This window comes from Pseudomonadota bacterium (assembly GCA_039033415.1).
GTDB lineage: Bacteria > Pseudomonadota > Gammaproteobacteria > Xanthomonadales > SZUA-38 > JANQOZ01.
In genome coordinates, this window is record JBCCCR010000023.1 from 1 (window position 1) to 57,671 (window position 57,671).

A 57,671-nucleotide genomic window follows, 5' to 3' on the forward strand; every position below is an offset into this window, starting at 1 on the left:
ACCCGTCCTGATCAAGATCAGACGCCACAAACTGGGCGATCGGGTTGGTGCCGCCGACAGCGCCGTTGATCGACCAGCGCAAGCTGCCGTCAGCGTTGCGAATTTCGCTGCCAAACAGCACTTCATACTGACCATCACCCTCCAGATCAGCGATCCACGGCAGAGCTTCCACTACCGGGCTGGAAACAGCCGTGTTGAACTGCCAAAGGAGGTTGCCCGTACCGTCCAGCACGCTGGGCCCAACCACGATCTCAACAGCACCATCGCCGTCGAGATCAAACACTTCGATCGCGGTGCGGGTTTCATCGAAGTTGCCGGGCAACACTGGCGTTACACTTTCCCAAAGCAGGTCGCCAAGATTGCTGTAGCCATACAGGTGACGCTCGCCGGTCGCGGCATCGTTAGCCACGAGCACTTCCGGCACGTTGTCACCGTCAATGTCCGCAATGGCAGCACCCACATCGATGGTAGCAGCGCCGGAAACCCGCCACAGGAACGTGCCTGTAGTGGCATCCAGGGCCGTCAGATCCGGACCTATGCCGATGATCGCCTGGTCGTCTGCCGTGTTAATTACCCCATTGCCGTCGGTATCGGTTAGAGGCGCTACTTGAACCAGCTTTAGGTCTTCGGTACTGGTCCAGACTGACTTAACGTTCAGTGCCGAGCGATCGGTAAGGGGCGCGCGGCAGTAGGGGTTGAAAACCTCAAGGGCTTCTCGCACCAGGTTGATCTCACCGCCGACCGTATTGTTGAGCCCGGACTGCAACAGCCACTGATTGTCGGGCCCAGAGTTGGTTACCGTGGCACGGGGTGGTGCCTCAATAATCGCTAGCTGGTTGGTATCGACGTTGCCACCGATAGCCCGCACGGTGAAGGTGGGAGCAAAGGACTCGCTTTCTTCCGGCGTGATCTCACTGAACACGGGAGCGTAGTTCACCAGAAGCTCGTAGTTTTGCACCCCCTGATTCCCAAAGGGATCGGTCGCCGACACCGAGATCGCGTGGAGCGTTGAGACGCGATCCTGCGGCACAGTCGGTGTCCAAGATAGCGTGCCACTTGCCCCATCGACGGTGACACCAGCCGGCCCCGCCACCAGACCGTAGGTAATCGCATCGCCGTTCGGGTCAAACGCATCAATCGTGTACGCGTGCGTCGCCTCATTCAACTCCAGTGGTGGCAGCGAGATGATGATCGGTGCCGCCTGGGTATCTGCCGAGAGCGCTTCCCAGGTGACGTTGGCTGATTCGATCGCGGGCCCGGAAATAAAGGTTGCGGTTTCTGTTCCGGCGTCGATGCCGATATAGCAGTAGTTGGCTGTACCCGTATCGTTCGTCGCAATCGACTGGCGAATGGTTCGTGCGCCGCTGACGCGAACGTCGATACGAGCGAACGGTACGGCATAATCCAGTCCGTTTTTCGTGGTGATTGTGAAGCAGGCGTTTGCCCCTACAGTCTGAGTCTGGTTCAGCGGGGTTACTTCAAGACGATTCACCGGCGGCAGGTCACCCAAGATAGCGTTACCGTTGGTGCCGTAAGACTCAGCTGGCCCCCAGCCATAGATTGTGACTCCAAACTTTTCGGCCGCCGACATGGTGTGCGTGCCATAGGAAACTTCGATGGCTCCACCTAGGTATCCCGTATCCTCAATCGGCACCAACGTGCTGATGTCCGCAGGCTGGCCGTCAAGCACTAAAGAGGCTGCCGCCGTATCCGGAATAATCACGTTGACGTAGTGGGAATTCAGTCGATCGGTTCCCGCCGTTGTAAAGATGTACTCGTCGAGGTAGGCGGTGGTTGGCGGCAACAGCACCATGAACGGATCGGCGTCACTGTTGCCAGGTTCTGTAGCCCCTCGCTCCACAGCGTCAAACGCCTGACCGGTTGCGATCTGAGCCGCATGGATGGGCGCAGTGGAGGTAATCTCCGCCACCCCATCAATCACGCGATCAACAAACTCAAGGGCGTCCAGATACGCGCTTTCGACACCATTAACCCGAACGACCGTATCATCGGTAGTGGCGACAAAGCGGAACAGGTCACCGTTAAAGCGAGTGGCGAAGGGTACGGACAAAAAGCGCGTTGCCAGCTGATCATCGCCCGGCACCTGCTCGATCATGTGGTCACAGGAGATGGTTTCTTCGTTCGGCACGTTCGCGCAGATAGCGCCAGCAAAGACCCCAATCGGCCGACTCGAACGAAGCGTGGTGCCGGTAACAAAGCGGGCTCGCGAGCCAGGAGTGTTGGTCCAGACGTCGCCCTGTTGAAGCGTGATGTTGAACGGCGCCTGATTGAAGGTTCCGTTACCAATCATCTGAGTGACACCGGGTCCAGGAGTCACGGTGACCAGTGTGTTGTCTTCGGTTGCAACTATGCCGAACGCGCCTAGCTGCAGCGAGTGAAACGCCGGAATGGTGTAATCGCTCGCCAGTACGTTCGTAGGGTAAACCTGGGCCGCATCGGTCGAGGCCGTCCGCTCGTTGAAGGCCATCACGGTAATCGGCGCATCAGCGCTGACGTTCACGCCCACTGGATCAGGCGTTCCGTTGGTTCGGGTAACCACCGAAATTGGCAGCTCGATGCGCTCCAATCCACCCGCAGGAATCGTGAAAGGAATATCGATCGCCAGACTGGCCACGGAAATCGTGCCGCTCGCACCACCCGGCGCAGCAATTGACAGCGCCGGAACGGCAGGCGCGCCTGGGTCGATGTCATTCCGCAAGAACGTCAGCCAAAAGTCGGTGCCAAGGTAGCTGCGGTTAATCGTGGAGCCAGGTACCGTCACGACGTAGTCCTGTTCAGCGAACGCGCCTTGCGGGTCGCTCGCTCGAACCCTCACGTCCACTGCACCGAGCGTGTCCGAAAGGGGTACCCACGAAATGAGACCCGTCGCTGAGTCGATGCTCATGCCCTGCGGGGCAATGACCAACGAGTACGTTAGGCTATCGCCGTCCGCGTCGCTCGCGTCCACGTCATAGGCGTAGGCTGCGCCTTCAGCCGCATCAAGCACCGGCGTCGAGGTAATCTCAGGCGCCGCGTTGTTAACCTGGACGTCGAGGTTCACCACGGCGGCTGCCGAGTCCGCCTGCCCGTCACTGACCTGGAAGGTGAAAGAGTCTGGCCCCGAAAAGCCGCTGTTTCGGGTGTAGGTCAGATTAGGGGCCGTGCCGCTGAGCGTTCCGCCCGCGGGTGAGACGACCACCTGATAGGTGAGTGGATCACCATCGACGTCCGATCCGGTGAGTGTCAGCGCAAGGCTCGCCTCAGTAACTACCAAACTCTGCGGATCGGCGACCGGCGCATCGTTTTGCGCCAAAATCTGGACGGTAACAGTTGCCGGATCAGATTCGGCGATGCCGTCACTCACCGTGAAGCGGAACGTATCCTCGCCGTTTTCATCTGCGTTGGGCAGATAGGTGAGGTTAGGCGGCGTACCACTAAGTGTGCCTCGGAGCGGGGCCTGAGTAATGGCAAGGGTTATCGCGTCGCCATCGGGGTCCGTTCCCGCCAGCGTCAGCGCTACGGCAACGTCTTCGTTGGTACTAATAGAGAGGTCGTCAGCCGTAGGCGGGTCGTTGATCGGTTCAACCACCAGAGTGATGGTTGCAAGGTTGGAGTCTGCGGCCCCATCGTTAGCCACAAAGGTGAGCGAATCGGTGCCGCTAAATCCGGCGCCCGGCGTGTAGTCATAGTCTGAACCCCCGCCGACCAGAGTGCCGTTCGCCGGTGCGTCAACGATCGCGAAGGTCAGAAGGTCACCATCAGCATCGCTGGCGGTTAACCGCACCATGGCAGTCGTATCTTCGGCCAGGTTAATCAAGTCGTCCTGCGCCAGCGGCAGGTCGTTGACTGCGGTAACCGTTAGCGTAACCGTGGCTCCCATTGAGCTGACGGTTCCGTCAAAGGCCTGGTAGGTAAACGAGTCAACCCCGTTGAAATCCGGGTCAGGCGTATAGGTGAGATTTGGGCTTGTACCCGTCAGTTCACCATGTTGCGGCTGCGAGGTGAGTGCGAACGTCAGCGCATCACCATCTTCATCGCTAGCCGACAAAACCACCGACACCGGCTCGTCCTCGTTCAGCGTCTGGGCAATGTCAACGGCAACCGGCGGGTCGTTGACCGCATTAACAACAATCGATACCAGCGCCGGGACTGAATCACTGAGGCCGTCATTGGCCACAAAAGAAAAGCTGTCCGAGCCGCTGAAACCCGGATTGGGGGTGTAGCTGAAGTCTGGACCATTCCCTGAAACCACACCGTGGCTCGGCGGTGTTGACACGACATAATTGAGCGATGGTGACTCCACGTCGCTCGCGCTGACGCTCACCACAACACTTGAGTCTTCGTCCACCACCGCCGATGCGCCGATAGCTATCGGGATGTCGTTAACCGAAATGACCGAAAGACTGACAGTCTCTGCCGAAGAGTTTGCCGTGCCGTCGCTCACTAGGTAGCTGAAACTGTCGGTGCCGAAGAAGTTGGCAGCAGGCGTATAGACGAAAATGGGACCGCTACCGGTCAACGTGCCGCTCCCCGGTTGGCTTAGGATTTCATAGCTCAGGGCGTCGCCATCTAGATCCGATGCGACTAGCGTAATGTTAGCTGTCGCGTCCTCATTCAGGCTCACCGCATCGCTATTGGCCATGGGTGGATCATTCACCGGGTTGACCGTCAAGGTCACGGTGGCGACATTCGAGGTATTGGAGCCGTCACTAGCAACGAAGGTAAGCGAGTCGGTGCCATTGAAGTTTTGCTCTGGAATGTAGGTGAGTGCCGGCGGCGTCCCGGCCAGAGCACCCCGAGTAGGGGCCGCCAGTACGGTGTAGGTCAGCGAGTCACCATCCGGATCGTTGGCGCTCAGCACAACCGGCACGTTCTGGTCTTCGTCCGTGACCACACTTTGATCGACGGCCGTTGGCGCATTGGTGTTTGCGCATAGATCAACGAAACCCGCCTGAAAATTTTGGTTCACCTCAACTGTGCTAAGCGCCCGTTCGTAGACAGCCACCAAGTGGAGATCGCCGAGGAAGCCCCGTTCACGATCAAGCTCATTTGCCACAGCGAAGGCGTAGTGCGGGTCCCAGTTGCTGAAGTCTCCACCGACTAGACCGGTCACGTTTTCGGAACCATCGACGTAGATGGTCGAATTGCCGGACGCATCCCGGGTGTACACCACGTGCGTGAGCGTTTCCATAGCGACATTCGTCGCGGTACCCGTAGAAGGGTTGGTCCCATTCAGACTCGTTTCGGTGGTGCGTAGCCGCGCTTCATACCCGCTAGCCTTCTGACCCAGCGTGACGTTACGGCGGCTCGCCGACTCAGACAGCGTGGCGATGCGCGCCGGGCTGCTCGGTCCCTGAGTCAGATTATCCGGGCGCACCCAGGCCTCCAACGTTAGCGCGCCGGTCGATAGGATTCGATCCGTGAGCTTGCTGGCTGGCCCCGCGGAGCGAATCAGTGTTTCCTGGCGAACACCAAGACCGCCACAAGTCAGCCACTCCACGTAGCCCGGATCTTCAATGGTGAGATCAAGGGGGAGACCCACGCCTGAAATATCAAGCACCGAGGTACCCTGCCCCTCCAGAAAATCATACTCAGCGATAAGCCCATCAGCGACTCGAAAATTCGCGCCTGGCGTCACCACGCGGATCGTGCGGTACGCGGTATTAGCCAGACCTTCGTTATCGGTGACCGTCAGGGTAACGGTGTAGTTTCCGGCCATGTCGTAGAGATGACTAACCTGCGCCCCAGTTCCCTGTGTTCCGTCACCAAAATCCCAGGCGTAGCTGACCAGATACCCTCCAAAGTCGCTTGAAGCAGATCCATTGAAGCTCACCGATAACGGTGCATTGCCCACCACAGGAGTCGCCTCGATAACGGCACTGGGAGGCGCTGGGCATGGGCTGGAAAACCCAGCCAAAAAGTTCTGCTGGGCCTCCTGCGAACTTAGCGCCCGATCATAAATCGCGGCGATGTGGTACGTGCCAAGCCAGGGTCGATTACCCGTCGCCTCATTGCCGAGGAGCAACGGGTACCCGTCAGACCAATTGCTGGTATCTCCAGTAACCGTCTCAGTCCCGCTGAGCACACCGTTGACGTAGACCGAGGCCAGACCGCTCGAATCCCGCGTGTACAACACGTGGTTCGGCTGCCCTGCGACGAGGGTTCCGGGATTGGACGACAAACTGGGGGCGAGCCCGTTGGGGCCCGTTTCGCTGGTGCGGAATCGAACCGTGTATGCGTCTCCATCCTGACCCAGCGTGGCGTTGCGGTTCTGCGTGTCGGCAGACAGGCTGAGAATGCGCGCCGGTCCGTCCTGCTGGTTATCGGCTGGCGTGATCCATGCTTCCAGCGTGAGTTCGCCCCCGCTGCGGACGGCAGCTGCAACCCCGTCAGCCGGGATCAGACTGCTGATTAGGGACGGCGACTGGAGCTCCAATCCCCCGCATGCACGCCACTGGGAATTCGCCGGGTTGTCGATCGCCAGGTCCAGTCGCACAGGGTCGTTCGACCGATCAAGAATCAATCCACCCTCGGTCTGATCGAAAGCGTAGTAGGCCAGGAGGTCGTCCGACACTCGCGGCTCCTGGTTGGGATCAAACACCCTGATCCAAACCGTTTGTGAGTCACTCTCGCCACCAGCGTCCGTTGCCGTTAAGAGAACCGGGTACTCCCCCGGCTCCGTAAAAACGAAACTTGTCGCTATGCCTGTAGCCGTCGCGCTATCGGTGAGCTGCCAGCTGTAGCTCAGCGGGTCGCCGTCCGGATCTGTGCTTCCTGAGGCATCAAACTGTACCGATAGCGGGGCAACGCCATGATCAACATCAGCAGTTGCCTGAGCCTCCGGAGGTCGGTTGCAGGAGCCGATGTAACCGGCTTGATAATTGTGAGCGACCTCAAGTGCCGTTAGCGCCCGATCCTGGACCTCCACCAGGTACAAATCGCCGAGCCAAGGCCGTTGTTCACCAACTTCGTTGCCAATCAGAAACCCAAACGACTCCTCCCAGTTGCTTGTAGAGCTTGGGACGTTCTCCGTGCTAACCAGAACACCGTCGATATACAAACGCGCCTCTCCGCTAGCGTTTCGCGTGTAGGCGACGTGGGTCGGCCCCGCCGCTACCGCACCAGGTGGGCTCGACGTACTTGGGTTTAGCCCGTTGTCTCCGGTACCGGTAGTTCGCAAGCGAACGTTGTAGCTGTCCCCGTCCTGCGCCAAGGTGAAATTTCGTGCACTGGTTCCGCCCGATACACCAGCGATTCTCGCAGGCCCCGTTTGCATCACGTTGGCCGGCACAACCCAGCCCTCGACCGTTAATTCGTTGGAGGCTTTGACCGCTGCGATCAGGGCGCTTGCCGAGCTCCCATTTGAAATGACCGTTGGCGCGTTGAGGCGAAGACCGCCGCAGCTCAGCCACTGAGTTGCCGTCGCGTCCGAGATCGTCAGGTGGTTGGCCGCAAAAGATGTGTCGTTGACGGTTGCACCCTGCCCTTCCTCAAATCGATAGGAGGCAACAGCGCGATCACTCACTCGCTGTGAAGGGTCAAACACCTCTACGTCAACGCTCGCAGAGGCGACGTTTCCCGTGTCGTCAGTAACTGTAAGCGTCGCTGAGTACTGCCCGGCGCTCGAATAGGCGTGGCCGACTGTGACTCCCTGTGCGCTGCTGCCGTCGCCAAAGTCCCAATCGAATGACACGAGCGAACCGTCACAGTCCGTGGAGTCGGTGCCCGAAAAGTCGATGAGTTCACCCGTACTCAGGGCAGAACGCTGCAGGCTGATGATCGACTCGGGTTGTCCTGAGCAGGGATTGGCAAGGTCTTGTATCGCCGTCGTGGCCAACGCCCCGTCGTAGAACTTCAGCTCATCAATCAGCCCATGAAACGGGCGATCTCCGGCGCCGGTGGGTTGATTGCCAACGCCGACAGCAATGCTGGGATCTTGGGCAACAGAGCCCGTGAGCGGGAGGCTACCGACAATAACGCCGTCTTTGTAAACGCTCAGGATTGACCCGTCGTACACCATTGCAGCGTGGGTCCAGGTATCGGCACTTAGCGGTTCACCGTCAGCAATCAGAGTCTGCGTCGTGCCGTCAGTTTTGACTCTAGCTCGAAGGTAGTAAAAGCCACCCTGCTCGACCGTACTGAGCATCCAGAGATGGTTGCTCTCCGAAGTACCCGTGGCCTTGGAAACCAACCTTGCTTCATCGGTCGAAAAGCTCTCTGGTCGTATCCAAACGGCGATCGTGAACTGATTGGCGGGAACATCGATCGCGGGAAGATCAACCCGATCGAGGAGTCCGTCGAAGTTCAGGCTTGAACCGGCAATTCCGTTGGCCCGCCACTGACCTGTATCGACAGTTGCCGAGGACGCAGCGTTCAATGCGTCGGCGGTAGCCGAACCCGTGTTTTCGTTAAATTTCCAGTAAGAAAAAACCCCTTGTCCCAAAGACGCACACGGGACCGAGAGCGCCAGGACGGCACCCAGAATCGCTTGGACTGACATACAAAAGGCGCCCCCTGAGACGCCAAAAATTGGGCCAATCCGTGCGAGTTCCTGGGCCCACGGATCGGGCGCTAACCCCGATAGCGATCCTAAAAAGGAATTTTTGCCATGTCAATTGATTCCCGAAAATGCTCAGAAGATCGATTATCGCTCGGGCAAGAGACGGCTAAACCTGTGCCGCATTGCCAAAGCGTCCCACACGAACTCCGGTGAAGCAGAAGGGGGCTCCGTGACCATTGTTCCCTGACTGTTTTTCCCTTCTTACCGCTCTGTGTGAGAAGTTTGTCAGTTCTAGATACCGCCGATGGGCGTATACGTGGCAAAGCCCAGATAGCTTGGTAAACCCAGTCTTAGAAATCCGAAGTTCATTAGGGGGACCTGCCTAACGAGGCTACACAACGCGAGTGAACATTTGGCCTAATATTTCGCAGGCTGGAGCAGGGGTTTCAAGGACTTTCGGCAAGTTTCGGTGAGTTATATTAGGCCGCCGAATACCTTTAACCTGTTGTTTTATATGATTTTTTAGGGTTTTCGAGAACCGGATTTGTAATCAGTAGGTCCCGGGTTCGACTCCTGGTGCCGGCACCATAAAATCAAAAGGTTATGGCGTCTTCGGGCGTTTTTCACGCCTAATATAACTCCCCGAAACCCTCTGAATTCCGCCACAACCTCGTCAATCGGGCTACTGAGCCAAAATAAGCGCGAGCCACTGATTTTATTCCGGCTTTGCTCGTCAGCATTCAACAGCGCTCGTTGGCCTTTCACGTCCCAGATTTTTGTGACCGGGACTGGAACTTTGGGGTCAGGTTCAAGTGCCAGGTTTGGCTGACAAGTCTGATCGGGAATCATCCTCACCGGTTTGGTCAATCGGACCTCAAGGGGCCTTGCCGACCCGAGAGAAGATACAAAGCCCTAACTTAGTCATTTTCGAACGACCACTGTGCCCAAACGGCCTCGGTTTTGCACAAAAACTGCACCCGCACACATTACTCAGCGTGGCAACAACCGGCAGGCGATTTTCGCTGGCGAGATTGACCTTGCCGCACAAGTTTCGAAAAGCCTGTGAATTTATGCCTGGCACTTGAACCTGACCCCATAAATGTCGTTTTTAACCTCTCACCTGGATATTGGGTACAAAGGCGAGGAAAAGCAGAACCGGTGTCGCCAGGCCCAAACAAATAATCCAGATTGATTGGCCTCGGCGGCGGCGATTTTGGAAAACGATAATCAAGCCGGTCACCGCAAAAACCAGCATTGCCAATGCGGAAACTTCGACAAACCACGCCCAGGCGGACCCGGCGTCCCGGTTTTTATGCAGATCGTTGAGCACAGCCAGCGTTGAGCCGCGCTGTACATCGAGAAGGACGCCTTCAGACGTGATGATGGCCTGCGCGTCGCCGGCCGGCGCCTTGTAGCTGAGGGCCACCTCCCCATAGTCCTGGTCAAGCTCGATGCTGTCGGGCACGCCGAGCCCGGCGGCCTCGGTCAGCAGCGCTTGTAGCGCCGTCAGGTCCGGCGCCCAGCTGTCCGAATCGAGCGTTGCCGCCAGCTCCGGCGGCAGGCTCAGCTCCCGCGAGCTGGCGCGCGCGCCGTCGTCGTCGTACCAGCCCCGGCTGAGCGTAAAGCCGGTAACGCAGAAGAACACCAGCGTCACAAACAGCAGGGAGGAGCTGTAGAGGTGAACCGTCCGCGCCAGGTTAAACCACCACATGCGCGATTTCATGGGGCCGCCGCTCGCTGCGTGTTAACGATATTCGTCAGCGACTGCACGGCACCGTTGAGGTCGTAGGCGCCGGGAAACTCCTTGAGCGTGTCCTGCAGCTTGCGAAGCGCCGCCGGATAGTCCGAACGGGCAATGAGCGACTTGGCCTCACCGACCATGGCCTGCTGCCGGAACTCCGTTAGCACCGACGCTCGCTGAAAGGCCAGAGCGGCGCGGGAGGCCTGACCCTGGCTCAGGCTCAGCTCGCCCAGCGCCAGCAGCGCCGGCCCGTTGCTGCCGTCTCGATCCACCGAGCGTCGGTAGTCCGCGATCGCCTGGCGCGGCTGATCGCTCTGCTCCGCCAATCGCCCGCGAATGTAATAAAAGCGGCTCTGCTGATCCGGCCGGTAGTTCGACAGCCGTTGCTCCATGGCATCCAGTATTTGCTTTGCGTAGCGTTGTTCACCAGCGCGCAGCAGCCAGTCCGCCAGCTCGCTCACGAACGATACGTCTGCGCTGGACGCCAGCACCGAGGCTGAGGCCAGCGCCGCGCCGCGCTTCGGATTGCCGGCCTGCACCGCCAGCTGTGCCGCCACCTGGCGGTTCTCGGCCGAGTCGTCCCCAAGCCGCAGGCTCACCTCAAGGCTCGCCAGGGCGCTGAGCGGGTTGTCCTGGCGCAGAGCCAGGTTGGCTCGCTGCTGCCAGAGCATCGAGTCGCTGGGGTTCTCGGTCAACATCTGGTCGATCAACGCGCTCGCGCCGCTCTCGTTGCCCGATTCGGTTAGGGCTAGCAGCAGCCCCGAGCGCCACTGGCGGTTTTTCGGCTGCAGCAGCAGCGCCTGCTGATAGCCGCTGACCGCACCCCAGGGGTTGCCCAGCTTGATATTGAGATAACCGAGCTGACCAAACGTCTGGGCGTCGCCCGCACCGAGCCGTACCGCATCCGCAAGATGCTGCTGCGCTTCGTCGTATTGGCCTTCGATTAGGTAAAGCGTGCCGAGCCCGGCGTGCGCGCGGGTGAAGTCGGGCGCAAGCTTCAGGGCCGCCCGATAAGCCTCAATGGCGGCCCCTCGCTCGTCCAGGGTCGAGTAGAGCTGGGCCCGGAGCATCTCAAAGGCGGCGCTCACGGGCGTTTCCTGGCTCTCCAGGAGCACGAGCGCGCCCCGATAGTCCTGCTGCCGTACCAGAGCGCCGAGCTCCTGGGCCAGCGCAATTTCCTCTCCCGGAATCGAGGGCTCCGTATCCCATACCACCGGCGCGAGCGGCTTAAAGATGGCCTGAGGTTCGGGGACGGTCACCGTGAGCTGCGCAAGCGATGCCGAGCAAAAGAGCAGTCCCACAAGATTCAGTCCTGTTAGCTGTGTTGGCTTCATGTCGCACTAAAGACCAGAGGCCAGACGAAGGCTGCTCGAACCCGCTCGCCGTCTTTCTCGGGTGGCGTAAAGCGGGCCCGGCCCATCAGCGCGCGGAGCTGCGGTTCGATCTCGGGATAGGGATTTTCGACAATCCGGCGCAGCGTCACCGCGCCCGTCGTGTCGATGACCACCTGAGCCCGGACCCGAATCTTCGTCACGCCCTTCGCGCGCAGCGCGGCAGGAAACTGAATTCGCAGGTCGGTCAGCAGCCGCGGCCGGCCATCCAGCTGGGCCAAGCCAAACTCCTGCATGCTCGCCGTCACGTTGATATCAAACTCCAGCGGACGGACCTCGCTCACCGGCGCTTCCAGGTCTTCGACCTTCAGCGACGGCCGCAGAGTCGCCGGCGGCAGGCTTAGCGGCGACGTGCCGGCGGAAGTCAGATCCAGCGGCAGTGCGTCGGGTGCGCTCTGCTGGCTGCGCGTAGTCGGTGGCGGTGGTGGCGGCGGCGGCAGCGCCGCGTTTATCTCCAGCCGCTGCAGCTTGGGTCCCGCTTCCGTTGGCGCGTTGAGTCTCTTGAGCAGCGTCAGCGCAGCCACAAGTCCCGTCGTGAGCGTGATGCTCAGCACTACCGAAAGGCTTTGGCGCAGTATGCTCATGACTCCGATCGCGTCGCCAGCAGTACGTTGTCAGCGCCGGCGATCTTGAGCTGGTCCATCACCTGGACCAGCAGCTGCGTTGGCACCGCCGCATCAGCCTGGATGATGACCGGCGTGTCGGGCGTGTCGAGCAGCGGACCGACGGCCGACGGAATACCCACCAGGCCAATCGTTGCCCCGGCGTGCACCACGTCTCCACCAGCGGTTACCGCGACAATGATCAGGTTGCTGCTGACGCGCGCCCCCGACGTGGCGGTGGGTTTGTCGATCTCAACACCCGCCTCGCGCACAAAAACCGTGGAGACGATAAAGAAGATCAGCAAGATAAATACAATGTCGATGAGCGGCGACAGATCGATGCGCGTCTCCGCGTCATCCTGCAGCCTGGCCTCCAGGCGTCGGCGCATTATGACGTTGCCTCCGCGGCGCGCGCGGCGCGACCGGAACGCAGCGCCTCAACCTGCGCGGTCCGCCGGCGCCCCTGGAGCCAGGCGAGCGCAAGCCAGCCGGGAATCACCAGCAGCAGGCCAAGCTGGGTCGAGTACATGGCCGACGCAATGCCTCCCGTAGCCAGCGTTTCGGGGTTAAAGCCGTAGTCAAGCGCCATCTGCGCAAAGGTGTCCATCAATCCTACCACCGTGCCGTATAGCCCAAGGAGCGGGAGCGCGCCGAGCATGGTACGAAGACCGGGGGCCCACAGGGAGCAGCGGTGACGCCAGGCGGCGTCGCGGCGGCGGGCGAGCAGCAGATCGAGCAGCAGCGCGTACACCACAACCGCGGTCAGTAGGATGAGCCACACGGCCGGGTTATCCAGCTGTTGCTGAAGATCCGTCAGCATGCGCCTAGCCCGCAGCCTCGGCCAGCCGGACCGCGGTCGACTCCAGCTGAGAACCATAAGAGTCGGCCTTACGCTTCAGCAGCGCGTGAGCGATCAGCGAGGGTACGGCGACCACCAGCCCCAGCTCGGTCGTCACCAGCGCCTCAGAAATCCCGCCTGAAACCGCCGCCGGGTCACCGGAGCCAAAAACGGTCATGGACTGAAACGTTCGGATCATGCCCGAGACCGTGCCCAGCAGGCCCAGCAGCGGCGAGACCGTGGCCGTGATCGCCACGGCACCTATGAGCCGCTGCAGCCGGTGGCGCTGGCCCAGCAGAAAGTCAAAGAGCTGGTCTTCCTTTTGCTGGGTGGAGCCAGGCGCGGTGGCCAGCTCCACCAACGCGTTCAGCGGCGCCGGATGGCTCGCGGCGGCGCTGGCGTCGCCGGCCTTGATCGATCGGACGGAGCTCACCAGCGCGGTAACGCGGTCGGCGGTCATCCGCGGCAGCCTGAGGAACTGAATCACTTTGATCAACGCGATAACGAGCGACAGCAGCGCGAAGGCCATGATCGGCACCACCCAGACGCCGCCGGCCTGCAGGTGCTCTGCCAGACCCTGGCGCGCACTCTGGAGCTCCAGGTAGCGACCCTGCGTGGGATCAAGCGTCGCCAACGACCGACCACCGCCGGTCAGCGCCTGAAGCGAAGCCAGCGCCTCGCCTTCAAACGACCAGCTCAGCCGAGGCTCGACGCCCTTCTCCTGAGTCAGCAGTCCACCGCCGCCAGCGTGGACAAACCAGGTCAGCGGTCCGACGCTCAGCGCCTGGCCGTCGACCGCCTGGCCAGTGACGTCGATTGCGGAGGTGGGGCCAAAACCCGGCGAGAGCTGCGCGTCCAGGCGCACCAGAGATTGGCGAAGAATCGCAGTCACCGCTTCGAGGCTCTTGCCGTCGACCGACGCCATGTCGGTGCGGCGCCCGTAGTCCAGCAGCAGGCTGCGCTGGTAGTTATCCTGCTCCTGCCACTTTTCAACGCGGCTTTGCAGTACTTCCAGGCCCAGAGTCTGATCGTCGGCGGCGCGCTGGAACTCTGCCGCCTCGCGCCGCAGCTCCAGCACCTGCTGCTGGGCCTGACCCAGCTGACGACTCAGCCGGACGGACGCCGCGGCCACCCGCTGCTCGGCGGCGGCCAGGCGCGTGCGGGCGTCGTCAATATCAGCGAGGAGAGACTGCTCGACGTCCGGTTGAGCCAGCGAAACGAGCGGAAGGTATGTCAGCGCAAGCAGTCCGGCAAGCAGCCCCCTCACGGTGTGCCGGATTAAGACAGACTTGTTCACGGTGACTCCAGCTCGATGGGCAGCGTCACGGGCGCGGCGAGCGTCGGGTCTCCGAGCATGCGCACGGCCGCGAGGACGGACGCTGGATCAAGCTCGGGGATCTGATCTGCGCCACGCCAGCGCCAGCCATCAGCCTCGGCCCGGCCGAAGCCGGCAAAGGCGCCGTCCTCACTGGTATACCAGCCCTGAGAAAGCCCGAGAAAAACCTGCTGGACCGCATAGCGCGTGCCGGTGTCGTCGGTCATGGTGGTCTGATGCAGCGTGATTCGCTGATCGAATTCGGCCGCTTCGCTCAGCATCCCAACCACCTGCTGCAGCCGCTCGCTGTCGCTTAGCGCATCCCCGGCCGCCAGCGTGTCCAGATGGGCCTGCCAGGCCGCGTTCAGAGGTGGCGGCAGCCGTTCGTGAAGCGCCGTCAGGACCGTAAGCGTCCCGTCCAGCGCTTCGCGGAGCGCCTGCTGCGCCTGCTCAAGACGCTGCTGCTGGGCGGCAAGCTGGATACGACGCTGGTCCACCTCGCTGCGGGCGCCTCGCTCAACCTCCAGAAATTCGCTGAGCGTCTGCCGCTCGGCCTGGAGGAGCTCCAGCTGCAGCTTGAGCAGCGGCTCTCGCACCCGCCACTGGTTTTCCACCGTCGAGATCTGCTGCTCGAGCGTTGTCCACTGGCGCACTAGCGCGTCCAGCTCACGCCAGTCGTTCGACCGCGCAACCGGCGCCAGCTGAAAGGCTAGGAGCAACACGGAGAAGACGGCCGCAGCTTGCAATCGCCACGCCGTCAACCGCGGGGAGCGCGCGATGTGTTGTTGTTTCATGGGGCAACTTTTATTGCTTGTGAATACAGATCGCCAACGTCAGCTCGAGGAGACCGGGCTGCCGTTAGCCGGCCGATGATCATAGCGCGACCATCATACAAATACGAATGCTTTTGCGAATGACTATCATTTGCAATCCTGGTCAATTAATGGGAAATTAACGGGATAGCCAGTTGTTACCAGAGGATTCCCAGCATGAAACGTGTGATTTCTACCGCCTTGATTCTTGCCATGAGCGTCACCGCCGCCATTGCCGGCTCGAGCGACAACGCGAGCAGCAGCAAAATCAGCGCAAAAGACCGCATGAATCAGTGGAAGCAGGAAGGCAGACGCCTATCTTTTATCGACCGCCACGACCATGACGGTGACGCGCGGGTCAGCACAATCGAATTCGAACAGTCGCGCCGCGATCGCTTCGACCTGACGGACGCCGACAACAACGGCGTTGTCACCGTTGTTGAGTATCAGAACGAATGGGAAGACCGCATGGATGCTCAGCTCGAGCTCGACCGACGAGCGCGGGTCAAGCAGGCCGAGGTCCGCTTTGGCGCGATGGACAAAAATGACAATGACGTCATGGAGTGGGAGGAGTACGCGGCGTCAGGCGATCGCATGTTCACCCGTCGCGACACCAACGAGGATCTTGTGGTCGACGCCATGGACCCTCCGAGCAGCTACAGCTGGACACCGAAGCCCGACAGCGAGCTGACGGCGGAAGAGCTTCAGCAGCGGCGTGATCGCCAGATCGCGTACGCCCGAAACATGCTGGAGATGCCAACCACGCACAACCTCGAAGGCATGATGGTGAAGTACGACCAAAACGCTGACGAGCGCATCGACCGCGAAGAGTTTGACGTCAAGCGACGTGCGGACTTCGACCATACCGATTTCGACGGCAACGGCGTGCTGACCGCAGAGGAGTACGTCAGCGAATTTGAGGACCGGATGGACGAAGCGATCGAGTCCTTCCGGGTCTCCTCCATCAAGCAGAGCAAGCGACGCTTCGAGTCTCTCGACGACGACGCTAGCGGTGAAATGAGCTTCGCCGAGTATCGCGAGTCCGGCAATCGGATCTTTGCCCGATACGACGTGAGCGGTGACGGCTACATCGCGCAGGAGGACCCGATGCCGGTGCCTTTCGAAGAGGAAGAGCCCAAGCAGGAGATCGCCGCAAACGCCGAGTAATCGGTATCGGCGAAGGGTCCCATCATGACTACGAAAGGCCTTCGTCGCAGCCTCGCTGCGACTCTAGTGCTGTGCTGTCTAACCAGCCAGGCCGAGACGCTTCAGTCGCGCCACGTCGAAGGCGTACTGGGGTCCAGCATGGACCTCAGCATAGCGGGCGCCACCAGCGATGAAGCTGAGGCCGCCTTTGCGGCGGCGGTCGCCGAGACCGAGCGGCTGGAGCAGCTTCTCAGCAGCTATCTCGACGCCAGCGAGCTTTCTACGCTGAACGCAGAACGCTCGCTGCCGGAGCTATCACCCGAGCTGGCTGAGCTGATCGATCTTTGCCGCCGATGGGAGGACCGCAGCGCCGGCGCCTTCAGCTGCAAGCTCGGAGGGGTGCGGGCCCTGTGGCGTCAGGCGGAAACCGATCAGGAACAACCCAATCGTCGCGCGATCCGCGCGCTGGCGCGAACGCTGAAGCAGACCCCGCTCCCGTCGGCCGACAGCCGGCCGTACGTGCTACCCGATCCGATCGAGCTGGATCTCGGCGGGATTGCAAAAGGCTACATCATCGATCGCGCTTTGGCCGCCGCGCAGGCTGCGGCGCCCGATGCCTCTGGCATCAAGGTCGACATTGGTGGCGACGGCCGCTACGCCGGACAGCCGGGCGCTGACGCCAGCTGGCGCGTGGGCTTGGCGCCGCCGGAGGCCGTCGACAACGCGACCGTCAGCGCACTGGCGCTGGCCGACAAGGCGGTGGCTGCATCGGGGCACCGGTCGCGTTTCTACAAGATCGGGCGGCGACGTTACAGCCACGTGCTGTCAGCGCGAGACGGCTGGCCTGTCTATCAGGGTGCCGCCTCCTACGTGGTCGCCGATTCAGCGCTGGCGGCGGACGTCGGCGCCACGGTGCTCGCGAGCCTGCCGCCTGGCGACGGGTTCGAGTGGGCCGGCGATCAGGCGGGTCTTGAAGCGCTGATGATCCTCGAGGCGGGACGCCAGCTTGCGTCCGACGGGTGGCGCGCCATGGAGCTTTCCGATGTCACAGACGCCGAAGCGCCGCTGCTGACGCTCACCTACACGATCCCCAAGATTTCCGCCGGCAAGTATCGCCGCCCCTACGTCGCGGTATGGATTACCGATACGGAGCGTCAGCCGGTTCGAAACCTCCTCATTCTGGGCGAACAGGAACGCTGGGCGCAGGAAAACCCCCGCTGGTGGCGCGCCGTCGGGCGCCGCGATGCCAGCGTGCTCGAGGGCTACGCAAGGGCAACCCGCCGCCCCGGGACCTACGAGGTGGTCTGGGACGGCCGTGACGATCGCGGTCAGCCGGTGTCCGGCCAGCGCTTTCGACTGCATCTGGAAGCGGCCCGCGAGCACGGCGACCACAGCTATCGCACCGTCGATCTGGACCTTAGCGCGCCGGAAACGCTGGAGCTGCCGGCGGAAGGTGAGCTCGGCAACGTAGCAATCACTTGGTCCGACGACCTGCCGACGAGCAACGTCGCCAGCGCGCCATGACAACCAAACAACATCAACAACCAAGAAAGACCTTGGGGACATTTTCGTCAATCCAACGCCCGCTGTAAGGGCCGGGTGACCAATCCACCCGAAAGCAGGAGCTACTCCAGGAGTTAAGCAATGAAAGCAACACAACGAACGTTACTAAGCATCGCCATAGCGACGTCTTTGGCGGCTAACGCCCAGGACGGCATGGACGAGCTGGACGAAACTGTCATCGGTGCTGAGGAGGCGGTGGCCGTCGACGACCACGTGCTCGGCACGGACGACCTCATCCGCCAGATGACCGACACCATTGAGGACACGGTGCGCTACATTCCCGGCGTTCAGGTAAACGACACGGGCAACCGCTTCAACGACGACGGCTTCAACATCCGCGGCCTTGAGGGCGACTTTGTCGCGGTCACCATTGACGGCGTGGATCAGGGCGAAACGCTCAACCCGCCGACCTTTGCCCCCTACGGCGCCTTCGGCTCCAGCCGCGGTGCGGTGGAGGTGGAAACCGTCAAGGCCGTGCGCATCACCCGCGGCCCTAATTCGGTCACCGACGGTAACGGCGCGCTCGCGGGGTCTGTGATTTACGAGACCAAGAGTCCGAGAGACTTCCTGACGTCTGAGAAAGACAGCGCCATCGCGCTCAAAACCGGCTTTGACGATCGCTCCGACGAGGCGATGATTTCGGCGGCGTTTGCCAATCGCTTCGGCAGCCTCGAAACCCTTTTGATCTATACCCTGCGCGACGGCAACGAGCGTGAGTCGCACAGCAGCGGTGCCGACATTCTTGGGCCGGAGCGCGGCCAGGCAGATCCGATGGATCGCGAAGAGCAGTCCATCCTTGCCAAGGCGGATTACTATCTGACGCCCGATCAGCGCCTCGGTCTGGTGGTAGAGCAGAACCGCCGCGAAGCGACCTCATTCCCGCTGTCGCGTCAGTCTCCGGTCTATTTTGACTTCATTACGGACGACACCAACGATCGGGATCGCGTCGGCATCGAGTATGAGTGGACCAACGCCGGGGTCACCATGTTCGACAGCCTGCTTGCCGCCGCCGATTATCAGAACCTCGAGACGCGCGGCATTTTCCAGTTTGGCTTTTCGGGCTTCAACGGCGATCCAACCGACGACTATCTGCGAACCGAAGACCGTGCCTTCGACCAGGAGAGCGTGACCGTCGGCGTGGACTTCACGAAGTCGCTGGACTGGGGAAGCCTGAACCATCAAATTAGCTACGGCGCTGAGTACCAGCAGGGTGACGTACAAAACCGGCGGTTTGACATCCGGTTCAATACGCTTTCGCCGGACAGCGGCCTTCGGTCGTTTGTCGAAGACCGCAGCTGGGTGCCGGACACCGAGTCTACGCAATTTACGGTCTATGCGCGCGACGAGGTTGAGCTGAACGATCAGTGGTCCGTCTTCGGCGGCTTCCGTTATGAGACGACCGAATACGATCCGCAGGTGAACGACCTGTTTACCGACCCGGTCGGCGAAGCCGTGCAGGACGCTGACTTCACCGCAACGGTGGGTGAGCTCGGCGTGTCGTTCTCGCCAATCGCTGGCCACACGTTCGGTCTGGCGGTCGGCCAAGGCTACAAGGCGCCGACCACTCAGGATCTTTATCTCGACGTTTCTAGCGACACCATAACGGACATCAACACCGGCCAGACTTTCACCGATTTTGACGAAATCTCAAATCCGGGTCTGGATGCCGAACAGTCGACGAACTACGAGCTTAGCTACATGTACGAGTCGCCCCGGGCGCAGGTGGCCATCACTGCATTTCAAAGCGACTACGAAGACCTGATCCAGACCGTACCCGGTTTTGTATCTTACGGTCAGGAGGTCACCGTGCAGCAATGTGGCTTCGGCGGCTGCAATAACGTGACTCTCACCGGCGACAGCATCTTTCGCGCGGAAAACGTCGGCGAAGTGGAAGCGGCTGGCTTTGAGGTGGACGCACGCCTGCGGATGACCGAGCTCTGGGCGATGCGCTTCGGCTACTCTCACGTGTCCGCCGAACACCGTAACGACAGCCCTACCGGAGCGTTTGAGAATGGTGACGTGCTGGCATCGGAGTCCCCTGATTCGGCCGTGCTGGGACTGGATTACACGGCACCCGCAGGAAACTGGGGCGCATCCGCATTCTGGACGTGGACGGATTCTCGACCCGAAACGGACGACCTGAGCATTGCCACGCTCAATAACTTCGACGGCCCGGTGGCGTTCGCCGACTCGTGGAACACGCTCGACCTGCTGGGCTTCTACGAGATCGAACGCTACGGCATGCGGATGTCGCTGGCGCTGCGAAACGTGCTCGACGAGGACTACTTCCGCTGGGAGGTGATCAACGGCGTACGCCCCGGCAACGGTGGTTTCTTTGCCGGAGCAGCAGGCAACGGCTTCGAGCGATTCACGGAGCCAGGTCGCAGCATCTCCTTTGATTTGAGTATTGCCTTCTAAGCTTTAACGCACTGCCTGGCGTACGACCACCGTACGCCAGGCAGCTGGACAACGTGGAAATTATGGGGTCAAAATTATGGGGTCAGGTTCAAGTGCCAGCCTTGGCTGACAAGTCAGATCAGGAATCATCCTCACCGGTTTGGGCAATCGGACCTTATGGGGCCTTGCCAACCTGGGAGAAGATACAAAACCCTGGCTTTGTCATGTCGGAACGACCACTGTGCCCAGACGCCCTCGGTTTTGCCCAAAAAATGTACCCGTACATATCATTCAGCGCGGCAACAACCGACAGGCGATTTTCGCTGCCGAGAGTGACCTTGCCGCATACGCGCATTGGCTAAGAGAAAGGGCTGAAAAGTTTCAAGTAGAAATTCACGGCTGGGTGTTCATGACCAATCATGTACATCTACTCCTAACGCCATCGACCGATTCGGGTATTTCAAAGCTGATCCAAAGCCTTGGCCTACGATACGCGCGGCACTTCAATTACACGTATGCCCGATCTGGCTCACTCTATGACGGGCGGTTCAAGTCCTGCCTGGTGGAAGATCACAACTACTTGCTGACATGCCTTCAGTACATAGAACTCAATCCACTACGCGCCGGCATGGTGACCGACCCCGGAAATTACCCCTGGTCAAGCTACCGCTCTCACGCGTTCGGCTTGCCGGCAAAAATGTGGAGTCCACACCCGCTGTATCGCTCCCTGGGCGAAAACCCAAAGCAACGCCAGCAAGCCTACCGCCAGCGCATCACCCAGCAACTCGATCAAGTCGTCATGACCAAAATTCGCCACTGCATCAACACCGGTATGACACTAGGATCAGATAAGTTCAAAGCCCAGATTCGCGCCCTGACCAACTAGCCTTTCTGCACGACCTCATGCCTGGCACTTGAACCTGACCCCACAAATTTTGACCCCACAAATTTCGCGAGCGACGGCTCTGCCGTTGGCAGCTTGCCCACCGTCCGATGCCAGGCCTTCCGCTCAGTCGAGTCCACTTCCCCAGTCCCGAATACCTGAACGATAAGCTGTCCGGCACCGTCGAACGCCTCAACGCTGAGCGCAGGGCCCCGACGGGTGGGTTTCTCAACCGCCCAGACCTCGGCGATCTGATCGAGGCGTAGGTGCAGATTGAAGCCCGGGTCGAGCACATTTTGCCACGGACCCATCCGCTTTAGCTGATGGATCGGCCCGGAGTGAATCTGGATACAGCCCCGGTTCCCAACGAAGATCATTACCGGGAGGCTGCTGGCGCTCAGCGCCTGCAACAGCTCGTCCACCGAGCTTTCGCTCAAAGCGCGGGCGAACGGCTCGCCGGCCATGCGGTAAGCACCGAGTCGATTCATCTTCAGCCGCGAAATCAGCGTCAAAAACTGGTGGGTATCGGTGAGGCCCGCCCACTGCTCCAGGAGGCGATCACGCTTGGCCACATCGCCACGCGCGGGCTCCGGCATCGACCGCTCTAACGTCTCCAGCAGCCCGGTCGGTGGTTCCAGCTGTTGCTTGCGCAACGCCTCCCACGCAGCGAGCTTCGATCCATCACGCAAAAACACTTTGTGGACAGCGTCCCCGGCCTCGTCGAAGACCTGGATGCTGCGCCGAACGCCGTCATCCAGCGGCTTTTCGAGCATGAACGCATGGCACCACTTGGATGGGAAGATCCGCAGGTCGATGTGCTCGCTGAGCACCATCGCCGCGTGATCGCCGGGACGATAGTTGTCATAAACACCGTCTTTTTCATGCACGCACGCGTCGTTGCGGGTTAGCGCCATCACCTCGCCCATGCCTTCAAGCTGAGGTATCAGCTCGTCCGGGTGCGCAGGAACGCGCCAGGCGTTGCTGCCGCACTGCGCCGCCACCAGCTGCGCTTCGCTAACGCCATACTGACTGCAGAAATCTCGTTCGCGAAGCTTGGGGTGCTCTGCACGAAGCGCCAGAAGCTCGTCGGTTGTTGTCGGTCGGTTGCGGTCGGTCACAGAACAGCCTGAAAGGTCTCGAGTTCCGGGTGAGCCAGGTAGGTACCCTTCGGAGCACTGGCCTGCGCGTGCGCCTTGCGAAATGCATCCGACTCCGTCCAGGCCTTAAAATGTGCTTCTGATTCCCACACGGAGTGCGAGGCGTAAAGCACATGGTCGTCCTTTTCTGGACCCTTCAGCAGGGAAAATGTCTTGAAGCCCGGCACGGTCTCAAGATACGAATCGCGCTGACGCCAAACGTTTTCGAAACCTTCTTCGAAGCCCTTGGCGATTTTGAATCGGTTCATTGCCAGATACATATCAATCTCATCTCTTATCAGGTGTGAATAACCAAGCGCTGCAGGCCAGCGTGCTGCTCGACCTGCACCGGCGTTGAGTAAACAGCGGACAGAAGTTCATCTTGCAAGACCTCTGACGGGGAACCGAAGGCAGCCAGCTCGCCATGCTGCAGGATCGCAATGCGCTGGGCGAACCGAGCCGCGAGGTTGAGGTCATGCATTACAGCAAGCACGCCGATGCCACCCGCCGCGGCCTCAGCCGCTCGCTTGAGCAGCGTCAGCTCATGCGACAGATCGAGGCTGGAGGTAGGCTCGTCCAGGAGCAAATACTGATCCTGACCATCGGTCGCAGTGTCCTGCAGCTGGAGCAGCGCCCGGGCGAACTGAACGCGCTGCTGCTCCCCACCCGACAGCGTGTTGTAGGAGCGGGTGAGCAGATGCTCGATGTCACAGTCGACACAGAGCTGAGCGGTCGCCTCGCGGAACTGTGCATCTGACATTGTGCTGCCCACCACGCCCAGCGCGAGTACTTCCTCAACGCGGAAATCAAACACAATGGTTGCGTTTTGCGTCATCACCGCTCGACGCCGGGCGAGCTGCTGCTTGTCTATGGTTCCAAGCGGACTTTCGTCGAGAAACACGCTCCCTGCTGTCAGGTGAAGCTGACCGGCAAGCGCCTTCAGCAGGGTGCTCTTGCCCGCGCCATTGGGCCCGATGAGTGCCGTAAAGACGCCTCGCTCGCACGAGAGACTGACGTCCCTCAAGATCGACGCGCTGCCAATAGTCACGCTGGCGTTTTCGCACCGCAGACTCATCGAGCCCGCACTCGAGTAATCAGCCATAAGAAGAACGGTGCACCAATGGCGCTGGTCACAAGGCCCACCGGAATTTCAGCTGGGATGGCCAGCGTGCGCGCCAGCGTGTCGGCAACCACCATGAGGGTTGCGCCGAGCAGCGCGGCGCACGGGAGCACAAAGCGGTGCGATGCGCCGCCCATCAGGCGGATCAAGTGCGGCACGATGAGGCCCACGAAGCTGATAATACCCGACAGCGCAACTCCTGCACCGACTACGGCAGCACTGCCCAGGATCGCCGTTTTCTTGAGCCTCTCGACGTTGACGCCAACAAACTCCGCCTCGGCTTCCCCGAGCTGAAACTGGTCGAGACGACGACTTTGCCGTAGCAGCAAAAAAGCAGCCGCCACAATGGGAATGAGTGCGGGGATGACGGTTGTCCAGGTAGCTCGGCCAAACGAGCCCAGGGTCCAAAACACCAGTGCTCGCAGCTGGCGTTCGTCGCTCATATATTGGAAGGCGCCAATGCCAACGGTGGACAGTGCATTGATCACGATACCAACCAGCAGCATCGTGACGACGCTGAAGTGGCCAAATCGCTTAGCAAACAGATACAGAAAACCCGTGGCACAGCCGGCGCCGGTAATCGCTGCCAGCGGCATGAGAAACGGCGCTAGCCACGCGGGCGTCGCGATGCCCGCGCCCAGGACGATATAACAGATGGCGCCGATCGCAGCACCACCCGACACGCCGATCAATCCCGGGTCCGCGAGCGGGTTGCGAAACAGCCCCTGCAGTACAGCACCGGCCAGGGCGAGTGCCGCCCCGACGAACGCTGCCAAAACAATGCGCGGACCGCGAATATCGAACAATACCGTTTTTTGCAGCTCGGCTTCGGCGGAGTCCCCGAGCAGGCCGTTTAAAGATATGGGGATGGCCCCGGAGACGATTGCGGTCAGCACCGACACACTGAGCCCCGCGACCAGACCAACAGTCACCAGCCGCTGCCGGTCGGCGGGGCTGAGCCTGCGGTTTGTCGGCGGCGATATGGTCTGGGCTGACCCGGTCGCTACCGGACGATCGAGACTCCCAGCGCCGCTGCTGGAAGGCAGGTCGCTTCCTTCATTGGGCATTCGGCGAAGCGTCTTTGAAGGCCTCGGCGAGCTGAGCGGCCGCCCCCAGCGTGCGTGGACCGAAGCCCAGCATCGTCATACCGTCCAGTGCAACGATCTGCCGGTTTCGGCCTGCCGTCGTCAGCCGTACCGCCGGGTTTGCCACGATGCCGTCAACACCGCCAGCCGCCTGAACGCCACGCTCCGGCATCACGATGACATCAGGGTTTGCTTTGACCATCGCTTCCAGCGACATGGGTTTCCAGCCATCTACCGATCCGAACACGTTGGTTGCCCCAGCCATCGCCAGAAGGCCGTTGCCGGAGGTTTCAGCGCCGGCAGCTGTCGGCGTACCGTCGCGCAGGTTCAGCAGTACGGCCGCCTTGACCGTGCCTCGCTCTAGTGCCCTGAGCTCCTCAAGCGCGGGCTCAAGCTCGCCAGCGATCAGCTGATCAGCGCGCTCCTGGAGATCCAGAACCTGACCGACGCAGCGAACCTTGTCGATGATGCCCTGACCGGTGTGAACCTCTTCCAGGCGCATGATTTCAACGTTGGTGGACCTGATCTGATCCAGAACCTCGGGCGGGCCCATATCGTCCTCGCCCAGGATCAGCGTTGGATTCAGCGACAGCATCCCCTCAGCAGACAGGGCACGGACGTAGCCGATCGACGGCAGCTCGGTAGCCTCCGGCGGGTAGTTTGACGTGGTGTCCACGGCAGCCAGCCGGTCCTGCGCACCCAGCAAATAGACGATCTCCGTGATGGACCCGCCAGCGACCGCAATGCGGGAGCTGTCTCCCGCACGTTCACAACTCCACGCAGCTGCCGGCAGCAGCGCCGCCAGCAACAGAATTCGAGCAACCATTACAGATCGATTCTCAGCGTGGCACCAGCGTTGAAACCGGGCTGCGTAAAGCGACCTGGCGCGTCAGCGCCGATACCAGCGGTGTCGATCCAGCGGATGTACTCACGATCACCGATATTGAACAAGCCGGCGTTAAGCGAAATCTTTGGCGTGAACTGGTAGTACCCGATCAGATCGACAATACCGTACCCGTCAGTGGCAAGACGGTCGCCATCGATATCGTCGGGGTCCTTCGCGTCAACCAGCGTCCAAAGCAACTCGGCGCCCCAGCGCTGGCTCGGCGCATCGTAGGCGAAGCCGAAAACGCCCGTCAGCGGCTCAACCGTGTTCAACGGGCTGCCGGACGCATCATCTTCACCGTCAGCATAGGCGATGGAAGCGCGGACGCGGAAGTTCTCGAGCGCGTCGGAGTAACCCCCAAGTAGCCAGTCGCCGCGGAACTCGGCGCCCTTAATTTCAACCGCACCCCGGTTAATGGACTGGAAGGTGAGCAAGCCGTCGGCCGGGTCAATCCCACCGGTCGCCAGGAACTGAGGCGCAATGGCAAACGACTCAATAAAGTTCTCATAGTCGTTCCGGAAGGCGGTTAGCCGCCAGGTGCTGCGGTCGCCTGTGCCGCCGATGCCAATCTCGAAGCCATCGCTGCGCTCAGACTCAAGATTCGGATTAGCAATCGTTTTGTAGCCGCCGATGAAGTTGGTGAAGCCAACGTTGACGTCGTCATAGGGCGGTGCGCGGAAGCCTTCGCTATAGCGCCCGTAGAGCGACAGGTAGTTGGTCAGCTCGTACACCACGCCCAGCTTAGCGGTCACCTCCGAATCCTCGTAATCCTCCGGCAGCGGCGACCCGGGGTTACCTGCGAGGTAGATTTCGTCAGCGGTGGCGTTTGCGTCGAAGTCGTCGTAGCGCAGGCCCGGAGAGATGGCCAGACGACCGTCAAGAAACAGGATCTCGTCCTGAAGGTAGAACGCAGTCTGCTCAACTTCGGTCAGCGGAAAATCCCGCGTTGGAAATGCGGTGAATTCCGGCAGCGGGATCCCGTCGACGGTCTGGGTAAAACCATCTCGGCGGCTGGCGTTGTCGGTTTGAAACCAGTCAAAGCCGTAGCTGATCAGGTGTTCAGCGCCAAACAGGTTCAAACCCTTGTCGAACTGGGCGAATGCACCGGAGATTTCCTGCTCGTAGCGGGAGGTGCGGTTACGGAAGTTGGGGCCAAACGTTGGGCTCAGTCGGTCTTCACTCGTAACCTGAACGGTCTCGGAATCCTGCACATAGGCGGTGGCCTGAATGCGATTGGCGAAGGGAAGATCGCCCTGAAAGCGGTAGGAGACCGAGGTGCGTGTGCGCTCTCGAGTATCGACGGCATCCCGGGTTTGAGTCACCGTGCCCCTGCTCACCAAACCGTAGTCGGACAGCACCTGCGTATCTGCATCGTTTGTGAAGTAATCGACGCTCACCGAAAACTGGTGCGCTTCGCTGGGTGCGTAGGTCACGCGGGCCAGAATGTTGTCCGATTCGATCGACTGCGGGTCGGCAAACTCGCGAGTTGGGCCCGTTCCCCCGACCGACCCATTCGTTTCGGTTTCAGAGAAATCGCGGCGGGTATAAGTCAGCAGGCCGGCAAGCTGCTCATTACCGCCGGCGAAGGTCACCGTTCCAACCGTACTCTCATCAGCGCTCGAGTAGCCGAGCTTGAGTCCGGTGTAAAACGGATCTCCATCGCGCAGGTAGTCCTGCGGCTGGCGAGTCGTGAGTGCCACGACGCCGCCGAGCGCGTCGCTGCCATATAGAGAGGACGTCGGTCCACGGGCAATCTCCGCCCTATCGAGCGACTCCAGATCGACGAAATCTCTCCTGGCGCTCAGGAACGGGCCGAATGAGAACTCTTCGGGCACCCGAATACCGTCGACAACTGTGAGCACGCGATTGCCGCCGATGCCCCGGATGTTGAAACCACCGAGGCCGAAACGGCTGCCGGTGCCGCCGACGGATACGCCAGGTTCGAAGCGAACCAAATCGGCGATGTCGCGAGCGATCTCGCGATCGATATCCTCGGCTGTCTTGACGGTCACGGTCGCGGCGACCTCACTGATCGCCTTTTCGGTCCGGGTACCAACGACAGTAACGGTCTCCAGCTTAGCGGCGCGTCCTTCGTCGTTACTTTCTTCGGAGTCGTCTTGCGCATGCGCAAGGGGGATTGCTACAGCTATGGCTGCAGCCAGGGTCAGGGAAAATGCAGGTTTCACGACATACCTCGAGTGCAAACGTAAATCGAAACGATTTGCAATAATAATCTTATCTATTCTCGAATGGAACTAGGTATTTGTCGAAAGTGCGCGCAGCACCTCACCGCCCAGTCGGGAGATAGAGACCCTGCAACTCGGTCGAAACTAAGCCGGGGAACCCCTCGAGATCAGCGCGGAAACTGCGCATACGCGACACCGAGTTGCAGGTGGCACGTCTGCGGAATAGACAATGGGAGCGCGGTGACGATCCAGCGGTATTTTTTCAGAGGTTTCGCCGCAAGACACGGCGGCCTGTTGCTTAGAGGTTGAGCCCGTTGTTGGCTTAGGTCAGGTCGTAGGACAACTAATTTAGAGTTCTTGGGGTCAGGACCAAGGCGATCTCGCCTTCACAGGGTTACCGCAATGTTGATGAACGCCGCTGACGTACGGGCCGACCTGTTCTCCGCGATCGCTTTCCGCGAGGAACGACATAGAGGTTTAGCGCGTAATCGACCAGCTCAAAGCCCGCCTTCTCGGCGATGTGCTTTACTTGGGCCTCAATTGCGGGGTTTTCAAAGCCAATGACTTTGCCAGATTCCGTATCGATCAGGTGATCATGCCTCGCCCCGCCGCATTTTTCGTAGCGCGCCCGCTGGCTGCCAAACTCTCGGCGCTGCACAAGTCCTTTCTTTTCGAATTCGGCCAAAATACGGTAGACCGTGCTGAGCGCGACAGACTTTTCGGAGCGCTCGTTGATCATCAAGTGGATTTCGGGGGCATTTGGATGATCTTCCGCCCGATCCAGAACATCGCAAACCAGCTCGCGCTGCGGCGTCCATTTCAGCCCAGCTTCCCGTAGCTGCTCTACCAATCGCGTTTCTACCACGTAACAACGTCTCCATGGCGCTATCCTGAGAAACCGTGCGCCAGATTGATTAGGCTCCTACCTATATAGACGCTTTAGACCGCCCTGAATCACCCCCTGCGTGCGAAAAAATTTGGAAAACGACACATTCTTGCTAACGAACTCGCGTCCCATATCCGATTGAGATTGCCCGCGTGCTCGGAATTCTTGGGGCCAGGACTAAGTGCCAGCTCCGGTCAAGCGCACCTAAAGGAGACCGAGCTGGCACTTGGTTGTGGCCCAAGGATTCAACGAAAATATCCCTATCAACTTAAAAGCGATTACGCGGTCGAACAATTGAGAGTTAGAGACAGTTTCTTGCAGTATCCGTATGACAATTCAGAACGCGTGTCATCTGCCAAATACGGTCATACGAACACTCGCTCCGTTGTTCGCATGAGAATTTTCGATGCCACATTCTTCGCTGCGTGCGCGCTGATCCACGCGACTGCTTGGTCGTGCGGCGCGAGACCCGAAACGACAGCCGAAGCGTACGCGGCTGTGCAAGATGTTGCTCTTGTGAGAATCACCGGCGTTTGGTTCGAGGAACACATCAAAGAATTCGATTTGCGAGCGCAGTTCGAATTGGTGGAGAGTTTCAAAGGGAATCTTGGCGAACGTGGGGAGATTTCCCATGCATTCGCGTCACACAGTCTGCTTCTGGTGCCCGGCGTCTACTACCTTCTATATCTATATCCTGGTCACTCCGTCAGCTTCTGCACTGGTTCTACCTCAGTGCCGATGACCCCGGACGAAGTGCCCGAACACTACCAGGCCATTTTTCGGGAGCTACGTATTCTCTCAAAAGTTGAACCAATAAGTCTGCAAACCTCGCTTGAGGGCAAAGAGCGAAAGCCTTTTTGGGCGTCGCGGATTCGAAATTTACGACCACACGCCGGAGAGGTAGTGATTCATGATTTGGTTGATGGCGTCATGTCCGGCGAAGCAACCTACACCGTCGCGCTTTACTCGTACCTAAATGGCCACCATGGCGATAAGAACCACTGGCAGTACCTTGTAGCGTTCAGCGGAGTCTACAGAATTGGACCGGTTCAGGTAGCGGGAGGTCGTCAACGTTTTGAGGAGCTGGAGATTACGAACCGCACCGCAATCCTAAAGGGACTCCGTCATCACCGAGACGACCCGATGTGCTGCCCGACAGTTCCGATTTCGATCCGATACCAAATCAACAACGGCACTCTGGTTGCTCTGGGGTCTGATCTATCAGAAACCGAACAGCAATAAGAAACTAAGATGCCCGAATACCAGTCAATACTCGAAGCCCTTTACCTTGAAGCTGCCAAAGCCACTGACCGAGGCGTTGTCGCCTCCTATATTCCCGAGCTGGCGAAAATTGACGTCGACCAGTTTGGATTGCATCTGAGGACTTCGGACGGCTCAGAGTATGGCGTTGGCCAACACGATGTTCCCTTCTCCATACAGAGTATTTCGAAGGTACTGGCCCTAGCGAAGGCCCTGTCGATCGAGGGAGTCGATCCGTGGGACCGCGTGGATGTAGAACCCTCTGGAAATCCCTTCAATTACCTGTCTTTGCTCGAACAGGAAAACGGTATTCCGCGAAATCCGCTGATCAACGCCGGCGCCATCGTTATCTCCGACATTCTGGTATCCCTGCTGGAAAACCCCAAGGCAGAGTTTCTCGCGTTTGTTCGAGAACTGGCCGGTGACGATGAGATCGACTACAACATCGACGTGGCGCGATCAGAGAGAGCAACAGGTTTTCGCAACTTCGCGGCAGCCAACTTGCTGAAGTCCTTCGGCAACCTGGAGAACAATGTTGACGAGGTGCTGGATTTCTACTTCCATCAGTGCGCGATCGAAATGAGCTGCGCACAGTTGAGCAAGGCATTTCACCTGTTCAGCAATCAGGGAAGGTGCCTTTCCAACAAAGCCCATATCACCGGCAGCCAGGCCAAACGGATCAATGCCCTAATGCTCACCTGCGGCTTTTATGATGAAGCCGGCGAATTCGCCTTTGAGGTTGGTCTGCCAGGAAAGAGCGGTGTCGGGGGCGGAATCATTACCCTGCTTCCCGATCAGTTTGTGCTGGCTGCGTGGTCGCCGGGCCTGAATTCAAAAGGCAACTCACTGCTCGGAATGGCGGCGCTGGAGCGCTTTACCTCCGCAACAAGGCTTTCCATTTTTTAGCCACTCCTCGTATAAGTCCGGCCACACCGACCTGGCTCTCGGGCAGCACCCACCGCAAGCCGCCCCCAAGACTGAAGTGCGAACTTTCTCATCCGATGGACCCACCGCGCCCGCAAACTCCATAACCCGGTGACCGCAGGGGCTGACCTGGCTCAGCTGTCGGCTTGACCAGGATTTCATTGTTGACCTCATTTCTGCGGGGATTGCGCTTCACCTAAGTAGCAAATCGAACAAGTCCGGTTTATGAATCGCACAGTTACCTTTCTCGCTATCGCTTCGGCGCTGGGAACTCCAGCTGCCTCAACGGCGCAAAATATCGATCTCGAGATGTTTACGAACGGGGTTCAGATCATCAGTGATGATAACCTCGGACTTGGGATCAGCGTTTCCGGGGCAGGCGACGTCAACGGGGATGGGTTAAGCGACGTCATCGTCGGCCTGTACGGGGAAGGTCCTAGTGGAGTCGGTGAGTCTTATGTCGTATTCGGGAAAGCGAGCAACGAAGCGATTGATCTCGGCACTATCGACGGCGCAGGCTTCCGCATTGATGGTCGGGAGGCCGCCGAGCGCTCAGGGTTTAGCGTATCGGGTGTCGGCGATTTCAACGGTGACGGCCTGGCGGATCTAGCGGTTGGAACCCTTAATCTAACCCCAGCTGCGCCGGGCGAAACCTATCTTGTGTTCGGTAAAGCGACCGATACGCCGGTGGACCTTGGTGCGCTCAGCACCGATGGCATCCGCATCAGCGGAACTGGCAACGAGCGTTCGGGAAACAGCGTCTCAGGGGCGGGCGACGTGAATGGGGACGGGTTAGCTGACCTCATCATTGGCGCGTACAGAGCGAGTTTGAACGGCGTCCTTTTTAATGGGGCAGCCTACGTCGTTTTTGGGAGGAGCGACTCTACGGCTATCGATCTAGGGGTGTTGGGCGCCGGCGGCTTTCGGATTGATGGCAGCGATGCAAGTGATCGAGCAGGCATCAGCGTTTCCGGTGCTGGCGATGTCAATGGCGACGGGCTGACAGACATCGTTGTAGGCGCGGACGGAGCCGGCTTATCTGGTGAGAGCTATGTGATCTTTGGCAAAACCGATAGCCTTGCCGTAGAAGTCGGCGACCTCGGCTCTCGCGGCTTTCTCATTTCAGGCGCGGCGGCTGACGAAGGGGCGGGGCGGAGCGTTGCCGCCGCAGGAGATGTCAACGCGGATGGCCTGGCAGACCTCATCATCGGCGCACCTAACGCAGATCCGAATGGAAACAACTCGGCTGGGGAAAGCTATGTGGTCTTTGGCAAAGCCGACAATAGTCCCATTGATCTGAGCGCGCTGGGTTCAGACGGCTATGTTATCCAGGGGATTGATGCCGATGACGAGTCCGGATTTGCCGTTTCCGGCGCCGGTGACGTAAACGGCGATGGCTTCGCTGATGTGATAGTGGGCGCCAGGGGCGGCGATCCCAACAGCAGGGAAGATGCCGGTGAGAGCTATGTGGTCTTCGGCAAAACGGACTCGACTCCGGTCGACCTAAACGTCCTGGCGAATGCGGGAATTCAGATTGACGGCGCCGCGCCATCCAATAACACAGGCTACAGCGTGTCGGGTGCGGGTGACTTTAACGGTGATGGCCTTGCTGATCTGATCTTGGGAGCGACAGGTGACAACTCGCCGCGCGGCGAGAGCTACGTGGTTTTTTCCACGCAGGTTGCGCCACCTGACGCAACTTATCGAGCGTATGCTGGTCCAGGCAACGCGCCACAGCTGGCCATTGGGGTCACCGGCGACGGCAGCAACGATAGCCATCCAGACTCGCGAACCTGGATCGACTTCGCTGACGGCGAAGCGGTCTCTCTAGTCACTGTCACGCTCACTCGCGGAAGCGGTGACTTTCCAGGTGCCGTCGCGGACGTATCCTGGGAGATTGCCACCAACCGCACCGGCTGGACATCAGCACAGGTGGAGTTCCGCTACCTCGAGAGCGAAATAAGCGCAGGCGACGAAGACTCGCTTCAGCTCTACTACTCGGTTGATGGCGCTGCGCCCTTCCGGCCGCTGGTTTCCTGCGTGGACCCGCTCAGCAATACGATCTCTACGATCGTCAGCGAGACCGGCTTCTTTTTTATCGGGGAGCGGGTCCAGGACAACGTCGTTTTTGTCAGCAGTTTTGAAAGCAACGAAACACCGTGTGAATCTCCCTGATAAACCAGAGGCTCAAGAACGGTAACCGAGCCAAGCTTGATCGGTAGCTCGATGTCCTGATTGGTGAAAAGACGGAACGCTGTCTGTTGATCGTCACGACGTATCGAACACTGTAGCGAGGCGTTGCTGGACAAACTGGCGCAAGTTAGAACACCACCGTTCTGACGCCGTTCATCTGGACTCGGTATTCGACGTGGGCGTGTATCGCTCGCGCGAGCACGCTGGCCTCCACTTCCCTGCCCATCGTGACCATCTGCGCCGCGCTCGTCGCGTGGGAAACGCGGCGAACGTCCTGCTCGATGATGGGGCCTTCATCCAGATCCGTCGTGACGTAGTGGGCGGTGGCGCCAATGATCTTGACCCCTCGGTCGTGGGCCTGGTGATACGGCTTCGCCCCTTTAAAACTCGGCAGAAACGAATGGTGAATATTGATACAGCGGCCTGCCAGCTGTTCGCAAAGCCAGGGCGAAAGAATTTGCATGTATCTCGCCAGCACGACCAGGTCGATTTCCCGCTCGTTGACCAGCTCTAGAATCTTCGTCTCCTGCCGACGCTTGTCCTTTTTGTCTGCAGGAAAATGGAAGTACGGGATGCCATACCATTCGACGATGCCTCGATGGTCATTGTGGTTAGAGACGACCGCCGGGATGTCTACCCGCAGCGTTCCTCGTTTCCAACGGTGCAGAAGATCGAGGAGGCAATGATCGGGTTTGGACACCGCCAGGATAATGCGAGGGCGGTATGACAGATCGTGGAGCTCCCATTCCAGCGCCATGTCACTGGCCATTGCGTCCAGCTCAACCCTGAGCGAGGCCACTTCCTCATCGCTTGGAACAACAACGTGCAGTCGGATAAAGAACGTTTTTGACACATCATCTCCGAACGACACCGCGTCACGAATGTCGCCGCCGCGTTCACTCACCGCCCTGGAAGCCCGGGTCAGAATACCGGGCCGGTCCGGGCATCTCATCAGGAGAATTAGTTCAATCGACATGGTCGCCACGTAATGCGAAAACAAAGCAGAGTAGCCCCCGAACCAGGCCTGCGCTAGTCGAACATACGATCAACGGTTGCTGTCGGTTTGGATTGAAAGACCGCTATACCATCTAGCCTATCGAAATCTCGGCTGAGTCAGAATGACCGGTTTGCGGGAATTGGCATGGTCAAAACCCGTTCTTTTTTGGAAGCCGCGCTAGGGAGCCTCTTCGAAAACCGTGACTGCTATGATTCCGACGTACTGAAGGGAGAAAACAGCCCATGGCTCACCACGTACCGCCCCACCTGACCGGGATCACGCTCCTCGCCGCGGCGGCGACCGCAACCGCGACAGATATCAGTCGTTACGACGTCATGCTCGTGGGCAACCGCGCCGGCGAGATGGTCATGGAGCAGGTGGCGCCCGACTTTGCCACGATGACCTTCTCCTTCAACGATCGCGGTCGCGGGCCGGACATCAAGGCGGAATACCGGGTAAATGAGGCCGGCCTGCCGGTTGAGGTTCGCATCACGGGTGTCGACTACATGAAATCGGTGGTCGAGGAAAAGGTCTCCGTCAAAGACGGCGTCTGGGCCTGGCAGAGCTCTGCCGATGCGGGCAGCAGCGCCGACCCCGGTTTTTATACCTCGCTCGACGGACCGCCGGGCGAAACCACCCTACTCATCCGCGCGCTGCTCGCCGACGACGATCGTACGATTCCGCTACTGCCGCAGGGCGAGGCCAAGCTCGAAATTGTCGGCGACCACACGTTCGAAGATGGTGAGAGGGTCCGGCTGGCCGAACTGAGCGGTCTGGGATTCGAGCCGTTTCCCGTCTGGCTGGACGAGCGTGACAATATCTTCGCCGTGGTGAGCGGCTGGTTTGGCATGGTGCCGGCTGGCCGCGACGACGTGATGGAAGTGCTTGCGGCGGCCCAGGATGCGCGCCGTGATGCTCGGTACCGCATCATCGGCGACTCGGCGGTTACCCCTTTCGACAGCCTTGTGGTCATCGACAACGCGCGGATTATCGACGTGGTCAACGGCAAGGTTCTTACCGCAAATGCTGTCGCCATCGACGACGAGCGTATTTCGGCGCTGCTCGAGCCTGGCGACGATCGACCAGCCGGCGCAACGGTGGTTGATGCTGGCGGCCGGACGCTGCTCCCGGGTCTCTGGGACATGCACACGCACTTAAGCCCGGGTGATGGGGCCCTGCACCTCGCCGCGGGGGTAACAACGGTCCGCGATCTCGCCAACGACCACGACCAGGTGATGCAGATCCAGAGGTCGTGGGACTCGGGTGAGGCTCCCGGCCCTCACGTGTTCCGCGCAGGATTCATCGACGGCACAGGCCCCTTCGCTGGCCCGACGAAGGCCCGTATCCAGACAGCGGAGCAGGCGGCTGAATGGATCGACTTTTATGCTGAACACGGCTACTCGCAGATCAAGATCTACAGCTCAATCCCGATCGACCTGGTAGAGGGCATGGCGCAACGGGCGCACGGCCACGGCATGCGTTTCTCCGGCCACGTCCCGGCAGGCATGTGGGCGGAAGACGCGGTACGTGCGGGCTACGACGAGATCCAGCACATCAACATGATCTTCCTGAATTTCTATAAGGACATTGTTGAGACCAGAAATCCAGATCGATTCATCAAGGTCGCTGAGCGCGGGGCAGACCTCGACCCAAAATCGGCACCGTTTCAGAAATTTGTCGAGCTACTGCTGGAGAACGGCACGGTCGTGGATCCGACGGTCGCAATTTTCACGGACCTTTTTGCCCACGTACCCGGCCAGCTTGCGCCGTCGCTCGGCACCGCTGAGGGAAGGCTTCCACCCCAGGTCCACCGCGGGAGCCTGAAAGGCGGACTGCCGGTACCCGAGGGGTGGCAAGAGCGCTACAAGTCTTCCGGAAAGCAGATGCTGACCGTTATTAAGGCCCTCCATGACGCGGGAGTACCGCTGGTTGCCGGCACGGACGCCATGGCAGGTTTTGTTCTGCAGCGCGAGCTTGAGTATTACCAGGAGGCGGGCATCGCGCCTCTCGACATTATCAAGCTCGCAACCTACGGCAGCGCTCAGGTCATGGGCGTTGAGAACGAGGTGGGGCAAATCGCCGTCGGCCAGCGCGCCGACCTCATCTTGGTGGACGGCCGACCGGATGAAGACATCCGCGAAATTGGTGAAGTGTCGTGGGTGATGAAAGCCGGCGAGGCGGTGGACCCAGCGCTGCTCTACCAATCCATGTCGATACGGGTTGCTTCAACCGGCCGCTGACCTACGGAAAGCGGCGCAGATTAAGGGCCGCGCGATGTCCCGGTTCGTGTTTCGAGTTCTAGTAGGCCGCGCGGTAGATCGCCAGCGCGTCCTCGTAGACAACCTCACGCGGGTTGTTGATCAGCAGTCGCTGCTGCAGCATCGCGTCTTCGGCCAGGCGCTCAAGGCTGTCCTCGCTGACCCCCGCGAGCGACAGGCGGGCCGGCAGTTCGATCTCGTCGATCAGGCCGACGAGGGCGTCGATCAGGGCCTGGGCGCGGGCTTCATCACTGCCGCTGGGTCTGACTCCACCAGCACAGCGCACCACAATGTCGGCCAGCTCAGCGTAAGCGCCGTAGGCATCGGGCAGGTTGAACCGCAGCACTCCCGGCAGCACCAGCGAGTTGCTGAGGCCGTGGGGAACATGAAAGTGCCCGCCGAGGGGATACGCCAGCGCGTGAACGGCGGCCACCGGCGCATTAGCAAAGGCCTGCCCTGCCTGCATGGCGCCGAGGAGCATCGCCGCTCTGGCATCGCGCTGCTGGCCGTCGCGCACGGCGGTACGAATATTTGTCGCCAGCAGTCGAAGCGCGTTGCAGGCAAGGTTGTCGGAAACCGGATTTTTGAGGCGCTTGGACGTGTACGCCTCGATGGCGTGCACCATCGCGTCCACACCGGTCATGGCCGTGATGTGAGGCGGCAATCCCAGCGTCAGGTCGGCATCCAGGACGGCGACGTCGGGCAGCAGCACCGGTGAACTCACGCCCGCCTTGGTGGTCTCGCCAGTCGTGATCACCGACACCGGCGTCACCTCGGAGCCGGTGCCTGCCGTGGTCGGAACCAGAATCAGCGGCAGCCGGCCGCCGCGGACCTGATCGACACCATAAAGCTCCTGCAGCGGCTGGCTGCCGGCCAGCAGCACGGCGACGAGCTTTGCGACATCCATGGAGCTTCCACCACCAACGGCGACAACAGCCTCAACGTTCGCGGCACGGGCTGCGTCGGTCGCGGCAAACACCACCGACTCTGGCGGGTCTTCGGTGACGTCGGCGTATAGCTCAACGCCGATACCCGCCGCACGGATCGCCTTGTGCACCGGCTCGATGAGGCCGAGCGAGACCAGCCCTGGGTCCGTCACCAGCAGAATATTCTCTGCGCCAAGATAGCGGCAGTGTTCTGCCAGCTTCAGCGCCTCGCCGGCGCCGCTGACCGTGCGCGCGACGGTATTGATGGTAAAGGACTTCATGAGGTCTACTTCGCGTGGTTTCTCAGATGATCGACACCTTGCCACGAGCGGTCGGCGAGGTCATCAGCTCGTTGGGAATCTCATAGCGCTATACCCAAAACACATCGACCATCGCCGACCCGAGCCTTCATTTGGCTAGGGCGTTTAGTGGCCATTCATTTGCACCGTTGAACACTTAGGATATCGGATGACGATCGTCACCCTCTCAAATCCTCTTTGTTCCAGTATGATCGGCGAAAATAAGGAGACTCCCTTGATCCGCATTACCTTACTGTTGGCTGGCCTATTGGGTTTGCTGCCGCTGGCCCACGCTCAAGTCGACGAAGGCCAGACTGGTCTTTGGTCCATGTATTTCTGGAACACCCAGTTTGGCGAAGGTCCGTGGGGGCTGCAGGGTGACATTCAGTATCGTCAGTTTGACGTGGGTTCTGATCTCGAACAGCTTCTGATCCGTCAGGGCCTGACCTATCGGCCGCAAAGTCGACCCAACATTCTCTTGACGTTGGGTTACGGCAATATCACCAGCGGGGAGTTTGGACCGAGCGACCGGGACTCCAATGAGCACCGCGTATATCAAGAAGCGTTAATCTCCCAGCGGTTTTCCGACCGATGGTATGTTCGACATCGCTTCCGGTTGGAACAACGCTGGGTTTCTGGTCAGGATTTCCGGTCTCGGCTCCGCTACGCCATTTTTGCCGATGTTCCGCTGAACGGTGACAACCTGAAGGAGGGGGCCATCTACGCGTCGTTCTACAATGAGATCTTCATCAACGGCGAGCGGGATATCGGTGGTGGCCGCAAGGTCAGTCTTTTCGACCGCAATCGTACCTACGCAGCCTTGGGCTATTCATTGCGCGACAAGCTGCGCCTGCAATTTGGGTACATGCACCAGGAAACGGACAATCTGGGCAAAGGCCAGCTGCAGTTGAGCCTTCATCATTCCTTTTAGTGCCTGTTGAGGTGGCCGCGACGCGGCCATCCGCAGCCCGCTGGAATCACGCCGCCAGCCGCAGGCCTTCGACAATTTTGCCTGCTAGCAGCGCTGGCTGGTCCACACTTTTCCAGTGCGTCGCATGGTCAAGCACCAGCCTCGGCAATCCCCGAGAAGCCAACCAGGCCTGCGAGGGTTTGGATAGGTTGTCGGGGTTGTATAGATAAACCGCAGCGGGGGCCGACGCCAGGAGCTCCCCCGGATGCTGACTTTCGGAAAACGAGCGCGCGTTGCAGCCCAGCTCCCACAGTGCTTTTGGGTCAGCCTGGGCGACCTGCTCACGATAGCGGGCGACCTCCGGTGTGCTCGCCGCCAGTTGCCCGAGACGTTCCAGGAAAGCCTCGCGAAACGCCTGCGGCTCGGAAAAATCGCCGGCACTGCCAGAAAAATAGGCATCTTCAGCCGTCAGATTGCCCTCCAGCGAAACAACCGTATGCAGGGGACTGTCAGCTCGAGTCGTCGCCAGCGAGGCGATAATCGAGGCAACCGAATGCGCCACGATAAGCTCAGCGTTGCTGGCTTTTGCCTGCTCAACGACAAAGTCAGCCAGCGACTGAAGCGTCGTTCTCCCGCTTGCTGCCGGGCGGCCAAATCCGGGCAAATCCAGAGGCAAGATCCGGAAAAGATCGGCGAGCTCGGTATCGCGCAACCCGTCGTACATGCTCGCGTTGTCACCGAAGCCTGCGATACAGAGCATGCTGGGTTTATCGGTTGCCGAATTGGCCGCCACCATCCTTCTCCCTAGCTGGCTCTCGCACGCGCTTGAGCCCTCTTAAGACAAAATCCAGCGGCGCCAAATTAGCACAATCTTTGACCAGTTCCCGCGCTGATGATGGCTGAATGACGAATGACTTCGATGAGCCGCAATCAATGCGTCCAGCCGACGGTTGACGCAACCCTGCTCGCAAGGCACGCTCGCGCGGATGGTAGATCTGATCCAGTTCAACAGCCTTTTTGAGATCGGCTTCGCCCTGCATATCGCGGTCGCGTTTTTTGAGCGAATCTACGCGCGCGAGCTGCCGCTACGTATCGAGCGGATCGCCGCGCGCCTCAACGCGCTGGAGCGCTTCAAGCAGGAGCTGCTGGAGGCCGTTGCTCGACACAAGGAAACCGGGCAAAACACGGCTCTTCAGCTGGCTTACCGAACCGTGCAAAACCCCATTTGGGTGAGTCGCAATGATTCGCTACTGGACGAGCTGAATGATCTCGGGCATCTGACAACCGGCCGGCTCAGTGCACTGAAGCGCGCGTTGGGTGTCGTAACGGTATTGTCTATCCTGGTGGTGATCTACACCGTGGTTATGCTGTTTCTGATCGGGATGGAGGTGCCCCAAGTGAAGGAGCTTGATCCGCGGATCGCCAGCGCCCTGGTACTCGCACAGCTACTTCCCCTGCCCCTGGCTGCTGGCGTGTTTTTTCTGGTGGCGCGCCGCATGAGCCTGCAGATCGATCGAAAACTCCGAGGCCTCAGCGAACTGCGCCTCGTTCTTTCCAGCGCCGAAACCAGCGCAGGAGCTGCCTACGCCTCGATCGAGGAGATATATCAGCGCGATCTGGGCCGCCACGGACGCCTGCACGCCAGCGCCTCGGTTGAACCGTCGATGTGACGAGCGCAGCGAGTCGAATGGGCGAAGCGTAACTCTCAAGTCTCGGGACGATTAAACTCGAACACGGCGACTAGCTCCAACGGACTGCCCAACTCAGCGGCGACTGCCGCAGGCATCACCGGCGGCTTTCGGGCTCTGCGCACAGCCGACTCGCATAGAGTCGCCACGAAAGCGCCAGAATCGCTCCGAACGATCTCTACGCCATCGATACCGCCCGTCTCGTCGATTTGGAACTCGATCCAGACGATTTTGTCCAGATCTCGGGTCCCGTATCGGCGCATCTCATCACTAAGAGATTCCATCAAGGCAGACCGGACGTCTCGCAGGTACAACTGGGAGTCGACGGACGCATCGGCTATTCCAGATCCTACGAGGCCGACGCTCCACGTAATGTAATGCTTTCCGAGCTCGCCTCTCGGCGCGCAAGAGTTAAGCAGCACGAAAAGCACTGCAAAGAACAGGTATTTAGTAGCAGACAAAGATTGCTTCTCCCGATTTTGGTCGAAGATTTGGTTCACAAAGCCGTTTCTGTTTGCCTATGACAATGATACTTCCCCTTGACGTTCGACAAGAGTCTCCTGTAGTTTGTCGACATGAAGAAAAAAGACGAAGTGCTCCAGGGCACCCTGGATCTCTTGGTGCTCCACGTGCTGAGCGAAGGCCCACAACACGGCTGGGGCGTCGCCCAAACGCTGCGCCTGCGATCAAATGATGTGTTGCTAGTCACCCAGGGCTCCCTTTACCCCGCCCTTCATCGGCTGGAAAAGGAGGGGTGGATCGAATCCGAATGGGGGACGTCTGAAAACAACCGCCGGGCGAAGTTCTACCGTCTCAGTAAAGCCGGACACGCTCACCTGGAAAGCGAGACGCAGCGCTGGCGTCGATTCACGGCCGGGGTCGATCTGGTGCTCGCAGGGAGCCCGGCATGATGCTCAGCTGGCGGACCGGAGGCGATCTGGATCAGCAGCTGGACGATGAGATCCAGTTTCACCTTGAACTCGAAACCGACGCCAACATGCGTCGCGGCATGTCTCGCCAGGATGCTCAAAGGAAGGCCCAGCTAGACTTCGGCAGCGTCGAGGCCGTGCGCGAAGAGATGCGCGCCCAGGCTCGTACCTACTGGATCCGCCAGCGCTGTAAAGAGCTGTGGATCGGCTTGCTCCAGCTGTTTCGCGAACCTAGCTACGCGTTGACGTTGATCGGAGTGCTTACCGCCGGCATCGGGCTAGGCATCGCCGTACTCATGGTCGCTCATCAGATTCTCATTGCGCCGCTCGACTACACCAACAGCGCGCGGGTTGTCGTTGTTCATGAGATGAATGCCGAGCAGAGTTCGGAACCCGAAGGGGCATCGCCCGGCAATTTCTTCGACTGGGTCGACAGGCAGTCGGGCTTTGCCGTACTGGGCGCTGCAGCACCTTTTGGGCTTGATCTGCGGCAGGGAGATCGAACGGTTTCTCTGGATACCTCAAGAGTCACCCTTGACTACCTTCAAGCGCTAGGAGTCAGGATGCGGCTCGGCAGCCGCTTTGACGAGAGTCATTTCCTGCCCGGCGCTGAACCGGCGGTCATCCTGTCATGGTCAACCTGGCAGACGCGTTTTGACGCGGACCAAACTCTGGTCGGAAAAACGATCGAGCTCGACGGTAGGCCGACGCAGGTCATCGGAGTCCTCGACCCCGCAACGCCGGACCTGAGAGGCGGCAAAGCGCTGATTCCCATGGATATGGGTCCCGGGGAAGCCGCCAGTAGATCAGGTAACTACCTGACGGTCGTCGGGCGCCTGCAGCGGGGTGTGAGTTTGGCAACCAGCGCCGCCGACATGCGCAACATCGCCCAGCAGCTGGCCACGGACCATCCGGTCACCAACAGTGGCTGGATGACGCTGCTGGTGCCGCTGCGCGACCATCTGCTCGGCGAGGAGCAAAAAATCGCCAAGGCCCTGCTGGTTTCCTGCCTGTGCCTACTGGGCATCGTTTTTGCCAACGTCGGGGCACTGGCCATGGCCAGAGGACTCAGCCGTGCCCCGGAGCTAGCGACCCGTTTTACGCTGGGCGCGAGGCGAGGCGAGCTCATTCGGCAGCTTGCGATTGAGAACCTGATTCCGGTGCTAATCAGCTTTGCGCTGGGTTTGGGGTTGGCCGCCGGCATACTGAAGTTACTTGCACCCAATGCGCCAACCGTTCTCGCTGACCTTGGCACTTTTCAATGGGGCCCGATACTAGTGCTCGCTCTGGCAGGTCTTGCGCTGCTCACGCTGCTGATCTCCGTGGTGCTTCCCGCGGTGCGGCTGACGGGCCACGGGCTGGCATCGGCCATGCGCATGACCGCTGCGCAGGCGACCCGCAGCAAACGTACGATCCGCGTCCAGCAGGGGCTCATCGCCATGCAGATATGTCTGGCGATGCTGTTGATTGCGGGCGCGGGCTTGCTGCACCAGAGCCTGCAGCGACTGCTGGATACCGACCTCGGCTTCGCCGATCAAAACCGTGTCGCTGTCGAGCTGTTTCTTTATGATCTGCATCCCAACCCGGCCGCGCGCAGCGCCTTTCAACAGGATCTAATCACTCAGCTGAAGGCATTACCCGAACTCGGTTCGGTGGCAACCGGCAGCGCGATGCCCTTGATGCCGGCACTGTATTCCCTGGAGGGCGTGGAGATTCTTGACGGCCGCGCCGGCAACGGGGTGCGCGCGGCAACCAATGCGATCTCTCCGGCGTATTTCGACGTGCTGGCTATCCCGGTGGTCGACGGACGCAACTTTTCCACTGACGACGATTTCGACGCTCGTCGGGTCGTCGTGATCAGCCAGTCGTTTGCCGACAAATATTTTGCGCAAGCCTCGCCCTTGGGCGAGCAGCTTCGGTTTGGCGTCATGGGGCGTCCCCAAGCCTGGACGATTGTTGGGGTTGTCGGGGATGTGCTTGACGCAGGACCCGCTAAGCCGCCTCAGGCCACCATCTACGTGCCGAATGCCCAGGCGCGGGTGGGTGGCATGTCCGTGATTGCGACTGCTGTCGGCGACCCAGAGAAGGCCCTGGCGTCGCTGCAAGACAGGATCTGGGAACTGTCCCCTGGCCAATCTATGTCGCTGGCGTCAACCGTAACAGCAAAACTTGATGATGCCCTGCGGCCGGCACGATTTGTCCTGGCGCTGCTGACAATCTTCGCGGCCACAGCCATCGCTATCGCGATGATCGGTCTGTATGGCACAACGGCGTATTTCGTCAAGCGACGGCAACGCGAAACCACCATCAGAATCGCCCTAGGGCTCACGCCGCTGCGAGCGCTGATGTGGGTTCAGTCGCAGACACTCCTGGCCTGCCTCGCGGGAATATTGGTCGGCGTCATCGTGGTGTTGACCGGTCTTGTATGGCTCCAGGAGCTAGTCCATACCACGTCGATCCGCGACCCATTTGTCATTGTGACGAGCGCCCTGCTGATTCTGGCGCTGGCAACGCTGGCAGCAACACCCTCGGCGATTCGCTCGGCCAACACAAACCCTTCGCTGGCGCTGCGCCAGGACTGAACCGTGAAGGCTGATTGGAACATGGATCGCCCGCGTCAGCGGTCAATCGCCACCGTCAGCAAGCCTGCCGGCTGGATCGCCATGACGCTGCTTGGTGGACTGACGCTGGGGCTGTTTGTCTGGGCCGGCATCAACCTGTTCCTGGTCAAGGAAGCAGTAGACCGAGACGAACTCTGGACGGATACCGTGACGCGGGGAACACTCACCTGGGAAGTCGCGGCAGCGGGCTCGCTTCATCCGGCCAACACGCGCGTTGTATCTACGCTGATCGCAGGCCAGGTCGTGGAGCGGCACCTGGAGGTAGGAGACGCCCTGAAGCCAGGAACACGGATTGTCACGCTGGAAAATTTGAGCGAAAAACGTCGGCAGCTCGAAATCGGGCAAGACCTGCAGATGGCCCAGGCGGAGTTGTCCGAGCTCATGGGCGAGCTGGAAACCCGAGCGCTCGAACGCGAAAAGGTTCGCCACGAGCTGGCCTTTGAGCTGCAGGACGCGCGACGTCGCGCGGAAGCCAGCCGGTCCCTGGGGGTCGGCGTACTTCCGGAAATCGAGATCCTCCGGCTGGAGGAACGGGTTGAGGCTCTGGAGACTCTGCTCAGCGTCGAAGAAAAGCGAGCGCACGCCGCGGCCGCATCCGCCGGCGCTCAGGTCCAGCAGCAGCGGACGCGTGTCGTACAGCTGGAGCGCCTCAAAGATTTCCAGGACCAGGTAGTCGACTCCCTGCAAATCAGAAGCACAGTGACCGGGGTGCTGAAGACCCTGCCCGTCCAGCCCGGACAATGGCTCGCCGAGGGCATCGCGCTGGCGGAGGTAGTCGAGCCGGGCGAGCTGATTGCGCGACTGCAGGTGCCCGAAAGCGCCGCTGCGGCTTTACGAACCGGCCTCGCCGCCCGGCTGAATGCCCGCGGTATCGAGCTTGAGGGAGTTGTCAGCCGAATCGATCCTGCGGTGAGTGCAGGCACCATTACAGTAGATATTGATCTTGAGTCAGCGCCCGAAACGCTTCGTAACGACCTGAGCATTCAGGGCTACATCGAACTGGATCGCCTGGAAAACGTACTGTCTGTTACCCGCCCGGTCGGCGTCGATCCACAAACGTCGGCACAGCTATATCGGCTCAATGAAAAAGTGGTTGAGCCGGTGGTCGTAGGCCTTGGACGCGTTGCGGGTGATCGTATCGAAGTGAAAAGTGGGCTATCGGCAGGCGATCAAATCGTGTTGTCTCAAGCTGGTAACAGCCAGCGCAATCTTTCTGCAGCCAGGTAAAACGGACTCGCTATGAATACCAATCGACCAATGATTTCACTTGACGATGCGGTGCGCGTTTTCTCCGCGGAAACCGTCGAAACCAGCGCCCTCGACGGCGTTTCGTTGCGGATCGACCGCGGCGAATTCGTCGCCATCGCCGGGCCTTCAGGCGGCGGCAAAACCACCCTGCTTTCGGTCCTGGGCCTGCTAGACACCCTGAATTCCGGCGGCTACCAGCTTGACGGCGAGGACACGATCGGCATGAGCGCTGGCGAGCGAGCCGTGATTAGGAATCGCAAGATTGGATTTATCTTTCAGTCGTTCAACCTCCTCGGCGATCTAACAGTCTTCGAGAACGTCGAGCTTCCCTTGTCGTACCGAGGCATGAGCGAAAAAATTCGGCGGCTGCGGGTCCAGGAAGCGATCGAACGTGTCGGGATGGCCCATCGGTCCGGTCACTACCCGTCGCAGCTATCGGGGGGGCAGCAGCAGCGGGTTGCGGTGGCACGCGCTATCGCAGGCAATCCCGCCGTCCTCCTGGCGGACGAACCGACGGGTAACCTGGATATGGACAGCGGCCAAGAAGTGCTCGACCTGCTAACCGAGCTTCACCGCACCGGGTCCACCATCGTTATCGTCACCCATGATCCCGCGTGCGCGAGACGCGCCGGCCGGATTGAATATCTTCTGGATGGCCGCCTTATCAAATCCGCGGACGTAACGCTTGAGCTTCAGCAACGAGGTTTCGTCTCGGTTGCGGCGGGTTGATCGTTTGGCGATCAAACGGGTTATTCCTCAGCAGCGGGTCACCGCTGCGCAAGCTGATGGTACGAAACAGCGTGACTGCCACCGCCCCCGGCACAGTTGATTGAAGTCGGTGAGGGGAGTCACAGGGTACGCCGCTGCGTTGGATCGTTTTGTGGCGGCCACGGAACGGGTCAGTTTCGCCGAACTTCATGCGCCCTACCTACCGCTGCTGCCGAAAGCCCCGGGAAGAATTTTGGATGTGGGCGCCGGCATTGGTCGCGACGCATCTGTGCTGGCTGAAAAAGGCCATGTGGTGACGGCGGTTGAGCCCCTGCTCCAGTTCGTTGACGTGGCGGAAAGAACCTACGGCGAGGCGAAGATCCGATGGGTTGTAGACTCGCTGCCAAAGCTGGGACGACTCGATAAGCCTGACGAAGACTATGATTTCATCCTGGTGTCGGCAGTGTGGCACCATCTGACTGCCGACGAACGAATAAGCGCCATGTCCAGACTCTCCGAGCTGACGTCCCCGGGCGGCATTTTGGCGCTGTCGCTGCGGAATGGTCCTGCAGGTGTGGGAGCGCACGTTATTCCCACCGACAGCGGGGAAACCATTGAGCTGGCCGGGAGCCTCGGCTTCGAAACCGTTGTTTCATCTCTAAACCAGCCGAGTCTGATCGCAGAGAAAGCCGAGGTGACGTGGTCGAAACTGGCTTTCCGGCGACTCTGACAAAACGAGCCGAGAAGAGATACGTAAGACAGAGTCCGTGCGGTAAGCGAACGCGGGTCACTCAGACTCACTTTACGTTTCCCCAAGTAACGACAAGGCTCTCTCCGCGATTTACATTCCCTAGGGTGGAGCAACTGGGATTCGCGGAACCAGCAGGTAGGAGTCATATGCGCCGCCAAAATGCAGGACATGTAGGCCCTTGTTGTCCGACGTGACCTTTTGGAAGATCGGTGCGTGAACCGTGTCGCGCGGACTCACCGTCAGCCTGAGTCCCTCGCCCGCATAAAAGAAGGTGCTGCTCGGACAAAACGCGAAATGAAGCGGCACCACTTCGCCGGGTTTCAGCGGCAAATGAGAGTCTCCGGCCGGTATGGGTAACCATGGCTTGGAGGCGTTGACGTCGAGCGCTCTGCGGGAAGCGCGGCAGTAGCCGCGCGTCAGAACGTCCTCCTCGCTACCCACCGATCCGTTAAAGCGAATCGGAGCTCTCGTCTTGTCCAGCTTATCCACATAGCCACAAAGGGCCACATCCTGCGGACTCGGCAGGCCGGCCGCTGCCGGCCTGACCTCAACCCACACTTTCAACATCATGTAGCCAGACAGTTCGGTGTCGTCATCGAAAACCATTTCGAAGCGCGCTTGGCCATTCTGGGCGTCGTAAGAGACCTCTGCCGACGACTTGGATTCATCGTTTGCTAGTCCATCTGACGTGAGAAAGAGGCGCTCGTACTCGGTGTGTGGTAATGGCCACTCACGCTCACGGCGCACCTCTTTGATCGTTTCGCGATCCGATCGAACCTCAAGCCGAATGTAGGGCGCCTCCGCAAAGTCGTTTTCGACCTGCCTCAAAAAATGATCCATAAACTGCCGCTGAAGCTCGAGGCATTCCGGCGAGTAGAACTCGGCCCACTTGCCGTTTCGATGGGTATACAGCCATTTCTTGTCGCTGCTCGCCTTTTCGTACGCACGAAAAGTGCCCATCGTGTGCAGCTCGTGATCAGAAAATGATGCACCGACAAGCATCGGCACAGTGATGTTCTCAAGCGGCGGTGCTTTTGCCCGCCAATAGTCGTCATACATCGGATGGCGATCCAGAATCTTCGGGGGAATCGCCTCTTCAATCGCCAGATATTCCTCAAGAGGCACGTTCATCGATTCCTTCACCTCGGTGTGCCACCAGAAATCCAGAAAACCGATGTCGGCGACGCCAGCGCGACAAACCAGATCGTGGTAGAGGTTTGAAACGCCCTCCCAGGGAATGATGCACTTGAGGGCATTCGGAAGCTTTTGACCGTCAGGGACGGCGGCCGCCAGGTATTGGCTAATACAAAGAAAGCTCACACCGCACAGGCCAACGCCTCCGTCGGACCACGGTTGCTCTCCAACCCAGGCAATCGCATCACGGAATGTCTGACCCTGATGCTCTGACAGGATGGTGGGTGGTCCGCCGCTATTGGCAAAGCCCGGCAGGTTTAGGTTTACGAGGTTGTAGCCGGCAGGCACCCAAAAGCCCGGATCCGGAGACTCCCAGCTGGTCAGCGTGGAGAACCTCGGCCGTGCACCGGCCTGTGGGATCAACCGATACTGCGACGGCGGGCCGCCAAACGGTGTGTTTCCCAATACGCTGATTTTTCGGTTGTCATAGGGATGTGCGCACATGATGGTCGGGCGCGCGGCATCACCGGCCGATCGCGAGCGAAAGATATTGGCGGTCAGCTCAAAGCCGCCTGGCACCTCAATCGGTACGTCAAAGTGCGACTCGATGTCGGGGTCAGGTTCGTAGAGTTCGCACTGAGGCCGGAAGAACTGGCGGCTGCGCAGCGCGCGTTTCAGCATGGGCCACGCGGCCCCTAGCGTATCGAGCTTTCCCATCAGCGGTTGCCTCCACGACGTTGCTGCGAAAGCTTATGACAACTCCCGTGGGTTCAGCTTAACTCGGGTTAAGCGCTGTCCGACGCCTTCTCTTAAACCGACTGAAACCCTGTGGCGTGATGCCAAGAAACGCCGCGATATCGCGCTGGCGAACGCGATCAAGAACCGCTTCGTGGTACCGCTCCAAGAATTGATAGCGGATTTCCGTATCGACGCGGCTCTTTGCGGACAACACCTCCTTATCAAAGCAAAGGGTCTCCATCGCTTTGAGCCGAAGGTAACGTCCAAGCTCACCACCGCCGATAAATTCATTGCGAAACAGCGTGTCGGGGATGGCAACCGCCGCCAGCTCGGTTAATGCGATCAGGTCATCGGCGGCGTATTGCTGTGTCCACGCGCTGGTCAGGTTCGCGCAGACCTGGCCCTTTTCAAAAAATCGGGCAATCGAAATCTGCCCGTCAAGATGGGTTTGTCGCGATGCCGCTATCCCCTGGGTGATAAAAAACCATCGCTCGGCGATTTCAGTCTGCCGGTCGATCACTTCGTCAGGCGCAAATTGAACGACGTCGAATTGTGGCGCCAGACCCACCCAGTCGGCATCGCTCAGCGCTATGCCCAAGCGGGCCATGTCACTGAGGAGTGCAGCCAATGGCTTCTTTATCGCACTCCGATTTTGGGGTTCTTCCAGGGCCATGTTTTCGCCTATGAAAACGCGCTCAAGCTTGGCAGCTTAGAGATCGATCAAGATTCAGTCCTGAACCAAGGTTAACTCGGCACCACACGCAACCCAGCCCAAAAAGAAGAAACACATGCCACAACGGAAGGTACACTAGAGTTCGTTCCACGCTGGGTGTCAACCGCTTCCATGCTCACCAAAGAACGACTAATTCGACTGTGCAGGGCCCGTGACCAGCTTCGCGATACGGATGGGGCGCTGTCCATCGATGAGATTGCCAGCGACGCCGCTTTGTCGCGTTATCACTTTATTCGCCAGTTCAAAGCGGTGTTCGGGGAAACGCCTGTTCAGTACCGCACACGGATGCGCCTGGACTGCGCCAAGCGCCTCCTGGTCGAAGAAAACCACTCCATCACAGACATCTGCATGATGGTAGGGTTTTCCAGCCTGGGCAGTTTTAGCGCCCTTTTTTCGCAACGGTTTGGCCGGCCGCCCTCAGCGTTTCGAAAAGCGCTTACGGGCTCTGGCGAATCGCTGTCGCCGGGCTGCATCACGCTGATGAACGCGGCTCAAACGCACAATTCGCAAATTTTAAGAAGCGACGACCCAACCGAACCGGTTGAAATAGGCTAACTCACCAAGCAGGAAGCCTCGCATGAAGATCAAACTGAACGGCATTTTTGTTGATGACCAGCAAAAGGCGCTCGACTTTTACACCGACATCCTGGGGTTCAAAAAGAGCCAGGACTTTCCTGTCGGGGAGTTTCGGTGGATCACCGTTGCATCACCCGAAGGCGGCGACGCTGAGCTTGCCTTAGAACCCAACGCCAATCCCGACGCCCGGGTTTTTCAGGAAGCCATGTTCAAACAGGGTATTCCGATGACCGCCTTTGAGGTCGATGACCTGGAGGGTGAGGTCAAGCGCCTGACTGACCTCGACGTGGCGTTTACCACCGGCCCTACGGATGCCGGCGAGGTGACCTTTGCGGTGTTTGTGGACACCTGTGGCAATCTGATTCAGATCTACCAGCCCAAGTCGTAACGTTCGTCGGCGGCCAAGCGCATCTTGGCCGCCGGATTCTTATTTCCCGACGAACGAGGCTAGAAACAGCTGTGCAAGCGGCGCGTTTTGGACCTCAGCTCGGTCGAGTGGATTGCCCCAGTAAAGGCCTTCCGAGTTGGCCAATGCGATCATGGTCAGCCCGATCGAGGGGATCTTGAGATAAAGAGCCGAGTATGCCTGGTCCCACCAGCCGGCGTGCCAGATCAGCTGAAGCCCTTTATAGTCCTGGGCATACCAACCGATGCCATACGGCGCCGTTCCACCACCGGTAAATGGCGTTGGCTGGAACATCGCCGCGCGCGAACGGTCCGAAATCAGCTCACCGCGGTCCAGGGCCATATCGAATCGCGCTAAGTCCAAAACTGTTGCGATGATGCCGCCGGCCGCGCCGTCTCCCTGAGGGGGTGGTGGATCAGCCGGAATGATTTGCCCGGTCTCGTCGATGCGATGGGGCGGGGCCAGCTTTTGGGCGAGGCGTTCCGGGAGCGGCAGCGCACGGTGCTGCCGGGCGGATTCCAACATTGCGGCCGGGGTAAGCACCAGTTCGGCAACCAGCGTCGAAAACGGTTTTCCCGCCGCCGCCATCACCGGCCGTGAGGCCCAGGAGAAGACCACCGGGTTATAGGAAAAAGCGCTGCCCGGAACGCCGGCAGCGGTGTGGGAAAGCAGGTGGCGGAGCGTGTGGCTGGCGGGGTCACACTGGAGATTGCGTGCAAAAACTGAAGGCTGCTGGCTGAAGCTTGCGCAGAATTCCGACCACCGGCTGTATTCGCCAATCGGCCGATCCAGTTCGACGAGACCGTCTTCCACCAGCCTCATGATCGCAACACCGGAAATAGGTTTTGTCACCGACGCAACGTTGTAGGGCGTGCTGGCCGTTGCAGCCACTGCGTTCTCGAGATCTGCCCACCCCAGGCCTGCCGCCAGCAGGAGCGATTGATCCTTTACCACCGCCAGGGACAGACCGGGGATGCGATGTTCCTTACGCAGCGCCTCAACTCGCAGCAGGAAGTCGGTCGTTGCGGGCGTCCGCTCTGGTTCAGCGAAAGGCGCTGTGGCGACGACCAGCGAGCCCAGGAATACCGTTGCCAACGATCGACAAATGCGGCCTACCGCAGGTAGCGTTAGTGGAAATCTCATGGTTGTCCTCCTTCCGTTTGCTGGTTGTCGGGATTGCCTCACTTTCAGCGCAGCTGCTGACTGGCAATCTCGTACCCGCTAAGTGGACGAGGATCGAGCGGATATCCTTACGTCGTTCGGTTTTCCTTTAGGGTTCAGCGTCTGGCAACAGGCGAAGCAGCGACAGGACATCTGCCCAGACAGATCAGACAATCGCCGCGCTGGAATTCAGCGTGAGGCAAGCAGAGGGTTTAAGGAGTCGTCAACGCCGACTGCCGGGGCGCCCGGTCTGAGAAAATGCGGCAACTCATCGTGTCCTGCGGTCCCGGACACTCCCACCGCGCCGGTTCGCCCGCAACGGCTTCATTGGTCACGTTGATTGCGAGACCGGAAAGATAAGCCACAAAGCGTGCGACATGGCTGTCGTCGATCAAGCGCCCCCTGCTCCAGCGATATTGCTCGGCGTCTTGGCGGTCGTAAATCCGATTGCCCGCAGCATCAGCCGCGCTGTCGAAGGCCATTTCGAACCGATCGGTGGAAATCTGCGTGATGTTGTACTGGATTTTGCTGTTGTCGGGGAATACCACCCGAACGTAGGGCGTTCCGGTCATGAATCGGTCTTTCTGGATTACGAGCAGCAAGGTAAAGAAGCGGTGCCACCCGAGCCAGGCGCCGTGCTTGTCCTCGAGGGCATCGTGGATTCGAGAAACGTAATTCTGGTTCTCGATCACGTCATAGGCCGATTCCGCGGAGCGGCCGGCATGAATGGGCGGGGCCTTCAGCGGTTCGCGCGGCCACAGGCCGCTTAAGGGTCCTGAGACAGTCAGCATCGCCAGCACGGCCACGACCCAGGTTCGCTGCTGCCACGGCGTCCGCCGGTCCTCACTTTCGGGGCTCGGCGGCACCAGCATCACCAGCGCCGCACAGGCCAGCCAGGAAAAGAGCAGCGCGAGAAACGCCCAGAGCACCTTACGCCAGCCCCGAACCCGACGGGTTAGAAGGACGAGCGTCACCGGCACAAACACAAAAAATAACGCGAAAAAGAAGGAGAAGTCGTAAGAGACGTTCATGGATCTGAGCTAAGTGTCTGGCCTGGCGATTTCAAGTCCGTCGCAGGAAATTTCATCATCAATTGGCGGTTTTGTCTCTCCAATTCGATTCACAGCCTGAGATCGCCGAAACGTTATCGGCGGCTAGCTATTTGAGTCTGGAGAAGATTGATGAACGATCGAAGAACGTTAAGCCTGGCAGCAGCCGTTTGCACGCTGTTTTTTTGCCTACAACACCCCATTAGCTACGCGGTCCAGTGTGACGCCGACGACCCGGGTGCCGATCACGTGCTGCTCGGTGATCCCCGTGGTATCAGGACTGCGCTCACGGAAAATCGCTGCGCAGAATACATTCTGGGAGCCTCAGAGCACGCGATCGGGAACCCAATTTTTCTGCGGGACGTGGACGCACTGATTTCTGGAGGGTGGGCGTCCGGGTCGTTAGATAACGACAACCCAGAACAACTGGACGTGCCAACCGTGGTCGATATCGTGATCGGCAGAGGCTTCACGATCGAGGCCGATCCAACCGGGCCGCGTCGTACGATCGTACTGGATAACCTGATCATCGAAGGTTCGGGTCGGCGGGATACACCGGAACGCGGCCGAGGTGGCGGAATCCTTGCTGACGGGCCAATCGACCTGTATCTAAGAAACGTCATCATCCGAGACAACTTCGCTATCACCGGTGGGGCGGTTCATCTGACTAACGGTGCTCGTTTGTTGAGCTATGACGACACCAACCCGCCGGCGTTTTCCGCCGACACGGAGACTTTTTTGGCCGCCGGCGACACGCGTCGAGCCACCCGCAGCCACCTCTCAGGCAATACCGCTACGCATGGTGGGGGTATCTACTGTGACGGCGGGTCTTTCATCAACCTGCGCCAGGTCATGATTGAATCCAATATTGCGGAACGCTCGGGCGGTGGCGTATTTGCATCGAACTGTGACGTGTCCGGTAGTGGCGTTTTTATCAACAGCAATGAGGCGGAGGAATTCACTGGTGGGGGCCTGTTTCTCAGGCACAGCACCATGGACCTGCGCGGCGGAACTGTTTTTAACAACGACGCAGGACAGCAGGCCGGCGGCATCTACCTCGGTGACTCCTCGGGTTACTGGCAGGGCAACATCAATGCCAATTCGGCTGCCCGAGGTGATGGTGGTGGAGTTTACTGCGAGGCGCCAGACGGCACTCGAAGCATCTTGATGCTAGGTCAGTCCAACATCAAAACGAACCGAGCGGCCCGGGCGGGTGGCGGCGTGTTCCTTTCTGACTGCACGCTAACCCATGACACGACCCGTTCCAATTACGCTATTGAGGTGGCAAACAACGCCGTCAACGATGACTTCAGCGATCCGCTGGCGGTAACTGACAACGCCAATTTGCATGCCGGCGGTGGTCTGTTTGCCCGTCGGTCCAACGTTACCCTTGGCGACGTCGACCAAAACATTGCTGTCCGCCTGTTCAGCAATCGCGTCAGCCAGCAGCGTGATAGCGATGGCAGCTTCAGGGACGTGGTCGAGAACCCGGTTCCGCCCCGCTTTCGGGAACTCGGTGCCTCTGGCGGCGCAATCGAGGTTCAGAACGGACGAGTTCGGCTCCAGAACTTTGAAATGCATGACAACCGGGCGCCAATCGGAGCCGCATTGGCGCTAACGGTTAATGGTGAAGCGGAGCTGCTCGCCGGTGAGGTCACGCAGAATCACGCAACCGGCCGCGATGTATCAGCCTACAGCAACAACAGCTGCATCTCGGGTCAGGGAGCGCTCTATGCGGGCACGTTCAAGTTTCACCAGCTCCATGAGCGCCATCGTTTGACGTTGGACCGGGTTCACCTCGCCCGAAACCAGGGCTACGTCTGCAGCAACGTGTTTGTACTGAACGCCAGTTCGCTGTCGGTCAGACACGGTGACGCAAGCGTGATCAATTCAGCTTTCTTCGAAGATGCGGGAGATAGTGCCCGCTATGCCATCAATGTGGGTTCCGGCGGCCGTCTGGAAATGCGCCACTCCACCGTCGCGGTACAACCTTTCATTGCCGCGGTGGGAGACTCTCTCTTCGGCTATACCGGTGGCGCCGAATTCTCGCTCCACAACTCTCTTTTCTATATCCTCGGACGACCGCTATTCGGTAGCTCCCTATCGCAGCGCTTCAACGCTCTCGACTTTCACTGTTCGGCATTTCCGGCACCCCTCGAAGAGTCCAGCGTGCTCGGAAGTTCGATCGATCGTTCCGTGGAAGACTACATCGAGCTCGACCCGGACTTCGACCCGTTCGAGAACCTCGTTCAGGGCGATTTGCGGCTGGAAGAAGGCTCGCTCCCGGTCGATCGCTGCGCCCTGGCGCCGGAGCTTCAGCTGCAACACTTAGTAGACCTATCAAGCCAACCCCGACCGGTGGACAGTGGCCTCGGCGATCCGTTGCGAGTCTACGATGCTGGGGCTTATGAAAACCCAGTCGGGACTATCGTTCTTAGCAACGCGTCGGTCGACCTCCAGCAACCGGCACCCGCCACACTTTCAACCGAGGGAACGGAACTGCGGCTGATTGTCGATAACGTGGGACGAACCAATCAGGTCGATTCCTTGACCGTGAGCGGTGCCGACTCGTTTACTGACCTGGAATTCCTTGGGGTGGCAAGCGGCACAACCTCTCTCTGGTCTTGCACCAATCAAAATCAGCACGACCTGCTGTGCAACCTGAATCTCCAGCTCTTTTCGGGCAACCGGCACGTGCTGAGATTTCTCGCTCGACCCAGCCCTGAGTCTGAGGAGGCCGAGATCACCGTCACCTTAACGACGCGGCAACCTGAGGTCACGCAAGACGACAATCACCTTGACGCCATTTTCGCCGTTACGAACGACAGCTTGCCGCCACCAGATCCTGAGATCTTTCGCGACAGCTTCGAATAGACCACTAACCCGGGCCACCAACCATCGGTGGCCCGGCACCCATTGTGACCCGGCTCCCGCTGAGCCCCGTCTGCGAGTCACATAAGCCTGCTATAGTTTTCTCATGGTTGCGTCGGGCCCAGATATCACCGCCCTGTTATCCCGCTACGGCGATGGCGACTCCGCTGCGCTGAGTGAGCTTATGCCGCTGGTCTACGGTGAGCTGAAGAAAATAGCCAGCCGCCAGCTGCGCGGCATGGGCGGGAACGGCCTGAACACCACCGGCCTGGTGAATGATCTATACATCAAGATCGCTTCACAGGATCCCCGAGCGGTGAACAACCGCGGCCATTTTTATGCGCTGGCTGCGCGCGCCATGCGCAACCTCCTGGTTGATCATTTGCGTGCCCGCAGCGCCGCGAAACGCAACGACGGCGAGGCCCCTTTGCCGCTCGACGAGGAGCTGGCCGGCACACCCGATCTTGCAGCCTTCTGGCTCAATGTCGACGGCGCCCTAACCGAACTCAGCGAGAGAGATCCGCGGCTGGTCAAACTGCTGGAGTGCCGGGTATTTGGCGGCTACAGCTTTCAGGAAACCGCCGACGTCCTGGAGGTTTCCGTCCGAACCGTTGAACGAGACTGGATGCGAGCGAAGGCATGGCTGCGTGCGCGGCTGGATCGGGGCGAAGCCTGAAACGTCGGTCGTGGCGGAATTGCGGCCGTAATTCGATAACTACTGTAGGCCAACTGATCCCGCTAGAAACAAGAGCATGTCAACCGTATTCGACGACTGGCAAACGCTGAACCCGCTCCTGGAGCAGGCGCTAGCGCTACCCAAAGACCAGCAGCAGGATTTTGTGAGTTCCGTGGAAGACAGGAGCCTGCGCCAGCAGCTTGCCACGTTATTGAAGGCAGCCTATGAGGAATCCACGTTCATCAGCCGCGGCGGCGCGTTTGCGGGAGACCTAGGGGACGAGCTGGTCGAGGATTTGACCCGCGGTCGCGACCCCGAGCCCAAGCGTGTCGGGGCTTATCTGCTGGTTCGTGAAGTAGGTCGCGGAGGGATGGCGCAGGTTTTCCTGGGGCGCCGTGCCGACGGGCTCTACGATCAGGAGGTGGCCATCAAAATTATGTGGCCAGGGCTCATCCGCGGAGATCTCCTGGATCGTTTTGAGCGTGAACGTCAGATTCTTGCGCAGCTAACCAGCCCTCACGTTGCAAGACTATTGGATGGCGGCGTAACCGAAGACGGCCGGCCGTGGCTGGCGATGGAGTACACCCCCGGCGAACGCATCGATAGATTCTGCGAAGCGAACGGGCTAACCGTTCCTCAGCGGATCGCTCTGGTTCGGGACGTGATGGGGGCCGTGGCGGCAGCTCATCGCCTGGGCGTCATCCATCGCGATATCAAGCCCGCGAATATCCTCGTTGAGCCCGATGGCAACCCTCGCCTGTTGGATTTTGGGATCGCCAAGCAGCTCAATCAGGGAGACGCAGAAACCGTCACCGATGCGCGGGTTCTAACCCCACAGTACGCCAGCCCGGAACAAATCCAGGGGCAGCCGGTGAGCCGGGAGTCAGATGTCTACCAGTTAGGTCTACTGCTGTTCGAACTCCTCACGGGCGAACGCCCGTTCGCCGCCGCAAACACCACGCCGCTCGACTGGCAGCGCCGAATGCTGGAAGAGCTCCCTCCCCGACCGAGCCGGGTGGCAAAAAACACTGGCCAACACCTGTCGCCCGACCTCGATGCGGTTGTCCTCAGGGCGCTCGACAAAGATCCCGCCGTGCGCTACTCCTCGGTCGAAGACTTTTCCCGTGATCTCGATCATTACCTGCGGGGGCTGCCGGTGGATGCCCGAGCCGGGCGAAAGCTATATCGCGCTCGCAAGTTTGTCGCTCGCCATCGCTGGGCGGCCGCCGGAGCCACACTCGTGTTTTTGCTCCTGTTCGGCTGGGGCGCAAGTATGACCTGGCAGGCCCGTCAGATAGAGCTCGAGCGCGACGCGGTGCGCCTGGAGGCGGCCAAGGCGGCCGAGATGGCGCGCTTTATGACCGATCTGTTTGAGTACGCCTCACCGGGTGTCACGCAGGGCCAGCCGCTGTCGATTCGAGCAATGGTTGATCGCGGTGCTGATCAGCTCGCCGCAAGGCTGGACAACCAGGATACGCTTAAGGCCGACATGCAGGAGGCGCTGGGGCGGATTTACACAACGCTGGGCGAGTTCGACGCGGCGATCGCCCAATTTGACCAGGCAGCGCAGCTGCGATCTGAGCTTCCACAGCCGACCGTTGACCACGCCGATTTTCTTGAGGCGCGCGCCGCCGCGTTGCGCGGTGCCGGCGAGTTTGAGCCGGCACTGGCGCTCCTGGGCGAGGTGCTTACGATTCGCGTCGCAACGTTTGGTGAGCAGTCCGTCGCCGTGGCCCAAACCCACAGTTCTCTCGGGGACACTTACGCGGAATACGGCAAGACCGCCGAATCCAGCGAACACTACCGCCAGGCGCTTGAGCTTCGGGAACGGCTGCTGCCGGAAGACGATCTGTCGCTGGCGATGTCCAGAGGGGATTACGGCATTGTGCTGCATCGGCAGGGGCTCGCTGAACAGGCCGCCCCCTACTACGAGCTTGCGCTGAAGATCCAGGAGCCCAGACTGGGGGCGTCACATCCGTCGACGCTGGACACGCTGCGCAACCTGGCGGTGGTGCAGTGGAGCCTCGGCAAAAATATCCGAGCACGGGAACTGCTGCTCGAGGTATTGGACCGCGAGCAGGCCATTTACGAAAAAGACCACCCACGCATGTCTTTCACGTTGGGATTT

At 59.9% G+C, this 57,671-nt stretch carries 42 protein-coding genes (1 of these 42 running past the window's edge); 20 read left to right on the forward strand and 22 right to left on the reverse strand.

Annotation, left to right across the window (positions count from 1 at the left end):
- The 8 genes from AAF358_18005 to AAF358_18040 all read right to left on the reverse strand — a co-directional run.
- Window positions 1-8,500, reverse strand: an 8,500-nt coding sequence (locus AAF358_18005; GenBank protein MEM7707456.1) for an Ig-like domain-containing protein, incomplete at its 3' end; no start/stop codon positions are given.
- A 1,108-nt stretch (window positions 8,501-9,608) separates the two neighbouring features.
- The gene (locus AAF358_18010) at window positions 9,609-10,223 is read right to left on the reverse strand and encodes a PepSY-associated TM helix domain-containing protein (GenBank protein ID MEM7707457.1); all 615 of its coding nucleotides are present in this window, start codon (window positions 10,221-10,223) and stop codon (window positions 9,609-9,611) included.
- Complete coding sequence (locus tag AAF358_18015) at window positions 10,220-11,542, reverse strand: tetratricopeptide repeat protein (protein ID MEM7707458.1); 1,323 nt, start codon at window positions 11,540-11,542, stop codon at window positions 10,220-10,222. The genes AAF358_18010 and AAF358_18015 overlap by 4 nt, the downstream gene beginning before the upstream one ends.
- Window positions 11,543-11,571: 29 nt before the next feature.
- Complete coding sequence (locus AAF358_18020; protein MEM7707459.1) at window positions 11,572-12,216, reverse strand: hypothetical protein; 645 nt, start codon at window positions 12,214-12,216, stop codon at window positions 11,572-11,574.
- Complete coding sequence (locus tag AAF358_18025; GenBank protein ID MEM7707460.1) at window positions 12,213-12,623, reverse strand: biopolymer transporter ExbD; 411 nt, start codon at window positions 12,621-12,623, stop codon at window positions 12,213-12,215. Before AAF358_18025 ends, AAF358_18020 begins: the two co-directional genes overlap by 4 nt.
- Entirely contained in the window at window positions 12,623-13,054 is a 432-nt protein-coding gene (locus AAF358_18030; protein ID MEM7707461.1) for a MotA/TolQ/ExbB proton channel family protein, read from the reverse strand. Before AAF358_18030 ends, AAF358_18025 begins: the two co-directional genes overlap by 1 nt.
- Before the next feature lie 4 nt (window positions 13,055-13,058).
- Window positions 13,059-14,369 carry a MotA/TolQ/ExbB proton channel family protein gene (locus AAF358_18035; protein MEM7707462.1) on the reverse strand — a complete coding sequence of 437 codons (1,311 nt, stop codon included), beginning with the start codon at window positions 14,367-14,369 and terminating at the stop codon, window positions 13,059-13,061.
- Window positions 14,366-15,181 (reverse strand): DUF3450 family protein, encoded by an 816-nt coding sequence (locus AAF358_18040; protein MEM7707463.1) that lies wholly within the window; start codon window positions 15,179-15,181, stop codon window positions 14,366-14,368. Before AAF358_18040 ends, AAF358_18035 begins: the two co-directional genes overlap by 4 nt.
- Before the next feature lie 195 nt (window positions 15,182-15,376).
- Between AAF358_18040 and AAF358_18045 the strand changes: the two genes are divergently transcribed.
- The 4 genes from AAF358_18045 to AAF358_18060 all read left to right on the forward strand — a co-directional run bounded on the left by AAF358_18045 (window position 15,377) and on the right by AAF358_18060 (window position 21,191).
- Window positions 15,377-16,366 (forward strand): hypothetical protein, encoded by a 990-nt coding sequence (locus AAF358_18045; protein ID MEM7707464.1) that lies wholly within the window; start codon window positions 15,377-15,379, stop codon window positions 16,364-16,366.
- A gap of 24 nt (window positions 16,367-16,390) precedes the next feature.
- A complete protein-coding gene (locus AAF358_18050) occupies window positions 16,391-17,869 on the forward strand; it encodes a DUF2271 domain-containing protein (protein ID MEM7707465.1) in 1,479 nt (492 codons plus the stop codon).
- 120 nt (window positions 17,870-17,989) lie between these two features.
- Window positions 17,990-20,326, forward strand: a complete 2,337-nt coding sequence (locus tag AAF358_18055; GenBank protein ID MEM7707466.1) for a TonB-dependent hemoglobin/transferrin/lactoferrin family receptor — start codon at window positions 17,990-17,992, stop codon at window positions 20,324-20,326.
- A 220-nt stretch (window positions 20,327-20,546) separates the two neighbouring features.
- Window positions 20,547-21,191, forward strand: a complete 645-nt coding sequence (locus AAF358_18060; protein MEM7707467.1) for a transposase — start codon at window positions 20,547-20,549, stop codon at window positions 21,189-21,191.
- Here the strand turns inward: AAF358_18060 and AAF358_18065 are convergent.
- The 7 genes from AAF358_18065 to AAF358_18095 form a co-directional block, all read right to left on the reverse strand.
- Window positions 21,188-22,306, reverse strand: a complete 1,119-nt coding sequence (locus AAF358_18065) for a ChuX/HutX family heme-like substrate-binding protein (protein MEM7707468.1) — start codon at window positions 22,304-22,306, stop codon at window positions 21,188-21,190. The two genes, AAF358_18060 and AAF358_18065, sit on opposite strands and share 4 nt — an antisense overlap.
- Window positions 22,303-22,605 carry an antibiotic biosynthesis monooxygenase gene (locus AAF358_18070; GenBank protein ID MEM7707469.1) on the reverse strand — a complete coding sequence of 101 codons (303 nt, stop codon included), beginning with the start codon at window positions 22,603-22,605 and terminating at the stop codon, window positions 22,303-22,305. Before AAF358_18070 ends, AAF358_18065 begins: the two co-directional genes overlap by 4 nt.
- Before the next feature lie 17 nt (window positions 22,606-22,622).
- A complete protein-coding gene (locus tag AAF358_18075; protein ID MEM7707470.1) occupies window positions 22,623-23,399 on the reverse strand; it encodes a heme ABC transporter ATP-binding protein in 777 nt (258 codons plus the stop codon).
- Window positions 23,396-24,511: an iron ABC transporter permease gene (locus AAF358_18080; protein ID MEM7707471.1), complete on the reverse strand. Its 1,116-nt coding sequence runs from the start codon at window positions 24,509-24,511 to the stop codon at window positions 23,396-23,398. Before AAF358_18080 ends, AAF358_18075 begins: the two co-directional genes overlap by 4 nt.
- On the reverse strand, window positions 24,501-25,355 hold the full coding sequence (locus AAF358_18085) for an ABC transporter substrate-binding protein (protein ID MEM7707472.1): 855 nt from the start codon (window positions 25,353-25,355) through the stop codon (window positions 24,501-24,503). Before AAF358_18085 ends, AAF358_18080 begins: the two co-directional genes overlap by 11 nt.
- Window positions 25,355-27,601, reverse strand: coding sequence for a TonB-dependent hemoglobin/transferrin/lactoferrin family receptor (locus tag AAF358_18090; protein MEM7707473.1), 2,247 nt, complete (start codon window positions 27,599-27,601; stop codon window positions 25,355-25,357). Before AAF358_18090 ends, AAF358_18085 begins: the two co-directional genes overlap by 1 nt.
- A 394-nt stretch (window positions 27,602-27,995) precedes the next feature.
- Window positions 27,996-28,466 (reverse strand): Fur family transcriptional regulator, encoded by a 471-nt coding sequence (locus tag AAF358_18095; GenBank protein MEM7707474.1) that lies wholly within the window; start codon window positions 28,464-28,466, stop codon window positions 27,996-27,998.
- Window positions 28,467-28,802: 336 nt separating this feature from the next.
- Here AAF358_18095 and AAF358_18100 point away from each other — a divergent pair, with 336 nt between their 5' ends.
- The 3 genes from AAF358_18100 (at window position 28,803) to AAF358_18110 (ending at window position 32,846) form a co-directional block, all read left to right on the forward strand.
- The gene (locus AAF358_18100; protein MEM7707475.1) at window positions 28,803-29,729 is read left to right on the forward strand and encodes a hypothetical protein; all 927 of its coding nucleotides are present in this window, start codon (window positions 28,803-28,805) and stop codon (window positions 29,727-29,729) included.
- A 9-nt stretch (window positions 29,730-29,738) separates the two neighbouring features.
- Window positions 29,739-30,653: a glutaminase gene (locus tag AAF358_18105; GenBank protein MEM7707476.1), complete on the forward strand. Its 915-nt coding sequence runs from the start codon at window positions 29,739-29,741 to the stop codon at window positions 30,651-30,653.
- Window positions 30,654-30,896: 243 nt separating this feature from the next.
- On the forward strand, window positions 30,897-32,846 hold the full coding sequence (locus tag AAF358_18110) for an integrin alpha (GenBank protein ID MEM7707477.1): 1,950 nt from the start codon (window positions 30,897-30,899) through the stop codon (window positions 32,844-32,846).
- Between the two features lie 145 nt (window positions 32,847-32,991).
- Here the strand turns inward: AAF358_18110 and purU are convergent, their stop codons facing one another.
- Window positions 32,992-33,840, reverse strand: coding sequence for a formyltetrahydrofolate deformylase (gene purU / locus AAF358_18115; protein MEM7707478.1), 849 nt, complete (start codon window positions 33,838-33,840; stop codon window positions 32,992-32,994).
- Between the two features lie 263 nt (window positions 33,841-34,103).
- Here purU and AAF358_18120 point away from each other — a divergent pair, with 263 nt between their 5' ends.
- The gene (locus AAF358_18120) at window positions 34,104-36,101 is read left to right on the forward strand and encodes an amidohydrolase family protein (GenBank protein MEM7707479.1); all 1,998 of its coding nucleotides are present in this window, start codon (window positions 34,104-34,106) and stop codon (window positions 36,099-36,101) included.
- 58 nt (window positions 36,102-36,159) lie between these two features.
- Here the strand turns inward: AAF358_18120 and AAF358_18125 are convergent, their stop codons facing one another.
- Window positions 36,160-37,326 carry an iron-containing alcohol dehydrogenase gene (locus AAF358_18125; GenBank protein ID MEM7707480.1) on the reverse strand — a complete coding sequence of 389 codons (1,167 nt, stop codon included), beginning with the start codon at window positions 37,324-37,326 and terminating at the stop codon, window positions 36,160-36,162.
- Window positions 37,327-37,513: 187 nt separating this feature from the next.
- Here AAF358_18125 and AAF358_18130 point away from each other — a divergent pair, with 187 nt between their 5' ends.
- Window positions 37,514-38,275 (forward strand): DUF2490 domain-containing protein, encoded by a 762-nt coding sequence (locus AAF358_18130; protein MEM7707481.1) that lies wholly within the window; start codon window positions 37,514-37,516, stop codon window positions 38,273-38,275.
- 46 nt (window positions 38,276-38,321) lie between these two features.
- On the opposite strand, the gene AAF358_18135 is transcribed toward AAF358_18130, so the two are convergent.
- On the reverse strand, window positions 38,322-39,050 hold the full coding sequence (locus AAF358_18135) for an alpha/beta hydrolase (GenBank protein ID MEM7707482.1): 729 nt from the start codon (window positions 39,048-39,050) through the stop codon (window positions 38,322-38,324).
- A 190-nt stretch (window positions 39,051-39,240) separates the two neighbouring features.
- Between AAF358_18135 and AAF358_18140 the strand changes: the two genes are divergently transcribed.
- From AAF358_18140 to AAF358_18165, 6 genes are all read left to right on the forward strand, one after another.
- A complete protein-coding gene (locus tag AAF358_18140; GenBank protein MEM7707483.1) occupies window positions 39,241-39,924 on the forward strand; it encodes a hypothetical protein in 684 nt (227 codons plus the stop codon).
- 593 nt (window positions 39,925-40,517) lie between these two features.
- Window positions 40,518-40,853: a PadR family transcriptional regulator gene (locus AAF358_18145; GenBank protein ID MEM7707484.1), complete on the forward strand. Its 336-nt coding sequence runs from the start codon at window positions 40,518-40,520 to the stop codon at window positions 40,851-40,853.
- Complete coding sequence (locus tag AAF358_18150; protein MEM7707485.1) at window positions 40,850-43,453, forward strand: ABC transporter permease; 2,604 nt, start codon at window positions 40,850-40,852, stop codon at window positions 43,451-43,453. The genes AAF358_18145 and AAF358_18150 overlap by 4 nt, the downstream gene beginning before the upstream one ends.
- Before the next feature lie 3 nt (window positions 43,454-43,456).
- Window positions 43,457-44,719 carry an HlyD family efflux transporter periplasmic adaptor subunit gene (locus AAF358_18155; protein ID MEM7707486.1) on the forward strand — a complete coding sequence of 421 codons (1,263 nt, stop codon included), beginning with the start codon at window positions 43,457-43,459 and terminating at the stop codon, window positions 44,717-44,719.
- A 12-nt stretch (window positions 44,720-44,731) separates the two neighbouring features.
- Window positions 44,732-45,469 carry an ABC transporter ATP-binding protein gene (locus AAF358_18160; GenBank protein ID MEM7707487.1) on the forward strand — a complete coding sequence of 246 codons (738 nt, stop codon included), beginning with the start codon at window positions 44,732-44,734 and terminating at the stop codon, window positions 45,467-45,469.
- A gap of 109 nt (window positions 45,470-45,578) precedes the next feature.
- The gene (locus tag AAF358_18165) at window positions 45,579-46,178 is read left to right on the forward strand and encodes a class I SAM-dependent methyltransferase (GenBank protein MEM7707488.1); all 600 of its coding nucleotides are present in this window, start codon (window positions 45,579-45,581) and stop codon (window positions 46,176-46,178) included.
- A gap of 120 nt (window positions 46,179-46,298) precedes the next feature.
- On the opposite strand, the gene AAF358_18170 is transcribed toward AAF358_18165, so the two are convergent.
- Window positions 46,299-48,050 (reverse strand): CocE/NonD family hydrolase, encoded by a 1,752-nt coding sequence (locus AAF358_18170; protein MEM7707489.1) that lies wholly within the window; start codon window positions 48,048-48,050, stop codon window positions 46,299-46,301.
- 58 nt (window positions 48,051-48,108) lie between these two features.
- Entirely contained in the window at window positions 48,109-48,699 is a 591-nt protein-coding gene (locus AAF358_18175) for a cyclic nucleotide-binding domain-containing protein (GenBank protein MEM7707490.1), read from the reverse strand.
- Between the two features lie 216 nt (window positions 48,700-48,915).
- On the opposite strand from AAF358_18175, the gene AAF358_18180 reads away from it, so the two are divergent.
- Together AAF358_18180 and AAF358_18185 are read left to right on the forward strand one after the other, a co-directional pair.
- Window positions 48,916-49,359: a helix-turn-helix transcriptional regulator gene (locus tag AAF358_18180; protein ID MEM7707491.1), complete on the forward strand. Its 444-nt coding sequence runs from the start codon at window positions 48,916-48,918 to the stop codon at window positions 49,357-49,359.
- Between the two features lie 22 nt (window positions 49,360-49,381).
- Window positions 49,382-49,768, forward strand: a complete 387-nt coding sequence (locus tag AAF358_18185; GenBank protein ID MEM7707492.1) for a VOC family protein — start codon at window positions 49,382-49,384, stop codon at window positions 49,766-49,768.
- Between the two features lie 39 nt (window positions 49,769-49,807).
- Here the strand turns inward: AAF358_18185 and AAF358_18190 are convergent, their stop codons facing one another.
- Together AAF358_18190 and AAF358_18195 are read right to left on the reverse strand one after the other, a co-directional pair.
- Window positions 49,808-50,929, reverse strand: a complete 1,122-nt coding sequence (locus tag AAF358_18190; GenBank protein MEM7707493.1) for a serine hydrolase domain-containing protein — start codon at window positions 50,927-50,929, stop codon at window positions 49,808-49,810.
- Between the two features lie 230 nt (window positions 50,930-51,159).
- Complete coding sequence (locus tag AAF358_18195; protein ID MEM7707494.1) at window positions 51,160-51,978, reverse strand: hypothetical protein; 819 nt, start codon at window positions 51,976-51,978, stop codon at window positions 51,160-51,162.
- Between the two features lie 150 nt (window positions 51,979-52,128).
- Here AAF358_18195 and AAF358_18200 point away from each other — a divergent pair, with 150 nt between their 5' ends.
- The 3 genes from AAF358_18200 to AAF358_18210 form a co-directional block, all read left to right on the forward strand.
- Window positions 52,129-54,870 carry a hypothetical protein gene (locus tag AAF358_18200; GenBank protein MEM7707495.1) on the forward strand — a complete coding sequence of 914 codons (2,742 nt, stop codon included), beginning with the start codon at window positions 52,129-52,131 and terminating at the stop codon, window positions 54,868-54,870.
- Between the two features lie 103 nt (window positions 54,871-54,973).
- A complete protein-coding gene (locus tag AAF358_18205; protein ID MEM7707496.1) occupies window positions 54,974-55,543 on the forward strand; it encodes an ECF-type sigma factor in 570 nt (189 codons plus the stop codon).
- 76 nt (window positions 55,544-55,619) lie between these two features.
- Window positions 55,620-57,671 carry the 5' portion of a serine/threonine-protein kinase gene (locus tag AAF358_18210; protein MEM7707497.1) on the forward strand. Its footprint extends 390 nt past the window's final position, so 2,052 of the gene's 2,442 nt are visible here — the first part of the coding sequence; the start codon lies at window positions 55,620-55,622; its stop codon lies off the right edge, out of view.

Coding starts and splice junctions, on each gene's coding strand:
- AAF358_18010 (MEM7707457.1), bottom strand. CDS start 10,223: ATGAAATCGCGCATGTGGTGGTTTAACCTGGCGCGGACGGTTCACCTC.
- AAF358_18110 (MEM7707477.1), top strand. CDS start 30,897: ATGAATCGCACAGTTACCTTTCTCGCTATCGCTTCGGCGCTGGGAACT.
- AAF358_18190 (MEM7707493.1), bottom strand. CDS start 50,929: ATGAGATTTCCACTAACGCTACCTGCGGTAGGCCGCATTTGTCGATCG.
- AAF358_18030 (MEM7707461.1), bottom strand. CDS start 13,054: ATGCTGACGGATCTTCAGCAACAGCTGGATAACCCGGCCGTGTGGCTC.
- AAF358_18170 (MEM7707489.1), bottom strand. CDS start 48,050: ATGGGAAAGCTCGATACGCTAGGGGCCGCGTGGCCCATGCTGAAACGC.
- AAF358_18135 (MEM7707482.1), bottom strand. CDS start 39,050: ATGGTGGCGGCCAATTCGGCAACCGATAAACCCAGCATGCTCTGTATC.
- AAF358_18125 (MEM7707480.1), bottom strand. CDS start 37,326: ATGAAGTCCTTTACCATCAATACCGTCGCGCGCACGGTCAGCGGCGCC.
- purU (MEM7707478.1), bottom strand. CDS start 33,840: ATGTCGATTGAACTAATTCTCCTGATGAGATGCCCGGACCGGCCCGGT.
- AAF358_18195 (MEM7707494.1), bottom strand. CDS start 51,978: ATGAACGTCTCTTACGACTTCTCCTTCTTTTTCGCGTTATTTTTTGTG.
- AAF358_18020 (MEM7707459.1), bottom strand. CDS start 12,216: ATGAGCATACTGCGCCAAAGCCTTTCGGTAGTGCTGAGCATCACGCTC.
- AAF358_18200 (MEM7707495.1), top strand. CDS start 52,129: ATGAACGATCGAAGAACGTTAAGCCTGGCAGCAGCCGTTTGCACGCTG.
- AAF358_18055 (MEM7707466.1), top strand. CDS start 17,990: ATGAAAGCAACACAACGAACGTTACTAAGCATCGCCATAGCGACGTCT.
- AAF358_18045 (MEM7707464.1), top strand. CDS start 15,377: ATGAAACGTGTGATTTCTACCGCCTTGATTCTTGCCATGAGCGTCACC.
- AAF358_18120 (MEM7707479.1), top strand. CDS start 34,104: ATGGCTCACCACGTACCGCCCCACCTGACCGGGATCACGCTCCTCGCC.
- AAF358_18160 (MEM7707487.1), top strand. CDS start 44,732: ATGAATACCAATCGACCAATGATTTCACTTGACGATGCGGTGCGCGTT.
- AAF358_18130 (MEM7707481.1), top strand. CDS start 37,514: ATGACGATCGTCACCCTCTCAAATCCTCTTTGTTCCAGTATGATCGGC.
- AAF358_18050 (MEM7707465.1), top strand. CDS start 16,391: ATGACTACGAAAGGCCTTCGTCGCAGCCTCGCTGCGACTCTAGTGCTG.
- AAF358_18205 (MEM7707496.1), top strand. CDS start 54,974: ATGGTTGCGTCGGGCCCAGATATCACCGCCCTGTTATCCCGCTACGGC.
- AAF358_18105 (MEM7707476.1), top strand. CDS start 29,739: ATGCCCGAATACCAGTCAATACTCGAAGCCCTTTACCTTGAAGCTGCC.
- AAF358_18145 (MEM7707484.1), top strand. CDS start 40,518: ATGAAGAAAAAAGACGAAGTGCTCCAGGGCACCCTGGATCTCTTGGTG.
- AAF358_18140 (MEM7707483.1), top strand. CDS start 39,241: ATGGTAGATCTGATCCAGTTCAACAGCCTTTTTGAGATCGGCTTCGCC.
- AAF358_18075 (MEM7707470.1), bottom strand. CDS start 23,399: ATGAGTCTGCGGTGCGAAAACGCCAGCGTGACTATTGGCAGCGCGTCG.
- AAF358_18025 (MEM7707460.1), bottom strand. CDS start 12,623: ATGCGCCGACGCCTGGAGGCCAGGCTGCAGGATGACGCGGAGACGCGC.
- AAF358_18070 (MEM7707469.1), bottom strand. CDS start 22,605: ATGTATCTGGCAATGAACCGATTCAAAATCGCCAAGGGCTTCGAAGAA.
- AAF358_18180 (MEM7707491.1), top strand. CDS start 48,916: ATGCTCACCAAAGAACGACTAATTCGACTGTGCAGGGCCCGTGACCAG.
- AAF358_18085 (MEM7707472.1), bottom strand. CDS start 25,355: ATGGTTGCTCGAATTCTGTTGCTGGCGGCGCTGCTGCCGGCAGCTGCG.
- AAF358_18150 (MEM7707485.1), top strand. CDS start 40,850: ATGATGCTCAGCTGGCGGACCGGAGGCGATCTGGATCAGCAGCTGGAC.
- AAF358_18040 (MEM7707463.1), bottom strand. CDS start 15,181: ATGAAACAACAACACATCGCGCGCTCCCCGCGGTTGACGGCGTGGCGA.
- AAF358_18185 (MEM7707492.1), top strand. CDS start 49,382: ATGAAGATCAAACTGAACGGCATTTTTGTTGATGACCAGCAAAAGGCG.
- AAF358_18080 (MEM7707471.1), bottom strand. CDS start 24,511: ATGCCCAATGAAGGAAGCGACCTGCCTTCCAGCAGCGGCGCTGGGAGT.